Here is a 54,376-nt window from a genome sequence, read left to right on the forward strand (position 1 = left end):
ACGATCACCTCTTCGACCTGATCGACCGTGATCGACGGCGGCCGGCCCGGCCGTTGTTCATCGACCAGGCCGTCCAGCCGATCCCGCAGAAACCGCCTGCGCCACTTCGTCACCGTCGCCGGATGCACCCGCAGATCCTCGGCGATCCGCGTGCCCGGCACACCATCCGCACACGCCAGCACGATCCTGCACCGCTGCGCCAGCACCTGCGACGACTTCGCCCGCCGCGCCCACCGCTGCAACGTTTCCCGCTCCTGCTCGGTCAACGTCACCTCAGCAGGAGGACGTCCAATCCGCGCCATCACCCCACCATAGACTTACCCAGCGGATTTCAGGCGCAGGACACTAGATGCGGGCGAACAGGTCCGTGATCAGCTTCTTCGACGGCTCGACGCCCGCGGGCGACATCACCTCGATCTGGGTCTTGCCCCTGCGCGCGGCCACGGTGTGCTGGGCGGTCTCGGCCCCGCCCGCGCTGGACTCGTAGGCCTCGTCGAACAGGCCGTCGATGGCCTTGGCCTTCTCCGGCTTGCCCTTGGCGAACGTCGCGGCGGTCGCGTTGGTGGTGAACCGCACCTCGACCGGCATGCCGGCACCCACGTAGTTGCAGGTCGTCACGGCCTTGTCGACGCTCTCCCGCTGGCCCTGCAGCCGCAGGTTGAGCGCCTTGCCCACGACGGAGGAGTTGGCGTTCGCGCAGTTCGGGCCGTTGCCAGCGGGCTGCTCGACCGTCGTCTGGGTCGCGGGGGCCTGCGACGGGGCGGCCTGGGGTTCGGAGGTGCAGGCGGCGAGCAGGAACGCGGCGACGAGGAGGGTGATGCGCACATCACTTCATCGAGCCTGCCGCCGCCGCGTTACCCCGTTCAGGCGTCCAGGGTCAGCCGGAGGATCTCGTCGACGCGGGCGTTCCAGTCCACTTCCGCGACGGAGCCGTGGAGAACCGCCACCGCCGCTAGGGTCACGGTGCCCTCGACGTCCGCGGTCAGCACGGGGACCTTCGCGGTGGCGACGAACGCCGTGCCCTGCGGCGCGGGCCGTGACTCCGTGCCCGTCCAGCCCCGCACACCGGCCAACGACGACGGCAGGTCCGTGGCCCAGCCGGTGAGCTCGGCCGTCGTGCCGGGCGGTGCGCCGATCACGCGGTGGATGCGCAGCTCCTGGTCGTCCCAGACCGCCGTGACGCTCTCGATCCGCAGGCCCGGCACCATGGGCTGGTTCGCGTCGAACACCGGCCGATGCCAGGACGCGGCCCAGTTGTCCCGCGCGCCCAGCGGGTGGATCCGCCTGCGCACGCTGCGGTCACCCCGGACGACGAGGCTGATGTGGTTGTCGGCGACGTTGTGCCTCGCGGTCGGACCACTGGCCGTCGAGTAGGCGAAGCGGCTGTAGAGGGGGTCGTCCTCGGTCGCGTACTCGCCCTCGAACGGCCGCACGTGGTCGCTGCCGTGGTTGTGCAGCCGCGTCACGCCATGGTGCCGCTGGATCAGCAAGCCCGGGCCGGGCAACGCCAGCGTCCGGTCCTCGTCCAGGCTCTCCTCGGTTTCTGTCCACAGTGGATGATCGGGGCCGGCGAGCAGGCAGACGAACGCCTTCGACGCCCAGTACGGCGAGGCCGGTCCGGAGTAGGGCTGCAGACTCGCCTCGTGCGGGCCGTGCCAGCCGAGGCTGAGCAGACCGCCGGACAGCGATCCCCGGTCCAGGAAGTACCGGAGGGTCTGGCTGATGAGCTGACGGGAGTGGCCGGAACTCAGTGGCGTCTCACCGGTGAGCGCGCCCAGCGCCACGGCCGACGCGGCGGCGAAGCGGTAGGTGAGCGACCGTCCGAAGTAGAGCGGGGCGCCGTCCGCGCCGAACAGCAGGTGGAAACTCTCCAGGTGCTCGCGCAGGTGCGTGGTGACGGGACGGCCGTCGAGGTGGGCGTCCAGCGCCGGGTAGAGGTGCAGCGCCCAGCCGTTGTAGTGGTCGAACGCACGGCCGTCGCCGTCGGAGTACCAGCCGTCGCCGACGTACCAGCCTTGGAGCAGTTCCATCGCGCGGGCTTTCGCCTGGCGGGTCTCGTCGTCACCGCGTCCGGCCGACTCCAGGAACGACGCCACGGTGTACGGGAAGAAGTACCAGTTGTTGGCGGCGGGAACGTGCCGCAGTGCCTCCCGCAGCCAGGCCTCGGCGCGGTCCTGCACCGCCTCCGGGAGCTTGTCCCAGAGCCACGGCCTGGTAAGGCGCAGGCCCAGCGCCACGGAGGCCGACTCGACCATGGGCTGGCCGACGTCGAAGATCGCGGGCCACTCCCCCGCCGTACCGGCCGCCAGTCCCGCGGCGTAACGCTCCAGCCAGTTGTGCGGATCCTCGCCGTGCGCGGTGCGGAAGGCGGCGGCGAGGAACGTGCGGGCGTAGCCCTCCAGTCCGTCCGACCGGACACCGCTGCGGGACGGCCTGCCGGGCAGGTCGAGGAAGGCCTGGTCGGGGGACGCGTGCCGCCAGGCGGCGGCGAGCAGGCCGTCGGCAGTGGCCACCCAGTGCTCGCGGGTGAGGCCGGTGCGGGGGCTGAGGACGTGGTCGGGGTCTGGCAGCTTCACGCGATGTGGTCCCTTCGGTTGCCTGGCAGCCTCACGCGATCCGCTCTCTTCTCTCGCCCGGCACCGGAGTCGAGAACGGCTTTCCCGCCACCCACCGGCGGACCTCGTCCACGGCGTGGCGGCCGAGCCGGCCCCACTCGTTGCCCTGCGAGCCGGCCAGGTGCGGGGTGATGAGCACGCTGTCGTGGTGCCACAGCGGGTGGTCCGCCGGCAGCACCTCCGGGTCGGTCACGTCCAGCACCGCACGGATGCGACCGGCCTCCGCGACGAGCGCGTCCTGGTCCAGCACGGCGCCGCGGGCGGTGTTGATCAGCACGGCGTCGTCGCGCAGCAGGCCCAGCAGCTCGCGGCTCACCAGGCCCGTGGTCTCCGGCAGCAACGGCGTGTGCACGCTGAGGACGTCGCTGCGTTCGAACAGCTCGGTGAGGCTCACGGACTCGGCACCGTCCACTTCGGTCACGAACGGGTCGTGCACCAGCACGTGGAAATCGTAGGGCGCCAGCAGCTCGACCACCCGGCGGCCGATCATCGACGCGGACAGGATGCCGACCGTGGCACCGAAGTTGCCCACCGAGGCCGGCACCCCGTACACCGACATCCGCTTGGTCTCGCGGTAGTCGCGGGCGCGTTCGAGCACCCGCTTGCCGCTGAGCAGGATCATCGCGACGGTGTACTCGGCGACCGGCAGCGCGTTGGCCTGCGCGGCCGACGACACCGCGATGCCGCGTTCCCAGCAGGCGTCGGTGACGAAGCCCTTGACCGAGCCGGCGGTGTGCACGATCGCCTTCAGGCGGGGCAGCCGGGCGAGCACCTCGGCAGTGATCGGCGGGCAGCCCCAGCCCGTGACGAGCAGGTCGACGTCCGGGACCTCGGCGAAGTCGGGACCGACGCCCGCGAAGTCGCAGGCCGCCCGCAGATCGTGGAGCACGGGCGTGAGAACGGCTTCGGCGGCTTCCGCCGACATCACGCCCGCGGCCCTCACTTGACGGCTCCCGCGGTCATGCCGGCCTTCCAGAACCGTTGCAGCAACATGAAAGCGAGGATCAGCGGCAGCACCGCGAAGAGAGATCCCATGATCACCACCGGGTAGTATTCGGGAGAGACAGTGGCCGAGCTGTTCCACTGGTAGAGGCCGAGGCTGACGGGGTAGAGACTCTGGTCGGACAGCATGACCATGGGCAGGAAGAAGTTGTTCCAGATCGTGGTGAGCTGGAACAGGAACAGCGTGACCATGCCCGGTCCGAGCATCTTGAAAGCGACCCTGAAGTACGTGGCGAGGTCACCCGCGCCGTCGATGCGGGCGGCCTCCAGCACCTCGTCCGGCACGTAGCCCTGCGCGAAGATCCGGCCGAGGTAGACGCCGAACGGGTTGAACAGCGCCGGGATGAACACCGCCCAGAACGTGTTCACCAGGCCCGCCTCGGACGCCATCAGGTACAGCGGCAGCGCGAGCACGGTCTGCGGCACCATGACCGCCGCGAGCACGAGCCCGAAGAGCTTCTCCTTGTGGCGGAAGGCGTACTTGTCGAACGCGTAGCCCGCGGCGATCGAGATGAACGCGCTGACCGCCGCGCCGATCACGGCGTACAGCAGGCTGTTGAGGTACCAGCGCGGGTACAGGCCCTTGTCCATCGCGAACAGGTTCGTGACGTTCTCCACCAGGGAGAAGCCGCCGAACAGGTCGCTGTTGAACAGGGCGTCGACGTTCTTCGTGGCGGCGAGCACCAGCCACATCACCGGCAGCAGGGTGTAGAGCACCGAGATGCCGACGACCACGTTCACCGTGGTCCGGCCGAGGAGGGTCATCAGGCGGCCTTCCTGTTCGTCCAGCGGGTGACGCCGTAGGACAGCGCGACCGTGAAGGCCAGCAGGATCACCGACGCGGCCGCGGCGAGGCCGTAGTTGTTGCGGGTGAAGGCGGCGTCGAAGATGTACATGCTCGGCGAGAACCGGGCGCTGATCATCGGGGTGGACTGGCTGAGCAGCACGGGTTCGGTGAACAGCTGCAGCGCCCAGATCAGGGTGAAGATGCCGACCGTGACGATCGCGCCGCGCACCAGCGGGGCCTTGATGCGCAGGGCCTGCTTGACCGGGCCCGCACCGTCCACGACGGACGCTTCCAGGACCTCGCGCGGCACGGCCTGCAACGCGGCATAGAAGATCACCATGTTGTAGCCGAGGTTGCTCCACAGGGCGATGTTCACGATCGACGGCAGGACGGTGTCGATGCCGAGGAAGCTGATCTGGATGTCCGCCTTGGCGAACAGGTCGATGATCGGGCTCAGGCCGGGTGTGTAGAGGTAGAGCCAGATCAGCGCGGCGATGATGCCCGGCACGGCGTGCGGCAGGTAGAGGCTCATCTGCGCCCAGCTGCGCAGCTTCGCCACGCCGGAGTCGAGCAGCAGCGCGAGGGTGAGCGCGCCGGCGACCATCAGCGGGATGTAGAGCAGGCAGTACAGCACGACGGTGAGGAGGCTGCCCAGGAACGTCGGGTCGCTGAGCACGGCGCCGTAGCTGCGCAGGCCGACGAACACCGTGCTCTCCGGGCCGAAGCCCAGTCCCGGCTGGTCGGCGGCGAAGAAGCTGAGCCAGACCGCCGTGCCGGTCGGGATCAGGAAGACCGTGATCAGCAACAGGAAGAACGGCGCCATGAGGACGGCGCAGGCGAGCTTGCCCTTCACCGCGAACCCTCCTCAATGGACAGTCCGAGCGCCAACAGGTCGGGCATCGTGCCGCTCTGGGCCTCCCGCACCGCCTCGATCAGCGTGCCGGCACCGGCGCCTGCCTTCGCGAACCCGTCCTGCATGACCTTCAGGGTGGCGGTCATCCGCGGGCCCCACACCCAGCCGTCGCGGATCTTGTCCGCCTCCTGCCGGAAGAGCCGGTAGATGTCCTGGCCGCCGTAGTACTCGCCGGGGAACGCCTTGGCGCCCGCCTCGACGAGGCCTGGTGCAACGGGGTACTGGCTGCTGGTGCCGCTCTTCAACCGAGCCGTCAGCGCGTCCGGGTGGGTGCACTGCCACTCGATGAACTCCATCGCGGCCTCGGGTTCGGCGGAGTCCTTGGTGATCGCGAACGTCGAACCGCCGTGCGTGCCGACGACCTGCTCGTCCCAGACCGGCATGGGGGCGATGCGCCACCTGCCCTTCTGCGCGGGCCTCGCCCGCATCTGCGCGCCCGCGTCCCACGCGCCGCTCAGCCTGGTGATCACCCGGTCCTGGCCGATCTGCGCGTCGTGCTGCTTGCTGTCGCTCGCGTTGCTGAACACCAGGTCCTCGTCGATCAGGCCCTGCCAGTAGGTGGCTACCTTCCGGGTGGGCTCGTCGGCGAGGGACACGCGCCACCTGCCGCCGCTGGTGTCGAACCACTGCGCGCCGGCCTGCCAGGCATAACAGGCGAACTGCGTGCCGCCGTCCGTCGGGAAGATCGCGAGCTTCCTGTCCGGGAACCTGGACTTCACCGTCCTGGCGAGTTCCGCGAACTCGTCCCAGGTCGCCGGGAGCTCGAAACCGTTGGCCTCGAACAGGTCCGCGCGGTAGTGCAGGACCATCGGCTCGACGTCGAGCGGGACGCTGAACACGCGGTCGTCGAACGTCGTGAGCTTGAGCGCCTGCGGCAGCAGCTTCTGCTTCAGGCGGTCGGTCACGAGGTCGGTGATGTCCCTGGCCACGCCGTCGATCGCGTACCCCGGGACCTGCGGGTACTCGATCGTGGCGATGTCCGGTGCGTTGCCCGCACGAGCCGCGTTGCTGAGCTTGGCGTAACCGCCCTGCCCGCCGGAGGGGATCTGCTGGAAGACCACCCTGATGCGGTTCTGCGAGGAGTTGAAAGCGTCGACGACCTGCTGGCTACCGCGCAGGGCCGACCAGAACGTGATCTCTACCGGACCTCCGGCACCGCGGCGTTGCGGAGTGGAGCAGGCCGCCAACGGTGCCGTGAGGCCCGCCGCGAGAAGTGTGCGACGACTCAGGCGCATGGACCGCATCCTGATCGCCTGATCGGTTTGCCGTCAAGAAACGTTCAAACGCTCAGTCGATGAACGGATCTTCAACGTCGGCAGCAGCTCGATGCGTTCGGGGGCCGTGACCTCGCCTTTCAGCTTCCGGAGCAGCAGTTCGGCGGCGACTCTGCCGACCTCCGTCTTCGGCGGCGCGACGGCCGTGAGCGGAATGCTGCCGAGCGACGCGACCACGTCGTCGTACGACACGACCGAGCACATCCGCGGCACCTCCATCCCGGCGTGCATCATCTGCTGGACCAGCATCAACGCGTCCTCGTCGCCGTGCAGCACCGCCGCCGTGGCCCGGCGCTCGCGCAACACGTCCACGAGCCCGGTGTCCGGCGAGCTCCGCACCGTGACCGCGTCCTCCAGGTCCGCCGAGATCTCACGGAACGCCCTGCGCAGCACCCGCGCCGTCGGGCTGTCGTCGCGTGCGGCGAGCACGATCCGCCGATGCCCAAGGTCGGTCAGGTGCTTCACGGCCAGATGCATGCCGTACCAGTGGTCCGAGCACACGGAGTTCATCGCCCGCAGGCCTCCGCTCGGGCGGCGTTCCATGAGAACGGTCGGCACGCCCGTGTCCGCGAGCCAGTCGTCCTCGGCCTCCTCCTCGGACGTGCGCCACCGCGGTGCCATCAGCAGCCCCTGCACCGGCTCGGTCAGCGCCTTCTCGACGATGGGCCGTTCCGCGCCCCTGGCCTGCGGCGCGATGTGCAGGACCACCCGCATGCCGGCCTCTTCGAGGGTCTTGCGGGCGCCGTTCATCGTCTCGTAGAGGTACGTGTGGCGCTCCGGCACGACCAGCGCGATCGCCCCGTTCGTGGCCTGCCTGGGCTCCGGCTGCTCGACCGGCGTGAGCGAGCGCGCGACGCCGTGCCCGCGCCGCAGCTTGCCGAGCCGCGCGAGCTCCTCGACGTCGCGCCGGATCGTGACGATCGAAACGTCCAGTTCCCCGGCCAGATCGCTCACCCTGACCGTGCCCCGCGACGCCGTGACGGCCAGGATCCGCTGCCGCCGTACCTCGCTGGACTCCCGCATGACCGACCGCCTGTTCGTTTGAGCGTTTTGCGCGAGCATAGCTGAAACGGCTCTCAGCGACCGGGGGCTACCGTCGGCCGCGAGGGGGAACGAGACGACATGAAGATCGTGATTCCAGGCGGTACCGGCCAGGTCGGCGGCGTGCTGACCCGCGCGTTCAGGGCGGCGGGCCACGAGGTGGTGATCATCAGCCGTAGCGGGGGCGTGCGCTGGGACGGCCACTCGCTCGGCAGGTGGGCCGACGAGATCGACGGCGCCGACGTCGTCGTCAACCTGGCCGGGCGCAGCGTGAGCTGCCGCTACACGGCCGAGAACCTGCGGCAGATGATGCGCTCGCGGGTGGACTCCGCGCGGGTCGTCGGCGAGGCCATCGCGAAGGCAGCCGACCCGCCGAAGGTGTGGCTGCAGATGAGCACCGCGACGATCTACGCGCACCGGTTCGACGCGGCCAACGACGAGGAGACCGGCGTCCTCGGCGGGCGCGAGCCGGACGTGCCGGGCTACTGGGCCTACAGCGTCGAGATCGCCAAGCGCTGGGAGGCCGAACTGGACGAGGCCGACACCCCGGGCACCCGCAAGGTCGCGCTCCGAGCGGCGATGGTGATGAGCCCGGACAAGGGCGGCGTGTTCGACTACCTGTCGTGGCTGGCACGCCTCGGGCTGGGCGGCCCGATCGCGGGCGGGCACCAGTACGTCTCGTGGATCCACGACGACGACTTCGTACGGGCGGTCGCGCTGCTGATCAGGGAACCGATCGCGGGTGCGGTCAACCTCGCGGCGCCGAACCCGGTGCCGCAACGGGAGTTCATGCGCGAGCTGCGCGGGGCCTGGCACGTGCCGGCGGGCCTGCCCGCGACGAGCTGGATGGCCGAGATCGGGGCGTTCGCGATCCGCAGCGACACCGAACTGCTCCTCAAGAGCCGCCGGGTCGTGCCGGGCAGACTCCAGCAGGCCGGATTCGAGTTCCACTTCCCGAACTGGCGGGAGGCGGCGCAGAATCTGGCTGAGCGCAGGAGGTGACATGCCGAGGATGAACGACGTCGGCGGCCAGGACGGCTTCGGGCCCGTGATCGAGGAGCTCGACGAGCCGCCCTTCCACGCGGACTGGGAAGCGCACGTGATGGCCATGAACAGGGCGCTGATCGGGCAGGGCGTCTACAACCTGGACGAGTTCCGGGACGCCGTCGAACGGACCATGTCGCACGAGTCGTCGTACTACGAGAACTGGTTCCGCGCGATCCAGACACTCCTGAAGGAGCGCGGCGTTGTCTGAGCGCTACCGGACCGGCGACCGCGTCCGGACGTCCACAGTGGACCCGGACCACCACACCCGGCTGCCGCACTACGCACGCGGCCGGCGCGGCACGGTGATCGGCCACGACGGCGTCCATCCGCTGGCGGACCTGAGCGCGCAAGGAATCCAGCAGCCACAACAGGTGTACCTGGTGCGGTTCGCCGCACGCGAACTGTTCGGCCACGGCGACCACAGCGTGACGCTGTCCCTCTGGGAGGACTACCTCAGCGATGAGTGACGACCACGACGACTCCCCGATCGCCGCGCGCGTCCGGGAACTGGAAGCGATGCTCGAGGAGAAGGGCCTGCTGGACCCCCGCGAGCTGGACCAGGTGCTGGAGGCGTTCGCGCACAGGGCCTCACCCGCCAACGGGTTCCGGGTCGCGGCACGAGCCTGGGTGGATCCCGCCTTCAGGGCACGCCTGCTGGAGAACGCGAACGAGGCGTTGCCCGAGCTCGGACTGTCCATGGGCGGCGGCCTGCAGGTGCAACGGCTGCACGTCGTCGAGAACACCGAGGACGTGCACAACGTCATCGTATGCACGCTCTGCAGCTGCTACCCGCTCTCGCTGCTCGGACCGTCGCCCACCTGGTACAAGAGCACGGCGTACCGCTCGAAGGTGGTCAGCCACCCGCGCGAGGTGCTGGAGCAGTTCGGGCTGACGCTGCCCGAGACCACCAGGATCGACGTGTGGGACGCGAACGCCGAGTCGCGGTACATGGTGCTGCCGCGCCGTCCCGAGGGTACCGAGGACCTCAGCGAGGCCGAACTGGCGGCGAAGGTGACGCGCAACGGGCTGATCGGCACCGCGGCCGTGTAAGCCAACGGCCTGAACGGCGGGAGCCGCCCAACCCAGACGGCAGAGCGGCTCCCGTTCACCGCACCCTCGGATGCGATGAGGCGATGACCACCGCGGCGGCGACGGTCACCAGGTTCTTCAGGATGTACTGGGCTTCGAACGACGCCTGCAACGGACCCGACCACATCTCGCCGGGGAACAACACCAGCGGTGTCGACACCAGCACGGCATGGCCTGCCAGCAGGGCCGCGCACAACCGTGGTGCGCGGAAGCTCAGCAGAACCAACGCGATCCCGATCTCACTGATCGCGGCACTCATTCTTGCCAGATCCCCGTGGATGATCCCGAACGTCAGCGCGGAGACCGTGCGTTCGACGAGATCCTGGGCAGGGCTGCCACCGGGAAAGAGCTTCAGCACGCCGAACCAGAGGTACACGACCCCCAGTCCGATGCGCAGCAACGGAATTCCGGACTCCCGCGCAAAACGAGCCAGGCGTTCTCCGGTGCTTTCGCTGCGTGTGGTTTCTGGACTCGACATCGAACTCCCTCTCCTGTCTGACTGCCACCACCCAGTCAGACAGGACACGCGAGGAAGATCAGCTGACCGGGTCGCCCAGCGGGTTCAGCAGGTCGGCCTTGCCCTCGAAGGCGAACAGCAGCAGGTCGACCATGCGGAACGTGCTGGAGTCCGGGCCGAGGGTGGGCCGCCAGTACGGCGAGCGCACGATCGAGATCCGGCTGCCCTCCATCGCGCGGTGGAAGACCTCCGCGGTGATCCGGCCGCCGACCGGGCCCATCAGCCCGTTGCCGGCCTCGGCCTCGCGCAGGATGTAGAACCACAACGGGGTGGCGGCGACCAGCTGCGCCTTCTGCTCCTCGGACAGGCCCTCGACGACCGCGCCGCCGTTGCCCACCAGGATCTGCTCTGCGGTGAGCGGCTCCACCCCGAACAGCTCGGCGATCTGCTGCCCGGTGGCAAGCTCCATCATCGAGGCCCTGGTGAGGTTGCGGAACGCGAGGTTGCGCTCGATCTCGCGGAACTGCGTGCCGCGTCCGCCGAACGTGCCGGCCGGCAGCTGCGTCAGCGGGTCGACCAGCAGCGTGTCGATCCGCTTGGTGACGTTGCCGCCACCGGTCTCCGCGGGCGGCACCAGGTCGTCCCGCTCGGCCTCGGTGAAGTCGTAGAGCCGCCGGAAGTCCGCGATCCAGTTGCTGGGCAACGTGAAGATCGGGCCCCGGTTGACGTCGTCGAGGTCGGCCGGCGTGCCGGAGCTGGGATCGAAGTTGCCGCTCACCCCGGTGAAGGTGAACAGCGCGAACAGCGTCGCGATGCCACCGGGCCCGGTCGAGTTGAACACGCGGTTCCACTGGTACGCGCCGCGGATCTGGCTGTGCCCGAAGCGGTACGAGGCGACCGAGAACTCGATCGGCATGGTCGGCGAGTGGTCCCGGCACCGGCCGGGCACCTCGAAGAACCTGCGGCCGTTGGTGAACACGTCGTCCACGATCGCCGGGTCGATGATCCGCGGCAGGTGGTCGGTCCTGAGCATCCACTGGTAGTGCCGCACCACGAGTTCCTTGGCGGCGCGGAACAGCCGCTCGCCCGTGAGGCCGGTGAGCGCGAGCTCGTCGACCACCCGGTTGTGGAAGCGGATGAACGCGAGGTGCGTCTGCGCCACCACGAGGTTCTCGTCGTTGCGGGCGTCCGGGATCAGCGGCAGCCGCCGATCCGCCGCCGTGCCGGCCGTCCCACCGCGGCGCGGCAGGTCGAAGCCCTCGAACGGGACGTTGGTGCCCTCGTCCGGGAACGGCACCGGCGTGGTGGTGCCGACCTTGAGCTTCACGCCGTCCTGGGCGTAGAAGACCTGGTCGTCCTTGTCGCGCGGGCCGCGGCCGTAGACCGAGTCGAGGTCCAGCGCCGGCGAGCGGCCCTGCGTCAGCTCGTCGAGGTTGACGTCCTGCCCGAGCTGCGACTCGGTGCGGTCCATCGTGAGGTCGTGGTCGACGAACTGACCGAGGTAGGTGAACCCCGCCGGAACGGCCGGATCCGCCGAGTCGGGCTGCGGAACGGCCGCGGTGACGGCGGTGGCGAGGGCGACCCGCGTCTCCTCGTCCGTTCGCGGCCCTTTCGGCCCCAGTCGCGAGAACCGGAACCTGCGCAACTCCTCCGCTGTGGAGGGCTGACGCGTGATGGCCCCGCCTCTGCCGTCGAATTCCAGTACACCTTCGCCCACGACGAAGAAACTGTCGCGCACGTGCCTTTTCATGTTTCCCCCTGTTTTCCCCTCTTACAGGCGACCTGTTCTCCCCAACAAGCACCTGCCCCACCGCCAGTCTCCAGACGGACTAAATTTCCGTCGAAGCTTTTGGTCACACCCAAAATGTCGTCACACAGCGGATACGAGGTGGTCCGGAATACTCGTGAAGACCTCAAGATCGATTGTTTGCGCGGCCAGGTTCTCAGCGGCGTCGTGATATCTCCTCGTGTTCAGCACGTGCTGGATCCGTTCGGCCAGAACGGTGGCGGTCAGCCCTTTCACGTCCACCCGCACGCCTACGCCGAGATCTTGAATGCGGTCCGCGTTACGCGGCTGGTCGGCGAACAACGGCATCGCGACCATCGGCACGCCGGCGGTCAGCGCCTCCCGCACGCCGCTGTAACCCGCGTGCGTCACGAACACCTTCGCGGTGCCGAGGAGCCGTTGCTGCGGGATCTCCGGTGCGAGGCGCACGTTCGACGGGCGCGGGCCGGTCCACGCGCCGTGGCCGATCGCGACGACAGCGCGTGCGGAGACCTCACCCAGCGCCTCCACCACGACGTGCGGCAGCGTGGACCCCGGCATCAGCCACTGGGCGTTGGTGCCGAAGGAGGCGACGATCTCCGGTCCCTCGTCCTCGTCCCCCTGCTCGATCGGCACGCGGAAGTGGTGCTGGGCCGGGTGCCACGACGCAGGGGTCAGCCCGGCGGTGAGGACCGGTTCGGTCGCGCCGACCTGGAACCTGGCGCGGACCTTGTCCACCAGCTCGTCGAGCAGCGGGATCTCCAGCGGCGCGAACGGGGCGATGTCGATCAGCGCGTGCGGGATGCCGAGCACCTCGGCGGCGATCTGGCCGCCGTACTCGCTGGTCTCGCGCACGATGACGTCCGGACGCCAGGTGCGGGCGAAGTCGAGGATGTTGGCGGCGGACGCGACCACGAGCGCGTCGGACCAGAGCGGCACCTTCAGCACGCCGTCACGTTCCGGAATCCACGGTGGCGGCGGCCCGAGGTCCGACGGCGCCGAGATGTCCGGCATCACGACGGTGTGCTCGAGGTGCGCCATCGCGGGCCCTGTCGCGATCACGGCCTCGTGGCCCCTCTGCCGGAACGCCCGCGCGAGCGGCACCATCGTCGGCATCAGGTGGGAGTGGATGGGCAAGGACGTCAGAAGAACGCGCACGAGAACCAGTTTCGCGCCGGGCACCACTGGGTACAGCTGCGAAATGCTCGAAGTCATGGTGACCGAGTCGTCGCCTGCCTCCACCCTCGTCACTGTCTCCGGTGAACTCGCCGGCTCCGGTTCGGAACGACTGCTCGCGCGGCTCGACCGTCTGCTCGACGACGGCCACCGCTACGTCGTGCTGGACCTGGCAGCCGTCACGTTCTGCGACTCCAGCGGGGTGAGTGCTCTCGTGCGCGGACATGCGCGTGCCTCGGCCGCGGCGGGCGGGTTGAAGCTCTCCGCCGCGTCGGAGCAGGTGACACGGGTGCTCGAACTGTCGGGCCTGGCCAGAATGCTCGGCTTGCAGTCCACTGTGGAGGCTTAGCCACAGGCCGTCCGCATCGATCTCGCCACCGAGGTCCTGCGACCGCCAGGAGCCTCATGATCTCCGGGAGTGCCATGATGGCGGGGTGGAGTCCACGCGCATCGACCGCTGGCTGTGGGCGGTCCGGCTGACGAAGACCCGCCCGGACGCCTCTCAGGCGTGCAAGGGCGGCCACGTGCGCATCAACGACAAGCCCGCGAAGGCCTCGGCGACCGTGGCCGCCGGCGACCAGGTCCGCGTTCGTGTGAACGACAAGACCTGGACGGTAGACGTGGTGCGGGTGATCCAGAAGCGCGTGGGCGCGGCGGACGCGGCCACCTGCTTCATCGACCGCACTCCCCCGCCGCCGGTGGAGGCCCCGATCGCTCGGCGCGAACGGGGTGCGGGGCGTCCTACGAAACGGGAACGGCGCGTGCTGGACCAGTTCCGGTCACAGCACTAGACCGGCCAGCTCCGTCAGCGATCGTCCGAGTGGCAGGTCGACCCGCAGCGACGCGTGTGGATCACCGCGCGTCTCGCCCCGGTTGATGATCACGACCGGGATTCCGGCGGTGGCGGCCCGCCGCACGAACCTCAGCCCGGACATGACCGTCAGCGAGGAGCCGAGGACGAGCAGGGACCGTGCGCCGTCGACGAGCGAGTAGCACTGTTCGACGCGGGGGCGCGGCACGTTCTCGCCGAAGAACACGACGTCCGGCTTGAGGACGCCGCCGCACTCCACGCACGGGACGACCACGAAGTCCTGCACGGTCTCCTCCGGCAGGAAGACGTCGCCGTCCGGGTTGATCTCGTTCGTCGTCGCGTGGAAGTCCGGGTTCGCCTCGCGCAGGCGGCGGTCGAGGTCGATGCGCGGTGAGAGCAGCCCGCAGTCCAGACAGATCACGCGGTCGAGGCCGCCGTGCAGTTCCACGACGTCCGGCGAGCCCGCGGCCTGGTGCAGGCCGTCGACGTTCTGGGTGATGACGCCGGAGAGCAAGCCCGCGAGCCTGGTGACGGCGTGGTGGCCCGCGTTCGGCCGTGCGCGGGCGATGGTGCGCCAGCCGACGTGGCTGCGCGCCCAGTAGCGCTGCCGGCCGGCCTGGCTGGTGGTGAACTCCTCGTACGTCATCGGGGTGTGCTTGCGCAGGGACCCGCCCTCGCCGCGGTAGTCGGGGATGCCGGACTCGGTGGAGAGGCCCGCGCCGCTGAGCACCAGCACCCCACCCTCCGTGACGATCGGCACGACGTCGGTGAGGGTGGTGGTGCGCGGCAGCGCCGGGCCCGGGTTCGACCAGCTCAGAGTGGGCCTAGTTCGCACTTCACCAGCTTACGTACCACTGTCGAAGCTCGGCCTCGGCCGCCGCGACGTCGCCCGCCGACGGGGCCGTGACCAGCGCGAACTGCCGTCCCTGGCCACTTCGCAGCAGCAGCTTGCCGCCCTCGACGGACGTGGACGCCGAACTGATCACCAACGGCGAGCGCAGGGACTCGGGCAGGTGGAGTTCGGTCGGCGCGGGGCCTCCGTTCGAGTCCCAGACGAGCACGGCGAACGGCGCGGAGCCGACGAGCGTGCGGACGGCGGGCAGCGGGATCTGCTGCCAGGTCTCGTACGCGCGGTCCTCGTAGGCGAAGGCGAGCGTGGTGCCCGCGACGGCCTGCGGGTAGACACGGTCGACGATCGCCCGGTCGACGTTGAGCACCGCGTTGCCCGCCTCGTCGAGCTTGACCGCCGAGAAGTGCTCGTCGTTCATGGCGTCGCCGTCGGTCATGACCTTGCCGGGGTTGTCGTTCATCAGTTCGTGGTGACGGCCGTAGTTGGTGTCCCAGTGCCACTGGCTGCCCGAGATCACGCTGCCGCGCGGCGCCGACCACCAGCGCGCGCCCGGCGCCGTCGAGTCGAGACCCTGGTAGATCGCCTTGAGCACGGACGGCATCTTGTCGGAGGTGAAGCCCGAGACGGGGTGGCCGAACTCGGAGACGATCGAGGTGGTGCCGAGCGCCCTCGCGCGGTCGCGGATCGTGCCGAACGCCCGGGTGTACTCGCCGTCCGCCGCCTTGCCCGGCATGAGGACTCCCGACTGCGCCTTGCCGTCGTAGAAGTGCGAGTTGAACACGAACCGTTCGCCGAGGGCGGGCACGAGCGTGAGGCCGCCGGGTTCGGCGAAGAAGTCGACGTTCTGGTTCCAGAACACCAGCGGTTCCACGAACGCGGGCTTGGCCGTCCAGCCCGCCTCGTCCATCTCCGCGCGGAACCGGTGGTAGAACGGCATCAGCAGGTCGCGCTCCCACGTCTGCGAGGTCTGGCCGGCGTCGTACTTGCCGGCGTACGGCTCGTTCAACGGGTCGACACCGACGACGAGCTTGAACTCGTTGGCGGGCAAGGCTTCCCTGACGTGCTTGAGTGCCTCGCCGGCCGCGTTGACGAACGAGTCCCGCACACCGTCGCGGTTGTGCCAGAAGTCGTACGTGGCGGCGGTGACGGCGTTGTTGTTCTTCATGTTCTGGCCCCAGTGGAAGCAGAGGCCGCACGACTCCTTGGGGTACCCGCTCGCCGCCCACGCCGGTGCGCCGTCGCCGGTGTACCAGCTGTCCCTGTTGAATAGGTGGCGCGAGTAGAGGTCCTGGTGGAAGTCGAGGTAGACGCGGATGCCGAGGCCGGTGAAGGCGCGCAACTGCGCCGTCACGCCGTCGAGGTAGGCGTGGTCGATCTGGCCGCGCTGCGGTTCGATCCACGCCCAGGTCAGCAGGAACCGCACCGCGTTCGCGCCGGTCAGCTGCTTCATGGCCTGCGCGGACCTGCGCGCGTCGGCCGTGTTCGCGAACGGGAGCCCGCGGTACTCCGCGAGTTTCGCCGTGCCGGAGACGTTGAAGCCGCGCAACACCACCTCGCGGCCGTGTTCGTCGCGGAAGACCCCGCCGGACACCCGCAGCTCGGAGCCGTCGAACGACTCCGCCCGCACGGGTGTGACCGCCAGGGAGAGAAGGAAGAGGACCACCAGGAGTACCGCTCGCCGCATCGCCGCCGCCTTTGGGAACGTGAACGAGATTCGCATTGCGACCGTAGCCGGTGAACGCGCGTTCGACCAGCGTTCGACGATCAGCCCTCGTCGTTCGACGACATCAGAACGGCCTGGAGCAGCTGCTCCAGGCCGTTCTCCGAGCCCTGGGTGCGGTCAGCTGAACGTCGCCGCCACGAGCTCCGCCGTCCTGGCGAGCAGCGGTTCGTCGGCGCCGCCGGTCGGCTCGTCCTTCCTCGTCGACAGGACGGCGATCACGATCGGCGCGCGGCCGGCCGGGAACGCGATGCCGACGTCGTTGGTGGTGCCGTAGCTGCCGGTGCCGGTCTTGTCGCCCCAGCGCCACGCCGACGGCAGCCCGGCACGGATGCGGTTGCCACCGGTCGTGTTGGCCAGCAACCACTTCGTGAGCTGGTCGGAGTCGTTCGAGTTGAGCGCGTGGCCCAGCGTCAGGCGCGCGTAGCTCTGGCCGATGGCGCGCGGTGACGTCGTGTCGGTGATGCGGCCGGGTTCCGCCGAGTTCAGCTCCGGCTCCCAGCGGTCGAGGCGCGTGACCGGGTCGCCGATGGAACGGCTGAAGCGGCTGATCGCCGTGGGGCCGCCGAGTTCCCTGAGCAGCAGGTTGGCCGCGCAGTTGTCGCTGTAGATGATGGTCGCCTCGCACAGGGCCGAGACGGTCATCCCGTTCGCGAGGTTCTCGGGCTTGCCGGTCTCCGGGCCGTAGCCGGACTTGTCCACCTCGGCCTGCGTGTAGGTGATGACCTTGCCCAGCAACGTCCCGTCGCGGTCCTTGCGCAGGATCGCCGCCGCCGCGATGGTCTTGAAGGTCGAGCACATCGGGAAGAGCTCGTCCGCGCGGTGCAGCACCGTGCGACCGGTGCCGGTGTCCGTGGCGAACACGCCGAGGCGCGCGTTGTGCCGCTTCTCCAGTTGACGCAACTTGCCGGTGACCGTCGAGGCCTGCGCCGCGGCGGGCACGGCCACGGCCAGCGCCGCTCCGGCGCCCAATGTCAGTGCGGCACGTCGGTTGAAACTCAACGTCCTGTCCCCTCCTCCGGAAACCTCTCCACCGGACAGGACGCGCGAGAGATCAACTGGTTGTCACGCGATCCGGCGCCAGCACGCGAGGTACGTGAGCGCGGCGATCAGCGAACCGGCCGACGCGAACGTGCCCGCTCCCAGGTAGATCACCCACTCGTCCGCGTTCAGACCCTCGTTCGCCAGCGAGAACCCCCACAGGATCCCGCCCAGGGCCAGTGTTGCGGCGGCGATGAACGACCAGAACACCACCAGGACCACCCGCCCGGCTCGGCGCGGTCCCGTGTAGGGCTGCAGGGAACCCTTGCGCTGCAACCACCACGCGGCGAGGGCGGCGACGGCGAGCGCGATGCTGTCGGCGGCGAGGGTGTCACTCAGGCGGTGCCACTTCGCGGTCAGCGTGTACTGGCCGATCGCGGTGGCCCACGGCAGCACGAAGAACAACATGACGCCACGCCACTTCCACGGCACCACGATGATCGCCGCGAACAACACGGTCATCGCGATCGTCGTGTGTCCACTCGGGAGGCTGTTGTGCGCGTAGTCGCCGGTCACCTCGACAAGTGCCGGACGCGGCAGGACGAACCGCTTGAGCGCCTGCACGACGAGCTGGCCCACGACGATCACACCGACCGCCGCGACGGTGAGGTCCCAGCGTTTCCTGAGCACGCCGACCAGGGCGACCGCCAGCACGGCCGCGGCCAGCGAGTAGACGGTGATCTGGCCGAGCGCGTCCCAGGCGGCGTCCGATTCGGTGACGTTGTCCTGGTCGGCGCCGCGCAGGGCCGCGTTCTCGATGGTCTGGCCGGCCTTCGTCAGCACCGCGAGGACGTACACGACCGCCGCGAAGACGAACCCCGCCGCCGCGACCACGGGCCACCGTCGATGGTTCACGCGGCGAAGTCTGCCGCCATCCGGCCTAGCGCGCTGACTGAAGATCAATACGCGTCAGCACGGCCGTGACCGCGAGGTCCACCGTGTACTCGAACTCGGCCTCGCGGTCGAACTCCGCCAGGTGCGGCGCCGTCCGCACCACCGCGGGGAGCCCCGAGGCCTGGAGTGCTCCGCGGCGTGCGCCGTCGTCGCCGCCGAACGTCGGCGCCGCCGACACCTCGCGCAGCAACGTGCCGATCAGTGTGGCGAGCAGCATCCGCAGCAGGTGCACGGACTCCTGAGCCGAGGCGCCCGCTGCCAGCAGGACCTCCAGCACCGCGTCCACCGGAGCGAGGCCCTCCAGCGACGACAGCTGGCGGGTGAGCACGAGCGGCGCGGCTCCCGGATGGGCCAGCGCGCGGGCCCGGAACGCCTGCGCGATCGCACGCAGGTCGCGGCGCGCGTCACCGGTGGACTCCGGCAGGACCAGGCCGCCCAGCAGATGCTCGGCCACCGCGTCGAGCAGCCCGTCCTTGCCGTCCACGTGGTTGTAGAGGCTCTTCGCGTCGACCCCGAGCGCCCGCGCGACCGACCGCATGCCCACGCCCGCCACGCCTTCGGCGTCGATGACCTGCAGCGTCGCCGCGACGATCGACTCGCGGGACAGCAGCGGCGTGCGCGGACGGCCTCGGCGCGGTTCAGTCACGCGGCCATTGTGCCTTGCGGATATCCACAGCGTGGGTTTAACCTCGAAATTAACCCACAGCGTGGGTATTGGAGGGGACGATGAGCTTCACCAGGATCGACACGCTCGACCACATGGACGTCGAGGGCGGGCCTGGCGCACGGCTGCGCGTCGCCCGTGAGCGGGGCGAGGCGTTCCGGCGGGAGTTCGCCACGACCGGCACGCCGGACGGCATCGTCACGCGCGACCTGGTGACGCTGCCGTACCCGACGCGGTTCGGCCTGTTCAGGGCCTCGCGGGCGATCGCGCCGTTCCTGTCGATCACGAACCGGATGCTGGTGATCCGCTGGCACGACGACGGCCGCGAGCGCATCCTGCTGTTCGAGCCGAGCGACCACGAGTACGGCCGGTACACGCCGTACTTCGAGGACCTGTCTGGACGGACCCCGGACGTGATCGAGCGGCGCATGGTCAAGGTCCACGGCACCGTGCCCGGCCACCTCGAACGGCTCGGCATCGCGCCCGAGGACGTCGACTACCTGATGTTCGACCACCTGCACACCCAGGACCTGCGGCGCTGGATCGGCGCCACGCCGTACTTCCCGAACGCCAGGGTGATCGTGCAACGCGACGAACTGGCGGCCCTGAGCGAACTGCACCCGTTGCAGAAGCCCTGGTACCAGCCGGCGACCTACCGCGACCTGCCCGCGGAGGCGTTCCTGCCGATCGACGGCTCGGTCGTGCTCGGCCCCGGCGTCGCGGTGGTCAAGACGCCGGGTCACGTGTTCGGCAACCAGAGCCTCGTGGTCAACACCTCGACCGGCATCTGGGTGAGCAGCGAGAACGTGATCGCCGCCGAGGCGCTGACACCCGAGCACTCGAAGCTGCCCGGCCTCGCGTCGTGGACGCGCCGGTGGCAGCAGGAGGTCGTGCTCAACGCGAACACCGTCGAGACCACCGCCGACCAGTACAACTCGATCATCCTGGAGAAGACGCTCGCCGACCGCAGCCAGGCCGACCCGCGGTTCCTGCAGTTCTTCCCCTCCAGCGAACTCACCGGCGCCTGGACCAACCCCGGCACCAGGCCCACGTTCAGCCACGGCCAGATCGTCCACTGAGGAGTGTCGATGTCATCCCGTTTCGTCCTGCCGTCCGAGGAAGTCCTGCGAGCCCGCGAAAAGCTGGTGCTCGACCACTTCCGCGACGAGGTGGCGCACGACTGGGACGCCACGCTCTCGACATTCCCGCACCCGCACTACGAGGTCATCGCCCAGATGGTCGTGCACGACGGCGACAGCGCCGTCCGGCAGTACTACACCGACACGCGCGTCGCGTTCCCCGACCAGCACCACGAGCTGATCTCGTTCCGGCACAGCGTCGACGCCGTGATCGTGGAGTTCTGGCTGATCGGCACGCACCTCGGGCCGTTGGGCAAGATCCCGGCGACCGGCGGCAAGCACCGCACGCGCATGAACGCGTACTTCATCTTCGACGCCGACGAGAACCTGGTCACCGAGCGGATCTACTTCGACCAGCTGTCCGTGCTGAAGCAGGTGATCGGCGGCATCGACCGGCGCAAGCCGAGCGGGCTGCGCAAGCTGCTGCAGGTGTTGCGCGGGATGCTCGCGATGTCCGGCAGCCGGCCGGATCAGCGGCTCACGAAGACAACGCCTCCGAACATGGACTAAAGCCGGATCAGCTTGCGCTCGACGGCGGTCGTCACGGCCGCCGTCCTGGTGTCCACGCCGAGCTTCACGAAGATCCGCACCAGGTGCGTCTTCACGGTGGCCTCGCTGATGAACAGCTCCTTCGCGATCTCCCGGTTCGACAGGCCGCGGGCGAGGTGCTCGAGGATCTGCACCTCGCGTTTGCTGAGCTTCGGCGCGGGGCCACGGACTTGGCGCAGCAGCCGTTGCGCGATGTCCGGCGAGAGCACGGTCTGGCCCGTCAACGCCGTGCGCACCGCCTTGGCCAGGTCCTCCGGACCGCAGTCCTTGAGCAGGTAGCCGATCGCGCCGGCCTCGACCGCGCGCACGATGTCGGCGTCCGAGTCGTAGGTCGTCAGCACCACGACCTGCGGCGGGTTCTCCAGTGCCCGGATCCTGCGAGTGGCCTCGACGCCGTCGATGCCCTTGCCCAGCTGGAGATCCATCAGCACGACGTCCACAGTGGACGCCCTGGTCACCGACTCCTCACCGGTCGCGGCCTCGATCACCTCGAAGTCGCGCGACAGCAGGCCGACGAGCCCGAACCGGACCACCGGGTGGTCGTCCACCACCAGCACCCTCATGGCGTCGGCACCGTCACTGCCACCGCGGTCCCCTCCCCCGGCGCGCTCTCCACGGACACGGTGCCACCCAGCTCGGTGATGCGCCCGCGGATGGACGCCAGCCCGTAGCCACGGCCGTCCGCCGACCTCACCTGCGCCGGGTCGAAGCCGCGGCCGTCGTCCACCACGTCCAGCGTCACCGCATCTCCCAAGTACGACAGGGTGATCGCCACCCGGCCGGCTCCCGCGTGCTCCGCGACGTTCGCGACCGCGCCCTGTGCGACCCGCAGCAACGCCACCTCCGTCTGCACGCTCAGCGCGTACGGATCGCCGTCCACCTCCACGTGCGGGCAGAGCCGGCGCAGCGCGTCGACCAGCGTGCCGTGGATCGGCGACAGGTCGCGGACGAACCGCCGCGCCTCGCCCAGGTTCTCCCGCGCGACCTCGGCGGCCTTCTCGGTCTCCCCGAGCGACAACAGGAGGTTGATGCTGGAGAAGCCCTGCGCCAGGGTGTCGTGGATCTCGCGGGCGAGGCGCTGGCGTTCCTCCAGCACCCCGGCCTCGTGCAGCAGGCGGGCGCGGTCGAAGAACACCGCCGCCGTCAGCACCGCGACGCCGACCGGGCCGAGCACCAGCGACCAGTCGAACGTCGTGGCCAGCCTGATCTGGGCCAGCACCACGGCTGCCGTCAGCACGGCCGCGATCGGCAGCGCCACCCGTGGCCTGAGCTGGCGCAGGCACTGGAAGAACAACGGGATCGCGCACCAGCCGAAGCTCGGCGCCAGCCACACCAGCACCAGCCACACGGAGAGCACGACCGGCAACGCCCGCGTCCACCGCACGCTCGCGGGATAACCGAGGGCCAGCGCGAAAGCGAGACCGAGCACGACGAGATCGGCGCCGTGGTACGCGACGTACCGCGCCGCCGACGCCGTCAGCAGCACGTAGAAACCCGCGTGCATCGCCCTGTGCAGCCACACGTCGGCGACTGTAGGCGAGAGGCGCACCGCCACGGGTCAACCGATGGGTTGAACCGAGGTTCAACCGTCACCACCATGGCACGCAGCCCTGAACAGGGAACCGTAGTGGCCATGGACCTCAAGAAGATCGCAATCGCCACCCTCGTCGTGCTGAGCATCGGCGGCGGTTACGCGGCAGCCGACCAGCGCACCACCACCCGCACGGAGAAGGTGCTGACCATCGACGCGGCGATCAAGGCCGCCCAGGCCACGCTCGACGCCGCCGAGAAGGAGAACCAGCGCGTCACGGTCGCCGTCGTGGACCGCAGCGGCGACGTCGTGGTGCTGCTCGCCGGCGACGGCGCGGGCCCGCAGACCGAGGAGTCGGCGCGCCGCAAGGCGTTCACCGCGGTGTCGTTCAACGCCCCGACCTCGGAACTCGCCGGCCGCGTCACGGGCCAGGGCGCGACGCTGCGGGACATCCCCGGCACGTTGTTCCTGGGTGGCGGCGTGCCGGTGGCGGTCGACGGCACGTCCGTCGCGGGCATCGGCGTCGGCGGCGCGCCCAGCGGCGACCTGGACGAGAAGTACGCGAAGGCCGGCCTCGCGACCCTGAAGTGAGTCTCGGGAACCGATCGGCGCCGGTCAGCGGCGCCGGTCGGTCGCGCTCCAGCCGGGAGGAGCGATCCGCTCGGTCGCCTCGGGGTCGATGGCGTGCCGGGCCACGTGCCGCCCTGGCTTCGGCTTCCGGCCCATCAGCATGAGGGCGACGGCCACGATCAGGCCGATGGTGGCGAGACCGGCGGCGACGGCGCGGGCCGCCGGGTGTTCGAGGATCAGGGTGCTGATGGTCAGGGCGAGCACGAGCGCGGCGATCGGGCCGATGACGGCGAGGTCGGAGCGGTCCTCGGGTTCCGGGGCGGGCTCGGCCTGCACCGGCACCTGCGCGACGGGCGCGTACACCTCGATCGTCTCGAAGTTCCCGCGCGGCTGTTCGTAGGGCGGGGGCCGTAAGCCGGGAGGGACCGTCACCTCAGCCATGCTGCCCGAGGAGGGCGCGTCGCCGCAAACCTCCCGTTCCGGTCTGCTACGTGTTCCCATGTAGTGCTGGGCGTTCAGGAGGTTCGACATGTGCAGGTGGCTCGCGTATTCCGGTTCGCCGGTCCTGCTGGAGGAGTTGCTCTACGCGCCCGAGAACTCGCTCGTCATGCAGTCGAAGCACGCCCGGCTGGGCGCGACGGCCGTGAACGGTGACGGGTTCGGCATCGGCTGGTACGGCAGCATGAGCGCGCCCGGCCTCTTCCTGAGCACCGAACCGGCGTGGAACGACCGCAACCTGCGGGAACTGTCCGCGCAGATCACCGCCGACCGGGTGTTCGCGCACGTGCGGGCCTCCACGGGCGGGGCGGTGCAGCGGTCGAACTGCCACCCGTTCCGGCACGGGAGCTGGTTGTGGATGCACAACGGGCTCATCGCGAAGTTCCCGCTGGTGCGGCGCGAGCTGATGCTGGCGATCGACCCCGTGCTGTTTCCGCTGATCGAGGGGTCGACGGACTCGGAGATCATGTTCTACCTGGCCGTCAGCTTCGGGCTGGAGCAGGACCCGCCGGCCGGGGTGGCGCGCATGGTCGAGTTCGTCGAGGACGTCGGCCGGCGAGCGGGGGTGGAGTATCCGGTCCAGATGACGGTCGCGGTCACGGACGGCTCGACCACCTGGGCGTTCCGGTACTCGAGCCGGGGCAAGTCGCGGTCGTTGTTCCACAGCACCGACGTGTCGACGCTGCGCCGCCAGTACCCGGACAACCCGGCGCTGCACGACCTCACCGACGACTCGCGGCTGATCGTGTCCGAGCCGCTGGCCGATCTGGTCGGGGCGTGGCAGGAGGTGCCGGAGTCGACGTGCGTGGTGGTCAGGACCGGCGTCGAGGAGGAACTGCTGTCCTTCAAGCCATGAATCGTCAGGGAACCGTCAGGCGCATCGCCGCTACCGTCTGAGGCGGCCGCCGCCCACGACTCCTCGGAGAGGTTCCCCATGCTCACCACGGCAGCGGCAGCACTCGTCGCCCTGTCCGCTCTGGCACCGGCCGGGCAGCCGGCGCCGTTCCTCGAAGTCGTCACCGTCAACGGTTCGGGCTGCCCGGCCGGCGACGCCGACGTCGAGACGGACGACAGGACTTTCACGATCGGCTACCACACGTTCCTGGCGCGGGCGGGCAGTGGCTCGTCCCCGCTCGACCAGCGCAAGAACTGCCAGGTCAACCTGCGGGTGAACGCGCCGCAGGGCTACACCTACGGCCTGGCGCGGACCACCTACGAGGGCTACGCGCACCTGCAGGACGGCGCGACCGGGCTGAGCCGGGTCAGCACCTACCTGCAGGGCACCTCGCCCACCGCGACGGTGACCCAGCGGTTCACCGGACCGTTCAGTGACAGCTGGCAGACCCGCTACCGCCCGGACGCGACCGAGATCCAGTGGGTGCCGTGCGGCGAGCAGCGCAACATCAACATCAACGCCGAGGTCCGCGTCACGCTCGGTGCCGCGGACCCCGACCGGCTCAGCTTCGTGATCGTCGAGTCGAGCCGGGGCTTCGTACGGACCAGGCGCTGCTGAGTCCGGACCTGGCGGTCAGCACGACGAGCGCGCCGATCGCGACCCCAGCACCCGCGCGCGAAACACCAGTGCCAGGAACGCCGGCACGCACCAGACCCGGTGGTGCGACCAGGAGACCGGCGAGCCGAACAGTCCCGCCGTCGCGATCACGGTCAGCGCCACGACCTCGTCGCCCGCCTTGTGCGCCGCTCAAGGCGGGCGCGGTCATCGGAACCAGCGCGATCGAGATACGGGTCGTGTCCGGCATGGGCGAGCCGTACTGACGATCAGGTCGCGAACTCCTCGGACAATGACCTTCCGCTCGACGGGCGATGTCACAAACCGGCGCGCTGCGTGGTCTTTCTGACATGAGCGAACTTCCGCACCACCCAGCGGCCTCGGACGGCCCGCCGGCGAGGGTCGAGATCCTCGCCGAGACAGCGGCTACCGCGCCCGTGCCCGAGGGCCTGGTGGGCCGCACGATCCTGGTGTCCTTCCCGCCGGGCAGCCCTGGCGCGCCACCGCACCGCCATCCCGGCCCGATCTACGGCTACGTCGTGAAGGGCGCCATCGCGTTCCAGCTGGAGGGCGAGCCGGAACGGGTGATCAAGGCCGGTGAGGCGTTCTTCGAGCCCGGCGGTGACGTGATCCACCTCAAGGGCGCGAACCTCCTTGCCGACGAGGAGTCCGCGCTGGTCGCGACCATGATCTGTGAGCCGGGCGCACCGGTGCTCACGTTCGTGAGCGCCGAGGAACTGAAGGCACGGGGGCACCTGGAATGAGCCGCGAACACGGCGACCTGCCGGTGATGCCGGAGCGCCGCGATCGGGTGGAGGCGTTGAAGGACAGCGCCTTCCTGTTCACCACGGCGTTGCGGCTGCCGTGACGAGTGCGTGGGGCGGGGATGGCTCCCCGCCCCACGGTGGTCACTCGACCAGCTTGCCGGCCGTGTCGACCTCCCGCATCAGCGACGCGATCTCGTCCGGCACCGGAGGGATCTCCTCCCGGACGACCCGGCCGGGGCCCGCCCAGACGAGGTTCACCTGGTGCGCGGGATCGAGGTCCGGGTGGTCGGACCGGTTGTGGCAGCCGCGGGTCTCGCGGCGTTCGAGCGCGCACTCCAGGGTCGCGCGGGCGGAGAGCGCCGAGGCCGACAGATCGAAGGCGTGGGCGAGGTCCTGGAACCCGGCGAGGTCGGGGTGCACGCCGACGTCGCGGATGCGGTCCTCCAGCTCGTCCAGCTCGGCGAGTCCCTTGCGCAGACCGGCTTCGTCGCGGACGACGCCGGCGTGCTCGGTCATGGTGTTGCGCAGCGCGCGTTGCAGGGCGCGGACGTTCTCCGGGCCGTCCGCGGCGAGCAGGTCGTCCACTTCGGACCGTGCTTCGCCGAGTGCGGCGTGCGAACGTCGTTGTGCGTCCAGGGAAGCCGAGTACTCGGCCGCCGCCTCGCCGACGATCCGGCCGTAGACCAGCAGTTCGATGAGCGAGTTGCCGCCGAGCCGGTTCGCGCCGTGCAGGCCGCTGGACGCCTCGCCGATCGCGTACAGGCCTTCCACGCCCGTCGAGTGGTCCGCGGGCGACACCCACACGCCGCCCATCGAGTAGTGCGCGGTCGGGGCGATCTCGACGGCCTCGCGGGTGATGTCCTTCATCTGCAGTTCCAGCAGCGTCTGGTAGACCCTGGGCAGCCGTTGCATGATCTGCTCGCGAGGCAGGTGCGACACGTCGAGCCACACGCCGCCGTTCGGGGTGCCGCGGCCCTCCTTGATCTCCGTGTACGCGGCCAGCGCCACTCTGTCGCGTGTGGACAGTTCCATCCGTTGCGGGTCGTAGCGGGCCATGAACCGCTCACCGGACGCGTTGGTCAGGACGCCGCCCTCACCGCGCGCGGCCTCCGAGACCAGGGTGCCCGCCGCGTTCTCCGGTTCGAGCAGGCCGGACGGGTGGAACTGCACGAGCTCGGGGTCGCGGATCCGGCCGCCCGCGAGCACGGCCAGGCGGAACGAGTCGCCGGTGTTCTCGTCGCGGCGGCTCGACGTGCGGCGCCAGATCCGGGTGTGCCCGCCGGCCGCGAGGATCACGACGTCCGCGTGGAAGACGTACCTCGTGCCGGTGTTCAGGTCGAACCCGTACGCGCCGAACACCACGTTGTCCTGCACCAGGATCCGCGTGATGTAGCAGGTGTCGTGGATCGGGATGTCGAGCTGCGTGGCCCGGTTCACGAGTGTGCGCTGGATCTCCAGGCCGGTGTAGTCGCCGGCGAACGACGTGCGGCGGAACGTGTGCGCGCCGAAGAACCGCTGCGAGATGCGCCCGTCGGCCTCCCGCGCGAACGGCATGCCATAGCGTTCGAGGTCCTGGATGCCGCGCGGTGCCTGCTCGGCCACGACCCGCACGATCTCCGGGTTGGCGAGCAGGTAGCTCTCCTTGATGGTGTCCGCCGCGTGCTGCTGCCACGTGTCGGACGGGTCCATCGTCGCCAGCGCCGCGTTGATGCCGCCGGCGGCGAGTGCGGTGTGCGCGTCGGCCTTGGGGCGCTTGCCCACGACCAGGACGTCGACGCCTCTCTCCGCGAGTTCGATGGCGGCGCGCAGTCCCGCGCCACCGCTGCCGATCACCAAAACCGAAGTGGCTAGCTGATGTTCAGTCATCACGGCCTCCGTTGCCCGTCTCTTCCATTAAGTAGGACCGGGCAGCGCATCGGCTTGTGACTGTTAGCTGCGCGACAGTGCGTTCGTGGCCACATCAGTAGGATCGGTGGTGTGTTCGTGAAGCTGTGCGGTCTGCGCACCGAGTCCGATGTCACCGTCGCGGTCGAGACGGGGGCCGACGCTGTCGGGTTCGTGCTCACGACCAGCCCGCGCCAGATCGACGTCGAGCTGGCCGCGCGGCTCGTCGCCGAGGTGCCGGCGGACGTCCTCACCGTCGCCGTGGTGCGCGGCATCTCCGCCACCGAGGCCGGTGAGATGGCGCTGAAGACGGGCGTGCGCGCGTTGCAGCTGCACGGCGACTATCCGCGCGAATCGTTCGACGAACTGGCCGAGTTGCCGTTCGGACTGGTGAGGGCCACGGCGCTCGGGCCGGAGACCGACGTGCGCACCGGAGCGTTCGGCGAGGAGCTGCTGCTGATCGACTCCCCCGTCGCGGGGTCCGGCGAGCAGTGGGACATCACGCGGCTCGCCGAGAACCCGCCCACCGGCACGTGGGTGCTGGCGGGCGGGTTGTCGCCGGAGACGGTCGCCGGGGCGATCAGCGTCGCGCGGCCGTGGGGCGTGGACGTGTCCAGCGGCATCGAGTCGAGCCGTGGCGTGAAGGATCACGGCCGGATGCGCGAGTTCGTGCTGGCCGCACGCGGTCAGGCCGCGCGGTAGCCGGGGATGTCCTCGATCCGGTGGTAGACCGGCAGTCCGCGCTCTCGCGCGATCCGCACGTCCTCGTCCGCACCGGTCGACTCGCCGGGCAGCCGCAGCACCGCCTCGCAGTGCCGTAGCAGGCGTTCCGCGGTCGGGTACATGATCTCCGACGCGATCGGGTCGGTCGGCGCGCTGCCGCCGGCGCCGCGCAGCACGGGCAACGCCACCCACTCGCCGATCATCGGCACGTGCCCGCTGCGGAACAGCGGCCACGCCGCCTCCTCCAGCCGTTCGAGGTTGCGCGCCATCAACTCGGGGTCGTCCCCGGTACCGGACCGGTAGGGCCCGGCGATCAGAATCAGCATGCGACCGACCATAATGTGCAAGACTCGGCAAAAACAAGGAGAAACGTGCATGCTCGCCGCCCAGCGCCGTGACCTGCTGCTCGAACGACTGCGCACCGACGGCCGGGTCGTCGCCAAGGACCTCGCCGCCGAAGTCGGCATCTCCGAGGACACCATCCGCCGCGACCTGCGCGATCTCGCGGCGGCGGGGCTCTGCCAACGCGTGTACGGCGGCGCACTGCCCGTATCCCCCGCTATCGCCGACTACGCCACGCGTCAGGGCGTGCAGGTCGATGGCAAGCAACGGGTCGCACGGGCGGCGGCAGCGTTGATCGAACCGGGCAGCACCGTGATCCTCGACGGCGGCACGACCACCCTTGCCGTCGTGCGCGCGCTACCGCTCGATCTGCACGCCACGGTCGTCACGCACAGTCCGACGATCGCGAGCGCGTTGGAGGAGCACCGGGACGTGGAGGTCTACGTCATCGGCGGGCGGCTCTTCAAGCACTCGATGGTCGCGTGCGGTGCCGCTGCCGTGGAAGCCGCACGGGGCGTGCACGCGGACCTCTTCTTCCTCGGCGTCACGGGCGTGCATCCCGAAGCGGGCCTCACGACCGGTGACGCGGACGAGGCCGCGATGAAACGCGCGCTCGCCCACCAGGCAGCGGACACCTACGTGCTGGCGAGCTCGGAGAAGATCGGCACGGCGTCAAGGTTCTCCGTGCTGCCGTTCACCGAAGTCGCCGGCGTGATCACGGACGCGGACAACGAGATCGTGCGCGCGCTGGAGGTGCCCGTCGTCCAGGCCTGATGTCAAGGATCGTCCGAAGTGGACCGAATGGGCGAGACCTTGACTCGCGGCGGCGTACTGGGCACGCTGCGAACCGTGACGAGCCTGGCTGAGGAGCACGTCAAACCGGCGGTGCGCTGGAGCATCGGCCACGCGCTGCCACGTGCCGTCCTGCGCCTGGCCGCCCGCCGCGGCGACCTGCAGGGCCGCATCACCGTCGAGGCTTCCACCGGCGCCGACCTGACGGGCCTGTTCGACGAGATCCGCGCCCGAGGCCCGCTCGCCGCCACGAAGATCGGCCACACCACCACGCGGCACGAGGTCGTCAGGGCGGTGCTGTCCGACGACGCGTTCGTGACGGCCCGTCCCCGTTTCGGCGCCGGCATCCTCGGCAAGCTCGCCGCGTGGTCCGCCACCGACGTCATGCATCCGGTCCAGCCGCCGTCGCTGCTGGCCGTCGAACCTCCGGCGCACACCCGCTACCGCAAGCTCGTCACCCGCGTCTTCACCGCCCGCGCCGTCGAACAGCTGCGCGTCCGCACCCAGCAGATCGCCGACGACCTGCTCGACGGCCTCGACCCCGCCAGCCCGGTCGACCTGATCGAGACCTACTGCGGCCTGCTGCCGGTCACCGTGATCAGCGAGATCCTCGGCGTGCCACCACAGGAACGCGCCACTGTCCTCGCCCTCGGCGCCGCCGCCGCGCCCAGCCTCGACCTCGGCCTGTCGTGGCGCGTGTTCCGCGACGTCGAGACGACGCTCAGCTCGTTCGACACCTGGCTCTCCCGGCACCTCGACGCCCTGCGCGCCAACCCCGGCGACAACCTGCTGAGCCGCCTGATCACCGCCCGCGAGGACGGCGCAGGCCTGTCCGAACGCGAGCTGAAGGCCACCGCGGGCCTGGTGCTCGCCGCCGGTTTCGAGACCACCGTCAACCTCCTGGGCAACGGCATCTCGTTGCTCACCAGGCATCCCGCGCAACTGGACCTGCTCCGCGCCCGCCCGGAACTGTGGGGCAACGCCGTCGACGAGGTGCTGCGCCACGACCCGCCGGTCCTGCTGACCGGACGCATGTGCGCCCGCGACACGACGGTCGCCGGCATCCCCGTGCGCCGCGGTCAGCTCGTCACCACGGTGCTCGCCGGTGCGAACCGCGACCCGTCCGTGTTCGAGGACCCGTCGGTCTTCGACGTCAGCCGCGCCAACGCACGCGACCACGTGTCGTTCGGCGCCGGCCGCCACTACTGCCTCGGCGCCCAGCTCGCCCGCATGGAGGGTGAGATCGGCCTGCGCACGATCTTCGACCGCTTCCCGGACCTGGCACCCCTTCCGGGCGCACGCCGCCGTCCGACCCGCATCCTGCGCGGCTTCGAACGCCTGCCTGCCAGCCTCACTCAGCCGGACGCATCCTCGACAAGACGAGCCTGATCTGCGCTTTGCAGCGACCGGCCAGGAATGACCGGTCCCCTGGCCTGGTCCTCCGGCCCGGCCGACCAGGATGATCAAGGCATGTCAGTCCGCATGATCGCCGCCGTGACCGCCGTGATGGCGTTGTCCAGTCCCGCCGCCCAGGCCACCGAGGCGCCACCGCGGTTCGCCGACGGGTTCGGCCTCACCGTCACGAGCCAGCCCCGCTGGGTGGACGCGAACCGCCGCACCTTCATCTTCAGCGTGTCCACCGCCCAGGTGCCCACGCCGACCCTCCTGGACGGCCAGGAACCCGGCAGGCACGCCATCGTCGTCACGCTGCCGGACGACTACGCCCAGACGACCAGGAGCTACCCGGTCCAGTACTACCTGCACGGCCATCCCGACCGCCCGGACGCCGCCTGGAACCAGCGGGTCGTGGAGAGGGCGACGGCCGGCATCGACCTGATCACCGTGCAGCCCAACGGCAGTGGCCGCGGCTGGTACTCGAACTGGGTCAACCCCGGCGACGCGGGCCCGCAGAACTGGGAGACCTTCCACCTGGAGCAGGTGATCCCGTTCGTGGACGCCAACCTGCGCACGAAGGCGGCCAAAGCGGATCGCGCGATCGTCGGACACTCCATGGGCGGGTTCGGGGCGTTGCGCTACGCCGAGCACCGGCCCGACCTGTTCGGCTACGCCGGCAGCTTCTCCGGTGGCCTCGACCTGCGGAACTCCGAGATGCGCGCGGCGATCACGGCCACCCTGGTCAACCCGGCGAGCGGCACGCCGACGGTGAACGCCGACGCGGTCTTCGGGCCGCCGGTCTGGCCGTTCGACGGCGTCTGGAACGCGCAGAGCCCGGCGCACCACGTCGCGTCGCTGAGGGGCATGGGCGTCGCGCTGTACACGGGTGATGGCGGCGATCTGACGGTCAACCCGATCCAGGCCGTGCTGGAGAACCGGGCGCGCGAAACGGCGCTGGTGACGGCGGCGAACCTGCGGGCCCAGAACATCCCCTTCCACTTCTCCGACTACGGCGACGGCAGCGGGTGGGCGCCGGGCTGCACGGGCAAGCACGCCGACGAAGAATGCGTGCAGGCCGACCTGAACCACTTCGTCGGACTGTTCATGCGCCACGCCTGACGTGCGACGTTCGTAGTGAGCCGAACGGCGCATCTTGAAAACGCCGCGTCCCGAATGCCGTCCTGGCTCCTCTAAGGACTCTGACGGGCCCCTGCACCCGCGCGAAGTGCGCGGGCATCGCCCGCTTAGGAGTTGGAGGAATCCGTGTTCCTGGGTTCACGATCTCGCCTGCGCGCCGCGGTCATCGCCGCGGCCGTGGGCGCCGGTGTGCTGACGGCGGCCACCCCCGCCGCTGCCGCACCTGCCGCGGGTACGCGTGCTTACCTGGTCATCACCGCGCCTGGTGCCACTTCCGGCGCCGAGACGGCTGTGAGCACCAACGGTGGCACTGTGTGGACGAAGTACGACGCCATTGGTGTCATCGTCGCGCACTCCGCTGCCACTGACTTCGCCACCAGGATGCGCACCGTCAGCGGTGTGCAGAAGGTCGGTGCCACGCGCACCAGTGACATCCCGACCGAGGCGGCGAATCCGCCGATTCCCGCCGCGCCCTCGCAGGCCGCGCAACCGAACACCGAGCCGTTGCGCGCGGACATGAGCCAGATCGGCGCCAACAAGGCGTGGGCGATCAACACGGGATCGTCCAGCGTCACGGTCGGTGTGCTCGACACGGGCGTCGACGACCAGCACGCCGACCTCCAGCCGAACTTCGACACCACCAACTCCGCGTCCTGCGCCTACGGCAAGCTCGACACGCGTACCGGTTCGTGGCGTGACACCGGCTCCCACGGCACGCACGTCGCCGGCACCGTCGCGGCGGCCAAGAACGGCAGCGGCATGGTCGGTGTCGCTCCCGGCGTGAAGATCGCCTCGGTGCGCATTGCCGAGAATCCGAGCGGGCTGTTCTTCCCGGAGAACACCATCTGCGCCATGGTCTTCTCCGGTGACCGCGGCTTCGACGTGACCAACAACAGCTACTACACCGACCCGTGGCTGTTCAACTGCCCGGACAACGCCGACCAGGACGCGATCCTGGAGGGTGTGAAGCGCGCGGTGGCCTACGCCGAGGGCAAGGGCGTGCTCAACGTCGCCGCGGCGGGCAACGAGAACTACAACCTCGCGAACAAGACCCGCGACGCGACAAGCCCCAATGACTCCACGCCGGCGACGCGCACCATCACCAACGCCTGCCTGAGCGTCCCGACCGAGGTCACGGGCGTCGTCAGCGTCTCGTCGATCAGCTCGACGAACAGCAAGTCGTCGTTCTCCAACTACGGCACCGACAAGATCCACATCGCGGCGCCCGGCGACAGCGTCTACTCGACGGTCCCCGGTGGCCGCTACGGCTCCAAGTCCGGTACGTCGATGGCCTCCCCGCACGTCGCGGGCGTCGCCGCGCTGCTCAAGTCCGCCAACCCCACCGCCACCCCGGCCCAGCTCCGCACCCTGCTGGCGACCCAGGCGGACGACCTGGCCTGCACCGACAGCCGTTGCGCCGGCACCACGGCGAAGAACAACTTCTTCGGTGAGGGCCGCGTGGACGCGCTGGCGGCGGTCGGCGGCACCCCGCCCGGCGGCAAGGAGTTCGAGAACACCACCGACGTGGCCATCCCGGACACCGGCGTGGCCGTGACCAGCCCCATCACGGTCTCCGGCATCACCGGCAACGCCCCGGCCACGCTGAAGGCCGACGTCAACATCGTGCACACCTACCGAGGTGACCTGGTCATCGACCTGATCGCCCCGGACGGCACCGCGTACCGGCTCAAGGCTTCCAGCAGCAGTGATTCCGCCGACAACGTCGTGACGACCTACACCGTCAACGCCTCGGGCGAGGTCGCGAACGGCACCTGGAAGCTGCAGGTCAAGGACGTCGCGGCGCAGGACGTCGGGCACATCGACTCCTGGCAGCTGACCTTCTAGGACGGCATTCGGAGGAACCTCGGCGGCCACGGCTAACCAACGTCCCTGCCTGCAGCGATAGCAGTGACGTGGAACCCGATCTGTGGTCGTCGGCCGCCGAGGCCCTCGACGAGCACGAACACGCCCTCGTGATGGCCCGGCTGGCAGGCACGATCGTCGGTCCGGGCCAGACCGAGCGCCTGGCCAGGGGCGAGCGCGACGTCGTGTTCCTGCTGCCCGACCGGCTGGTGCTGGTGCGGCCGGAGCCGTTCTGGTCGGGCTCCTACGACCGCGGGCAGATCGTGCGCATCATGCTCGCCGCCGGGCACGTCCAGTTCGACGTGACCGGCGGCGACAGCCTCGAGTTCTGGATCGACACCGGCCTCTCGCCCGCCGAGCCGTTCGTCGAGCAGGCCCAGAACTGGCTGGCCCCGCGCAGGAGCTCCGCCAGCGGCGCGGTCATCGGGTTCGGTCTCGCGATCATCCTCGCTTTCCTGTTCGTCCTCGGGCCGGTGGACCTGATGCCGTCGGACGACCGGCTCACCGTGAAGTCGAGCTGCGGCGACTTCCTCCGTGCGGGCGTCGACGAACAGGTCGAGCTGCTCAGACGGCTCTTCGGGCAGGCCGGCACACCCGCCGAGGCGGACAGGCCGATGACGCTCGACGCCTCCCGGCGGCACTGCGGTGAACACAACGGCGCGACGCTGGACTCGCTCGTCACCGGGAAGTGACGCCCAGGGTCTGTATCGAAGTCTGGTTCGATGAGAGCTGCGCTTGAGGTGGTTCCTGGTGGTGCGGCCGGACGGCCCGCATACCGGTCGCAAACCAGACTTCGATACAGGCCCTAAAGTGCGGGAGTGTTCGATACCCGCCAGCTCGAGGTCTTCGCGACGGTGGCCAGGACCGGCTCGTTCAGCGCCGCCGCCCGGCTGCTGCACTGCTCCCAGCCCGCTGTCAGCCAGCAGATGCGCACGCTGGAGCGGCAGGTCGGCGGGCCGCTGTTCGTGCGGACGGGCCGGGGACTGCACCTCACCGAGGCCGGCCGGATCCTGGCGGAACGCGGGTCGGACCTGCTGGACCGGCTGGCGACGACCCACCAGCAGGTCAGCGCGATAGCCACGCACGACATCGGCACGATCCGGATCTGCGCCTTCCCGAGCGCCAACGTGTCACTCGTGCCCGCGGCGGCGGCGATCCTGGCCGAGGAACGGCCCCAGCTGCGGCTCGAGCTGGTCGAGGAGGAGCCGCCGGACTCGTTCGCGCTGCTGCGGCGCGGTGAGGTCGACCTGGTGCTGAGCTTCAGCTACCTCGACGAACCGCAGGACGAGGCCACTGTGAACGGCATGTTGAGCGTGCCGTTGCTGCGGGAGCCGCTGGCGTTGCTCGTGCCCGCCGGTCATCGGCTCGCCGGCCGTGAGCGCGTGTCGCTGACCGAGACGGCTGAGGAACGCTGGATCGCCGGTTGTGTGCGGTGCCAGCGCGCGCTGCACCAGGCGTGCGCGGCGGCCGGGTTCGTCCCGGACATCACCTGCTCGACCGACGACAACCTGGCCATCCAGAGTCTCGTCACCGCTGGTCTGGGCGTCGCGCTGGTGCCCAGGCTGCTGCTGTCGTTCCTGCAGCACCCCGGTCTGACCGCGGTCGAGGTGGAGTCGGCGGCGCAACGGCTCACCTCGCTCTACACCTGGCCGGACCTCATCCAGCTGCCGATCATGCGCGCGACCGTGGACGCGTTGATCTCCGCGTCGGCCAAGGCATAAGCGCGCCTTATGGACCTCCAAGAAATGGTCATCTACTGCGCATAGCCCGCGCTGGCCATCGTTATCGGTATGGGCATCGTCAGGACGACCCCGCGCACGGCCGACTCGGTGTTGCCCGGCCTCGCGCTGGTCGCGGCCGGTGTCGCGGTCGCGATGGTCGTGTCCTGGCTGCAGCCCTCGGTCAGCGCGCTCACCGTCGCCGTGCTGCTCGGCGCCGTCGTGGCCAACGTCGTGACGCTGCCGCCGTCGGTCACTCCGGGGATCAAAGTCGCCGGACGCCGCCTGCTGCGCCTGGGTGTCGTGCTGCTCGGGTTGAAGCTCGTGTTCCAGGACGTGCTGAAGCTCGGCTACGAGATCCTGCTGCTCGCCGTGATCGCCGTGGTCGTCACGTTCGTCGTGACGCGCTGGCTCGGGCGGGTGCTCGGGGTCGGTGAGGGCCTGTCGTTGCTCATCGCGACCGGGTTCTCGATCTGCGGTGCCTCCGCGGTGGCCGCGATGAACAGCGTCCGGCAGCAGGACGAGGAGGACGTGGCCAAGGCGCTCGGCCTGGTCACTCTCTTCGGCACCGTCGCGATGTTCGCCCTGCCCGCGCTTTTCCCGCTGACGGGCCTCACGCCCGCGCAGTACGGGGTGTGGGCGGGTGGCAGCGTGCACGAGGTCGCGCAGGTCGTGGCCGCCGCCGGACCTGTCACCGGGGCACTGGCCATCGCGGTCGCGGTGAAGCTGACGCGGGTCGTGCTGCTCGCGCCGATGCTCGCCGCCGTGAGTTTCGCCGAGCGCCTCAAGTACCCGGCTTCCGGGCAGCGTCCGCCGATCGTGCCGTTGTTCGTGCTCGGTTTCCTCGCGATGGCGGCGGTGCGGGCGACCGGCCTGCTGCCCGACGTCGTGCTGTCGGCGGCGACGTTCGTGGACAACGTGCTGCTGGCGGCGGGCATGTTCGCGCTCGGCACGGCGGTGCGCCTGCGTTCCCTGATCCGTTCCGGCCCGGCGGTGCTGCTGCTGGGCCTGCTCTCGACCACGGTGATCGTCGTCCTGGTGCTGACCGGCACGGTGTTGATCGGCTGATCTCCGCTTTCCTCAGAGGAGGACCCGCTCATGACGCACAGCCTGCTCTCCCCCACGGCCACGCTTCTGGTGGGCTCGCTCCGGGCCGCGATCGCCGGCGGCGGCGATGACCGGGCCGTCGCCGCTCGGGTGGCGCGGACCCTGGAGGGCCACCTCACCGACCCGTTCCTGCTGAGCGCGGCGCAGCGGGAACCCGACCCGAACGCCTACCGCCAGCACGTCCTGCACGTCGAGCCGGACGGCAGCTTCTCGGTCGTCGCGCTCGTGTGGTTGCCGGGTCAGGAGACCTGCATCCACGACCACGTCTCGTGGTGCGTCGTCGGCACGTACGTCGGCGAGGAGGAGGAGACCACCTACCGGCTGAGCGGCGATCGGCTGATCCCGTTGCGCGTCAACAAGACCCCGGAGGGCGTGGCGTCCTACCTGGTGCCGCCGGGCGACATCCACAAGGTGTGCAACAACTCCAGCTCCGTGGCGATCTCGATCCACGTCTACGGCGCGGACGTCAGCATCCTCGGCACGAGCATCCGGCGGCGCTACGACCAGCCCGTCAGCGGGCGATGACGCCCCGCTCGATCGCACCGGTGGCGAACTCGACCAGCTGAGCCGGCTTGACCCGGTTGACGCGGGCGCCCTGCAGCAGCAGGTCGTCCGCGAGGCCGATCAGCGAGTCCCAGACCCAGTGCGGCAGCGCGGGATCGTCGATCAGCTCCTGCCCGCACGCCTCGGCGGTCTCCTTCAACGCCTTCGCGAGCGCCTTGAGCGTCTTGCGGTAGTCCTGGGCCGATCCGGCGACCTCCCTGCCCCTGCGTCCGCCGGAGAGCACCTTGGCCTCCCACTGCGCGGCCGACCGCCCGAACCGCCGCCACAGGTCGGTGATCTGCGGCTCGACCTCCCTGAGCACGCCCGCGATGCCGAGGCCGCGGTCGACCGTGGCGAGAGTGCGTTGCAGCTCGTCCAGACGCCGTTCCATCAACGCCGCGAAGACGTCCTCCTTGCCGGAGAAGTACTGGTACACGGTGCCGGAGCTGACGCCCGCGCCGACCGCGATCGCGCGCATGGTCAGGCCCGCGTAGCCCTGGTCTTCGAGGATCAGCTCGGCGGACGACAGGATGTCGCGCCGCCTGCCCTCCGCGTCCCCCCAGGCCGTCTGTTCGGTGCTCACGGCGTTCAGCCTACTTTGAACAACGTTCAAAAGCATATTGAACGTTGTTCGGTTTGGTCGCTACTCTCGGGTGCATGGCGGAGACCGACGCGGAACCGGCGGGGGTGCTCACGTGAACCACCTCGACCGGCTGGAGGCCGACAGCATCGACATCTTCCGCGAGGCCGTGGCGGAGAGCGAACGACCGGTGCTGCTGTACTCGATCGGCAAGGACAGCTCGGTGCTGCTCCACCTGGCGCGCAAGGCCTTCTACCCGTCGAAGCCGCCGTTCCCGTTGCTGCACGTCGACACCACGTGGAAGTTCCGGGAGATGATCGAGTTCCGGGACGCGACGGCCGCCTCGCTCGGGCTGGAGCTGATCGTGCACCGCAATCCGGACTGCGTGGCGGAGGGCATCAACCCGTTCGACCACGGTTCCGCGCGCCACACCGACCTGTGGAAGACGCAGGGTCTGCGGCAGGCGCTGGACGAGCACCGCTTCGACGTGGCGTTCGGCGGCGCGCGGCGTGACGAGGAGGCCTCGCGCGCCAAGGAAAGGGTGTTCTCGTTCCGGACCGCGCAGCACCAGTGGGATCCGAAGAACCAGCGGCCGGAACTGTGGCGGCTCTACAACACGCGGGTCGCGCCCGGCGAGAGCATCAGGGTGTTCCCGCTGTCGAACTGGACCGAGCTCGACGTGTGGCGCTACGTCGAACGCGAGCGGATTCCCGTGGTGCCGCTGTACTTCGCGGCCGTGCGACCGGTGGTCGACCGTGACGGCACGCTGATCATGGTCGACGACGACCGGATGCCGTTGCACTCCGAGCCGAGGCAGGAGCTGGTCCGGTTCCGGACGCTCGGCTGCTACCCGCTGACGGGCGCGGTGCGCAGCGAGGCGCGCACGGTCGCGGAGATCGTCGAGGAGATGCGGGCCGCGACGACGTCGGAGCGGCAGGGCCGGGTGATCGACCACGACCAGAGCGGGTCGATGGAGCGCAAGAAGCGGGAGGGGTACTTCTGATGGAGCTTCTGCGGTTCATCACCTGCGGCAGCGTCGACGACGGCAAGAGCACGCTGATCGGACGGCTGCTGTACGAGTCGAAGCTGCTGTACGCCGACCACCTCGCGGCCCTGGAGGCGGACTCGCGCCGGGTCGGCACGCGCGGCGGCGAACTGGATTTCGCGCTGCTCGTGGACGGGCTGGCCGCCGAACGCGAGCAGGGCATCACGATCGACGTCGCCTACCGGTTCTTCGCGACCGAGGCACGGCGGTTCATCGTCGCGGACACCCCTGGGCATGAGCAGTACACGCGCAACATGGTCACGGGCGCCTCCACCGCCGATGCGGCGGTTCTGCTGCTCGACGCGCGCAAGGGTGTGCTCAGTCAGACGCGCCGGCACGCGCGGATCGTGTCGCTGCTGGGCATCCGGCACGTGGTTCTGGCCGTGAACAAGCTCGATCTCGCGGCCTATTCACGGGAGGTGTTCGAGGAAGTCAGCGCGTCGTTCGCGGAGTTCGCCGCGGAGCTGGCCTTCACGGAGATCACCTGTGTGCCGATGTCGGCGACAGAGGGCGTCAACGTGGTCGGCCGCAGCGAGCTGACGCCCTGGTACGACGGGCCGACCCTGCTGCAGTGGCTGGAATCGGTCGAACCGCGGCCGAGACGGGACGTATCGTCCCGCTTCCTCGTGCAGTGGGTGAACAGGCCGGACGCGACGTTCCGCGGGCTGTCCGGGCGCGTACTGGGCGGGACACTCCGGCGAGACGAGACGGTCCGCCTCGGCAACCGGACCACCAGCGTGGCCCGGATCGTCACGATGGACGGCGACCTGGACGAGGCGCCGGCCGGATCGTCGGTCACGGTCGTGCTGGCGGACGACGTGGACGCGAGCAGGGGCGACGTCCTGGGCGCCGCGCAGGACCCACCGGGCATCGCGAGCGAGTTCCAGGCGCGGCTGGTGTGGCTGCACGAGAACGGGTTGCTGCCCGGCCGCCAGTACCTCGCGAAGATCGGCGCGCGCACGGTCGGCTTCACCGCGACCAAGGCCTTGCACCTCAACGAGATCGGCGTCGACAACGTGCACTTCGACGCACCCGTGCCGTTCGAGAGCTACCGCACCAACCGCGATCTGGGCTCGTTCGTGGTGCTCGACCGGCTGTCCAACGCCACGGTCGGCGCCGGGATGATCGATTTCGCGTTGCACCCGGACAATGTGCGCCGGCAGACCCTCACCGTCGACAAGCAGGCCCGGATCGCACGCAACGGGCACCGGCCGTGCGTAGTGTGGCTGACCGGGTTGTCCGGCGCGGGCAAGTCCACGATCGCCGACCTGGTCGAGAAGGCGCTGCACGCCGAAGGCAGGCACACGTTCCTGCTCGACGGCGACAACGTGCGGCACGGGCTCAACTCCGACCTCGGGTTCACCGACGCCGACCGCGTCGAGAACATCCGGCGCATCGCCGAGGTCGCCGCGCTGATGGTCGACGCGGGACTGATCGTGCTGGTGTCGTTCATCTCGCCGTTCCGGGCCGAGCGGGCGCTCGCGCGAGACCTGGTCGGCGAGAACGAGTTCTGCGAGGTCTTCGTGGACACACCACTGGCCGTGGCCGAACAGCGCGACCCGAAAGGCCTGTACCGCAAGGCTCGCAGGGGTGAGCTGGCGAACTTCACCGGCATCGACTCACCCTACGAACCACCGCGACGACCCGAGGTGCGGCTCGACACGACGGCGTTGGGCCCGCAGGCCGCCGCCGAGGTCGTGCTCCAGCGGCTGCACGCGCTCGGCGTCTGTTGAACGTTGTCCAAAATCGTGTACGTTCAGCTAGAACACGTTCTATATTCGGGAGGCATGCAGTGCCGGATCAGGCGTGGTCGCAGTTCTGCCGGGCGTTGGAGAAGGCCGGTGAGGTGATCCTCGCCGACCAGGCACCGGACACCCCGCTCGACCGCGCGGAGGGCTACCGGTACCTCTCCCGGCTCACCCGCGAGATGCTGTACTCCTGCCTGGACAACGCCGATCCCGACTTCCCGCGCTTCCACGAGCTCGACCTCGTGAAGATCGGCGCGGACAACCCGGACAACGTCTACCTGTCCGCGAACATCCGCGGCGACCGGACGTACCGGATCACCGGGACGCGCGGCACCATCGCGTACTTCAGCATCGGGTCGAAGGCCAACCGGTACGCCAGGGACGGCACGATGGCGTCGACCGGTGAGTTGTCCGACGCCGACCTCACGATCGCGCCGGACGGCACCGTGGAGATCATCGCCAGTGCCGAGCCCCGGGCCGGGAACTGGCTGCCGCTCGCGCCCGACTCCACCGGCCTGGTGGTGCGCCAGACCTATCTCGACCGTACGACCGAAACACCGGGCCAGTGGCACGTCGAACAGATCGGCGGGCCCGCGGCACCCGCTCCCCTGACCCCCGAGTTCCTCGCCAAGGCGTTGCAGCGGGCGGCTTTGTCGGTGCACGGCACCGCCGCCACGTTCGCGCACTGGACGCGCACGTTCATGGCGCGTCCCAACGAACTGCCCGACTTCGGCCAGGAGATGTTCCAGCGGGCCGGCGGCGATCCGGAGATCTTCTACCTGCACGGCTACTGGACGCTGAAGCCCGGTGAGGCGTGGGTGATCGAGACCGACGTGCCGGACTGCCCCTACTGGAACTTCCAGCTGGGCAACTGGTGGATGGAGTCGCTCGATCATCACCGCAGGATCACCGTCAACAAGCACACGGCGTCGTTGTCCGGCGACCGGCTGACGATCGTGGTGGCCGCCGAGGATCCCGGTGCCGGCAACTGGATCGACACCTGCGGCCACAGTTCGGGTACCGCGTTGCTGCGCTGGCTCGGCGCCGCCGTCCACCCCATCCCGAAGTGCCGCGTGGTCCCCCTGGAGGAGGTTCGATGACGGTCACGACCGCGCTGAACGTGCCGGAGTTGCTGGACAGGGCCTGTGCCAAGACCGGACTCTCGGACTTCGGCGACGACTGGTTCCGCGAGCCGCTGGACGTGCTCGTGCGCAGCCTCAACACCGAGGCCGCGCTGTCACCGCTGGGCTTCGAGCTGACGAAGCACCGGCTGACCGCGCTGCTGTCCGACCGCCTGCGGTTGCGGGAGCTCCAACGCTCGAACCCGGAGGTGCTCGACGTCGAGGTCCGGGTGGCCGCCGAGATCTGCGGCCTGCCGCGCACCGGTTCGACGTTGCTGCACCGGCTTCTCGCCGCGTCGCCCCAGGTGACGTCCACGCTGTCGTGGGAGGTCGCGTACCCGCTGCCGTTCCCCGGCGAGGGCCCCGGCGCCGGGCAGCGCAAACGCCGTGCGCAGGAACGCATGCGGGTGTTCGCGCAGCTCTCCCCCGACTTCGGCGACCTGCACACCGTCGTGTGGGACGGGCCGGAGGAGGACGTGATCCTGCTGGACCGGACGTTCGTGTCGATGAGCTTCGACTCGTTCTACTGGGTGCCCGCCTACGGCGACTGGTTGCGGTCGGCCGACCAGCGGCCCGCCTACCGCGAGTTGCGCGAGTGGCTACAAGTGTTGCAGTGGCAGAACTCTTCCCGCTCGGTGCCGTGGGTGCTCAAGTCGCCGCATCACCTGACCGCGGTCGACACCGTGCTGGACGAGTTCGCCGACTGCAAGATCGTGATGACGCACCGGTCCCCTGTCAGCGCCGTGCCGTCGTACGCGTCAATGGTGCGCGCGATGTCCTCGCAGTACAGCGAGAACGTCGATCCAGTCCTAATCGGACGGTACTGGTCCCGCAGGTTCGCCACGACGCTGGAGGGTTTCGCGGCGGCCCGGTCCGCGCGTCCGGACCGGTTCGTGGACGTGCGGTTCGCCGACACCGTCAGCAAACCGCTGGAGGTGGCCCGGCAGGTGCTGGACGCGCTGGGTCTGCCCGCCGGCCCCGCCGACGACGCCGCGTTCGAGGCCTACCTGGCGCGCAACCGCACCGAACGGCACGGCTCGCACTCCTACGCGCCAGCGGACTTCGGGCTGTCCGAAGACCAGCTGCGACGGGATTTCGCCTTCTACTCGGAGGTCTACCTGTGATGCTGCAGGACGAGGTCGTGGTGATCACCGGCGTCGGTCCCGGCCTGGGCTCGAAGCTCGCCGTCCGCGCCGCCGCCGAGGGCGCGAAGGTCGTCATGGCCGCCCGCTCCGCCGACGTGATGAAGCAGGTGGAGAAAGACGTCGCCGCGGCCGGTGGCGAGGCCGTCGGCGTGCAGTGCGACGTGCGGCGGCCCGAGGAGGTGGCACGGCTGGCCGAGACGGCCGTCGAGCGGTTCGGCACGATCACCGGGCTGGTGAACTCGGCGTTCGGGCACCCCGGCTGGTTCGACCTGCTGGAGACGCCCGAGAAGGCGGTCCGCAGGTCGATGGACATCATCCTGTTCGGCGCGCTGAACGTGACCCGTGCGGTGGTGCCGCACATGAAGGCCGCCGGGCGCGGTTCGATCGTCAACGTGGGCACGATGACCACCCGCAAGCCCATGCGCGGCGAGGGCGGGTACGCCGTGGCGAAGGCCGCGATGGCGACCGCGACCCAGTTCCTGGCACTGGAACTGGGCGAGCACGGCATCCGCGCGAACCAGGCCGTGATGGGCTGGCTGGACGGACCGGGCGTGCGCTTCTACCTCAAGTTCACCGCCGAGGCGCGCGGCATCAGCGAGCAGGACGTCTACGACGAGATCGCCGCCCGTAACCCGCTGGGCCGCATCCCGACCGACGACGCCTGTGCCGGAGCGGTGCTGTTCCTGTTGTCCCGGCACGCTTCCGAGGTCACCGGTGCCGTGCTCGACGTCAACGGCGGGGAGTACATGCCGGCATGAGCCACCTGCCCGAGAGCCATGTGATCGAGTCCGTCGTCGTCGAGATCGACGCGCCCGCCGCCTTCGTGTGGGACGTCCTGCTCGACTACCCGCACTATCCACAATGGAATCCCTACACGCTGGCGGTCGCCACCACGCTGGCCGTCGACTCTCCGATCGACCTCACACTGCCGCGCCCGGACGGCGGCGAGGGGACGTTCGTCAGCCGCGAGTACATCCGAGTGGTGGAGCCGCCCCGATTGCTGCGGTACGACACCGGTGACACGTTCCCCGGTCTGCTCGGGGTGCGTGACCAGCTGATCACGCCGCTCACCGCGGACCGGTGCAGCTACCGGACTTTCGAGACGTTCACGGGCAAGTACGCCGACGCCGTGTTCGCGGCCCAGGGCGCCTATGTCAAGCAGGGCTTCGATTCGGTGGCGCACGCGCTGAAGGAGCGAGTCGAAGCCCTGCTCGGAGTGTGAGTAGTTGTACCGATGCCGTCGCGGACCAGCGGCGGCACTCTCGACGTGTGACCGAAATCGACCGTGGCCGCCTCGCCGCACTGGCCGGATTCGCCACCACCGCCGTCCTGCTCGTCCTGACGGTCGTCGCGTTCCTGAACGACGCCATGGACTCGTTCGGCTGGCAGGGCGGCGAATACGCCTACTCGTTCATCTGGATCGCGCTCGGCTCGGCCGTCGCCGGCCTCGTCGTGAAGGTGGCCGCGCCCGCACCGTGGCGGTCCGCCGGGACGGGGATGGTGCTGGCCGGCACGGTCGGCGTGGTCGTCGTGATCACGCTGGTCATCGTGTTCATGTGGGCGCTCTCGAACCTCTCGGTGTAGCCAGTGGTGTGCCCGGAACGTTGCCGGGGGAATTCGCGGTCGGACGGGTGCATCGTGGTGTCGCCCCCACGTCCTCGTACTGGTGGCGGATTCCAGGGGCGTGGGGGCGGGAGGCGCCCTGCTGAGCGTGAATTACCTCGCCAACGGTCCGGGTCGCGCCACCAGCACCTGCGACAGACCGCGCAGCGCGTCGGCGATCTGCTCGCGATGCCCTTCGAGGGTCTCTCTCGTGACGCCGTCCGCCGCGGCCCTGGCCACGTCGTCGGTGGCGACCTTGAGCACCGCACTCATGGCGGCGGCCTGCACCCTCACCTCGATGGCGTTCCGCGGCAGCCCCGCTCGTTCGGCGAGCACGTCCGCGAGCACGTCCTCCGCCCGTTCGCGCACCATCAGATAGGCGGCGCGCAACGCCCGTTCGCCTTGGGTCAGCCGCACGACGGCGAGGACCGCTTCGATGTCCTCGTCGGACGCCGCGTCCAGCAACGGGCTGTAGGCCTCGCGCAGGTGGTCGATCAGCTCGAGTTCGCGCGGCCAGGCACGCACCACCGCGCAGAAGGCATCGACCATCTTGGTCAGCAGCGGTTCGACGCAGCTCTCCTTGTGCGGGAAGTGGCGCCAGAACGTGCGTTCGGAGACGCCCGCGGCCTGCGCGATCTGCTCGCCCGACGTGGCGGCGACACCCTGCTCGGCGAACAACCGGACCGCGTGCCGCGAGAGGTCGAGGCGCTGACGCTGACGTTGCTCGTCGCTGACCGGCGGCCGGCCACGGCGAGGCTTTTCGGTCGCAACGTCCGTCATCGGGCGATTTAAGCACGTCGCCCGGCAGGCAACATTTATTGGCACCGTCTGCCATTAAGCGCTACGGTCGGTGCATGAGCATTGACGCAGAGCGCCTGAAGCTGCCGCTGGCCAGGCCGAACGTCCTCGACCTCGCTCCGCTCTACGAGGTGCTGCGACGCGACGCACCGATCGCGCCCGTGACGACGCCGGCGGGCGACCCCGCCTGGCTCGTGACCCGGTACGAGGAGGTCCGCCTCCTGCTGGGCGACAAGCGCTTCGGCCGTTCCCACCCGGAGCCGGAGAAGGCCTCCCGCATCTCGACCGCCGCCGTACAGGACGGCCCGACCGGCGAGTACGCGACGGAGGAGGCTGACCACACGCGCATGCGCCGCCTGCTCACGCCCGCGTTCTCCGCCAAGCGGATGCGGATGCTGGGCGAGAACATGGAGGAGCTGGTCGACAGCTGCCTGGACGCGTTGATCGCCGAGCACGAGCAGACCGGCGTGGTCGACCTGCACCGCGGGCTCGCGTTCCCGTTGCCGGTGGCCATGATCTGCCGCCTGCTCGGCGTCCCCGAGGAGGACAACGAGCTGTTCGCGTCGCTGTCCGAGCGCATGGCGGGCACCGAGATCGGCGAGGAGGCGCACAAGGCGCGCGAGGAGTTCTTCGGGTACATGGTCGGGCTCGTCGAGTCCAAGCGTGGCGCGCTCGGCGAGGACGTGATCTCCGACCTCGTACGCGCACAGGCCGAGGACCCGTCGTTCGACTACGTAGAGATGGTCCGGCTGTGCGTCGGACTGCTGTTCGCGGGCCACGAGACCACGGTGAACCGCATCGGCCTGGGCGTGCTGTTCCTGCTCACCGACCGGTCGCGCTGGGACGCCCTCGTCGCCGACCCGGACGGCCGCGTCGACGCGGTGGTCGAGGAGGTCATGCGCCTGGGCGCACCCGGCGACCTCGGCCTGCTGCGGTACGCCCGCGAGGACGTCGACATCGCGGGCGTGACCATCAAGGCCGGTGACGCGCTGGTCCTGTCGATCAACGCGGCCAACCGCGACGCGTCCGTGTACTCCGCCGCCGAGGAGTTCGACCCCGACCGTCCGGAAAGGACACACCTCGGTTTCGGCCACGGCGCGCACTTCTGCATCGGCGCGTCGCTCGCCCGCACGGAACTGCGCGTGGTGTTCGCCGCGCTCGCCAAGCGCCTGCCGTCCATGCGGCTGGCCAAGGAACTCGACCAGCTGCAGGTCCGCGCGACGCTCACCGGCGGCGTGGCGGAGCTGCCCGTCACCTGGAGGTCGGCGTGAACATCGTGGTGGACCAGGGGAAGTGCGTCGGGGCCGGGCAGTGCGTGCTGGCCGCGGACGACGTGTTCGACCAGCGCGACGACGACGGTCTCGTCGACCTGCTGGACGCGAGCCCGCCGGCGGAGCGCCTGGCCGATGTCCGGCACGCGGCGGCGGTCTGCCCGGCCTCAGCGATCGCGGTCTCGGAGTGACGCAGGTGCCGGACCGGGCCCCGGTCCGGCACCGCTGAAGTCAGGCGCGCTGCAGCGCCCTCGGGTACAGCCAGCTGCCAGGCGTGTCCTCCGCCGGGTTCGTGTAGTAGTCGCGCACGGCCGTCACGTACTCCTGCACGCTGATCGCGCCGTCGCCATCGGTGTCGAGGTGCGCGAACGCCCGGCCGCACTCCTCCGCCGACAGCCCACGCGCCTTGAGCAGGATCCCGAACTCGGACGCGTCCACCCGGCCGTCGCCGTTCGTGTCCATGAGGTCGAGCAGGGACTGGACGACCTCGAGGAAGTCCATGTTGATCGGGCCACCCTCGACGAACGCCTCGTTCATGGCGTCGCGGTACTCCACCGGGCCGATCCTGCCGTCGCGGTCGGTGTCGCAGTGCTCGGCCAGCATCTCCCAGAACCGGTCGTAGGCCTCCACGAGCTCACGGCCGCGCTCCGAGGACGCCGGTTCGCCGAACGCCTGCAGCAGCCGGTTGGCCAGCGCGTAGATGTCCGCTAGTTCGATGACGCCGTTGCGGTTGGCGTCGTAATGGGCGAAGGTCGAGTCGATCCTGTGCTGCAGCACCTGCTTCATGACCAGGCACTGTGGTGATGTGTCCGGGTCGGCGCAACGCGCGTCCCCCTCCTGGGTGGTGTTGTTCAGCCGTCTCCGCGAAGCCGGTATAGTTATACCGGCACCCGCTGATGGAGGAACACGTTGATCGAGCTCAAGTCGCCCGCCGAGATCGAGCGCATGCACGTCACCGGCCAGTTCATCGCGGAGGTGCTCGACGAGCTCTCCGCCAGGGCCGCGGTGGGGGTGAACCTGCTCGACCTCGAACACCACGCGCGCCACATGATCGAGGAGCGCGGCGCGGTGTCCTGCTACTGGGACTACTCGCCGTCGTTCGGCCGCGGCCCGTTCCGCAACGTGACCTGCCTGGCCGTCAACGACGCGGTGCTGCACGGCCTGCCCAAGAGCTACGTGCTGCAGGACGGTGACGTGCTGACCATGGACATCGCCGTCACCATCGGCGGGTGGGCGGCCGACTCGGCCATGACCGTCATCGTCGGCACGCCCCGCGAGGAGGACCAGCGCCTGGTCCGCACCACCGAGGTGGCGCTGGCGGCGGCGATCGAGGTGGCGCAGGTCGGCAACAAGCTCGGCGACATCTCGGCGGCCATCGGTGAGGTCTGCGGTCAGTCCGGCTACACGCCCAACCTGGAGTTCGGCGGGCACGGCATCGGCCGCACCATGCACGAGGCCCCGCACGTCGCGAACAACGGCAGGCGCCGGCACGGCATGAAGCTCAAGCCCGGCCTGACCATCGCGATCGAGCCGTGGCTCGCGGCGACCACCGACCAGATCATCTACGACGAGGACGGCTGGACGCTGCGCTCGGCCGATGGTTCGCGCACGGCCCACTCGGAGCACACCGTCGCGATCACCGAGGACGGGCCGCTCGTGCTGACCCGCCGCAAGAGCGAACTCAGGGCCCAAGCCGATTCCGGCGCGTCACAGGCGCGCTTGCCCTAGCCACGCGGACTAGTGGCGCGGTGCCAGCATCGTGCGGACGGCGGAGGCGATGCGCTCGGACGGTGAGCCGGTGCCGTACGGCGACGGGATCTCGCGCAGCGCGGCCCGATGCCCCTCCACGTCGTCCAGCCACGCCAGCACCGAGCTGCCCACCAGCGGACCGGGCGGAACGAGCGTGCCGAACGTGCCCTCGATCTCCGGCCGTTCGGTGCTGCGCCGCACGACCACGACGGGCCGCTTCAGCACGCTCACCTCCTCCTGGATGCCACCCGAGTCCGACACGATCACCGCGGCGCCGTGCGCCAGGGCCAGGAACGGCCGGTACGGCTGGGGTTCGATCACCTGGAGGCCGTGCAACAGCGCTTCCAGGCCGAACGCGGTGATGCGCTGTGCGGTTCGCGGGTGCAGCGGCAGCACGACGGGCAGCGGCAGTCCGCCGAGCTCGCGCAGGATGGTCTCCAGGTTGGCCGCGTCGTCCACGTTCTCCGGACGGTGGATCGTGGCCAGGACGTAGCGGTCGGGCTTCAGGCCGAGCTCGCCCAGGACCACGTCCTCCTCGTCCGCGGAGGGCAACGCGTGCGCCAGCGCCTCCACGACGGTGTTGCCGGTGACGGCGATGCGGCTCGGCGCGACGCCTTCGCCCAGGAGGTTGCGGCGGTTCAACGGCGTCGGCGCGCAGCAGAGGTCGGAGAGGTGGTCGATGAGCACGCGGTTGTGCTCTTCCGGCATCGCGCGGTCGTAGCTGCGCAGGCCCGCCTCCACGTGCACCAGCGGCACGTCGCAGGCGTTGGCGGCCAACGCCCCCGCGAGTGCGGACGTCGTGTCGCCCTGCACGATCACGGCGCCGGGCCGGTCCGCGGCGAGCACCTCGTCCACGGCCGAGACGGCGCGGCCGAGCTGGTCGCCCCGGCGCAGGCCGCCCAGCCGCAGTTCGTGGAAGGCACCCGGTTCCGGCACCTCGCGGCGGATGCGCGAGTACATCGAGCGGTCGTAGTGCTGGCCCGTGTAGATCATGGTGCACGCGCTGCCGAAATGGTCGACCAGCGGCGCGAGTTTGATCAGTTCCGGCCTGGTGCCGCAGACGATCGTGACGATGTTCGTTTCCCGCACCGCGGCAAGGTACTTCATCGATCTTGACGAATCCGGGCGAATCCCGCACACGTTCACTCGAAAGAGTTGCCTCGGATATCGCTCAAAAGTGTTGCCACACAAGCGTGTCGTAGTGTCCGCGCTCATGTCCGGTCATCTGGCACTTGCGGTGTCCACTGTGCTCTACGGCCTGGGGATAGTCGCGCAGACCGTCGCCGCGCGAAGGGCCGATGAACGTCCCGGCACCGGCGTGGGGCTGCTCGCCCGCCTCGCCGCGGACCGGTTGTACCTGCTCGGGTTCACCGGGCAGGTCGGCGGGTTCCTGTTCGCGTTCCTGGCTCGCGAGGACCTGCCCCTGTACCTGGTGCAGGCCGGTTCGTCGTGCGCGGTCGGCCTCGCCACCGTGATCGGCGTGCTGGTGCTCGGCTGGCGGATCCGGCGCGTCGAGATCGCCGTGCTGGTGGTGATGGCGTGCGGGCTGCTGTTGCTGACGGGTGCGGCGGCGCCGTCCACGGCCCGTGAACTCCCGCTGGTGCCCGCGCTCGTGGTGCTGGGGCTGTTGACGCTCGCGGTGCTGCCGCTGGCACGGGTGTTCAAGGCAGCGACGCCGGTGCTCGCCGGTGTCGCGTTCGCCGTGGTCGCGGTGGCCGCGCGCAACGTCGCCGGCAAGCCGGTGCTCGACCTGCTGCTGCACCCGCTGACCTGGGTGATGGTGGTCGCCGCGTTCGTCGGGCAGGCCTGCCTCGCGACGGCGTTGCAGCGTGGTTCGGCCACGTCCGCGGTGGCGTCGATGGACGCGACCACCGTGGTGATCGGCTCGGCGGCCGGGCTCGCGGTGATGGGCGACCAGATCGCGGCCGGGCGTGAGTGGTGGGTCGTGCTGGGCGTGCTGCTGGTGGTGTCCGGCGTGCTGGTGCTCGGGTCCGCCGCGAAGCCCGCGCGGGAACTGGTCCCCGCCAGAGGTGAGCGGTGAAGCCCGTCGCCAGTGTGTCGCTGGACCTCGACAACCTGTGGGCGTACCTGCGCACCCACGGCGATTCCCGGTGGGAGAGCAGGCCGAGCTTCCTGCCGTCCGCGGTACCACGCCTGCTGGACGTCTTCGGCGAACAGCGGTTGACCACCACGGTCTTCGTGGTCGGCGCGGACGCGGAACGCGACGACGGCGCCGAGGCGGTCGCGTCGATCGTCGCGGCCGGGCACGAGATCGCGAACCACTCGTTCTGGCACCAGCCGTGGCTGCACCGCTTCTCCGCCGAGGAGGTGGAGAAGGAGGTCATGCGCGCGGAGGAAGCGATCATGGCCGCCGGGGCGCCCCGGCCCGTGGGCTTCCGCGGTCCCGGCTACAGCGTCACGCCCGCGTTGCTCGACGTCCTGCGGCGGCGCGGTTATCGCTACGACGCCAGCGTCCTGCCGACATGGATCGGGCCGCTGGCCCGCGCGTACCACAACCGCTCGGCAGGGTCGACGGACGGCGGCGAGGACCTGTTCGGCGGGTTCGGCAAGGTGCGCGCTCCGAACACCGCGTATCGCTGGCGGGACAACGGACTGGTCGAGCTCCCGGTGACGACGATGCCGTTGCTGCGGGTACCGATCCACGGCGCGTACCTGTTGCAGCTGCACCAGATCTCGCCCCGGCTGGCGCGCGGGTACTTCCGCACGGCGTTGCGCCTGTGCCTGGCGCGCAAGGTCTCCCCGTCGTTGCTGCTGCACCCGACCGACGTGCTCTCGGGTGCCGAGGCGCCCGGAATGGAGTTCTTCCCCGGCATGGCCGTGCCGGGCGCGCGGAAGGTCGAGCTGCTGGGCTGGGTCCTGTCGTTGCTGCGCAAGCACTTCGACGTGGTCGGCACTGGCGAGCACGTCGAGCGGATCGCGGGTTCTCCGTTGCGTGAACGGGATCCGGTCGCATGTGGCTGACGGTCCTGCTGCGCGTCCTGGCCTGCGGCACGGTGGCGCTGGCGCCCCTGGAAGGGTATCTGCTGCAGGCGCACGGGCAGTCGGCCAAGGTGCTGCCCGCGCTGCTGATCGGCGGGTGGCTGTTCTCCCTGTACCGGCAACGACGTCTGCCCGCGCCGCACCCGCTGCACCTGGTCGTCGCGTTGCTGGCGGTGGTGCTGCTCACGACCTCCGCGGTGCACGAGGCCGAGCCGTTCACGCTCGAGTACCTGGTGCGGTGGGTGCCGTTCCTGGTGATCACGGTGGTGCTCGCCGACGTGGCCGCGCGGGAGGTGCCGGTCCGCGCGCTGCTCGCGGCGACGGTCGCCGGTGCGGTCGTCGCGGCGGCGGGCGGGCTGCTCAGCCTGGCCGGTGGTTCGTTGCGTGCCACCGGGCCGTTGGAGGATCCCAACGACCTGGCGTTCTTCCTCGTGGCGGCGCTGCCGTTGCTGGTCGCGCTGCCGGCCAGGGGTCGTTCACGGATCGTGTTGTTATTGCTGGGCGCGGTGCTGGTGGCCGGTGCCGCGGCGACGTTCTCACGCGGCGGCGGGATCGCGCTGGCCTGCGCGCTGGTGTGGCTGATCGTGCGCCGGGCCCTGCCGGTCCGCGCGGTGGTCGTGACGGCCGCTGTCGCCGGTGTGGCGGCGCTGGTGTTCGCCTCGGCGGCGCAGGCCGAGCTGTCCCGGGCGGTGCAGGAGAAGAGCCACATCGCGGGCACCAACGCCGACACCCGGATGCTGCGCTGGCAGGCGGCCTCACGGATGCTCGCCGACAACCCGGTGCTCGGCGTCGGGCCCGGCGGGTTCCGCCAGGAGTACGCGGCGGCCGGGCACAACGCGGAGATCGACGAGCAGACCCCGGTGGCGCACAACATGTTCCTCGAAGTGGCCGCCGAACTCGGGGTGCCGGGTTTCGCGCTGCTGATCGCGTTCGTCGCGGTCGGCTTCATGGCCGGCGAACGGGCGTTGCGCCGCGTGGCGGACCGGCGTGAGGCCGTGGCCGTGCAGGCGGCGCTGATCGCCGTGCTGATCGCCTCGATCTTCCTGTCCGAGCAGTACTACCTGCCCCTGTGGTCGCTCGTCGCCCTCGCGGTCGCGATCGAGCGGCGTTCCCAGAAGGAGTCTCGATGCGCGTTCTCCACGTGATCAGCGAGATGGGCGCGGGCGGTGCCGAGGCGCTCGTGGCCGGGATGGCCCTGGCGGGCGGGGACGTCGGCTGGGAGTCCGCGGTGGCCAGCGGTGGCGGCTTCCGCGCCGACGCGTTGCGTGCCGGCGGTGTCTCCGTTTTCGACGTGCCGGTGGCCCGGCGTTCGCCGCTGGGTGTGGTGCGCGCGGCCTGGGCGGTGCGGGTGGCCGTGCGCCGGTTCCGGCCCAATGTCGTGGTGGCGCACAACGTCTCCGCGTCGCTCGTCGCGCGCATCGCCTCGCCGCGACGACCGGTGGTGACGGTGTTCCACGGCGTCGCCGAGGCCGACGTGCCCGGTGCGGTCAAGGTGCTGCGGCGGGTGTCGACCGTCGTGGTGACCGTGGCCGCGGCAGCGTCGGCCCGGCTGCGCGACGCCGGGCTCGGCTCCGTGGTCGTCATCCCGAACGCCGTCTTCCCTTCCGCACCCACGACCGACCGGGCGACCGTGCGGGCCCGGCTCGGCACACCGCTCGACGCGCCCGTCGCCCTCTGCCCTGCCCGGCTGGAACCGCAGAAGCGGCACGACGTGCTGCTCGACGCGTGGTCCCAGGTCCCCGGCGACTGCGAACTGTGGCTGGCCGGCGACGGCAGCCTGCGTGCGGAACTGGAGGCGCGTGCGCCCGGCCGGGTCCGGTTCCTCGGCACCCGCACCGACGTGCGCGACCTGCTCGAAGCCGCGGACGTCACCGTGCTCACCAGCGACTGGGAGGGCATGCCGATCGCGCTGCTCGAATCACTGGCGGCGGGCCGGCCCGTGGTCGCGTCCGATGTGGACGGTGTGCGGGAGGTGCTGTCCGGCGGTGGTGGCGTACTGGTCCCCCGCCGCAGCCCCGGGCAGACCGCGAAAGCGTTGCGCGGCCTGCTCTTCTCCCCCACCGCGCGTTCGGTGGCCGCGTCCCACGACGGCTCGGCCGGCGCGCACACCCTGATGAAGTCCTACGACGAACTGCTTCGTACCGTCCTGGAGGGACGATGAAAGCTCGCAGAGCTGTGCTGGAAGGCGTGCTGGCCGCCGTGCTGGTCGGTGCGGCCGTGCTGCTGGCCGTCGCACTGCGCGACGGCGTGACCGAGGGCAGGCTGACCCTGCTCGCCACCCCGTCCGCACCGGACAGCACCCAGTTCGGCGAGGTCACGTCGCTGGCCGCGCCGGCGGTCGTGCAACTGGTCCGCAGCCCGTCCGTGCTGGACGCGGCGGCCGGCGCGGCGGGCACGACGCCGGACCGCCTGGCCGACGCCATCGCCGTCGAACTGGTCCCCGCGTCCGGCGTGGCCCGCATCTCGGTCCGCGCCGACTCGGCCGAGCACGCCGCCTCGGCCGTCACCGCGGTCGCCCAGGCGGTGATCGCGGCCGACCTGCTGGCGCCCGCCGCCAGGTTCCGTCTCGTGGACCCGCGCCCCGAGACCACGCAGGTGACGCCGGACTGGCGCCTCGCCACGGGTCTCGCCCTGGTAGCCGCGGTGATCGCGGGCGTGGCGGTGGTGGCGGTGCGCCGCCTGCGCGCCAACGCGGTGGGTGCGGCTCTGTCGACCGCGGGCATCAGGCACCCGGTCGTCGTCGCTGCCGACGACGACCCCGACCTGACCGAACGGCTCACGGCGTTGTGCGTGGCGGCGGCCCGCCCGGTACGGGTGCTGTCGGTGAGCCCGGCGCTGGCAGCACGTGCGGAGGAACTCGCGCGGGCGTTGCCGGACAAGGCTTCCGAGCCTGCGGACGGCACGGCCGTGATCGCCGTCGCGTCGAACGACCGCGCGCGGCGCAACGACCTGGCGACGGCCCTCGCGGTGCTGCCGGCGTCGTCGGTGCTGGTGGCGGTGGTGCTGGCGTGACGATCTCCTCCCGCTGGGCCGCCCTCGTGCGCCAGGTGGACCTCCGGACCGCACTCACCGTCGCCGGCCTCGCCACCCTCGCCGCACTGGC

63 protein-coding genes (1 of these 63 cut by a window edge) are annotated in these 54,376 nt (G+C 70.1%); 37 read left to right on the forward strand and 26 right to left on the reverse strand.

Translation table 11 applies throughout. From position 1 onward, the window contains the following. From BLR21_RS30200 to BLR21_RS30235, 8 genes are all read right to left on the reverse strand, one after another. Positions 1 to 302, reverse strand: a 302-nt coding sequence (locus BLR21_RS30200) for a helix-turn-helix domain-containing protein (RefSeq protein ID WP_143027919.1), incomplete at its 3' end; no start/stop codon positions are given. 43 nt (positions 303 to 345) lie between these two features. Continuing rightward, on the reverse strand, positions 346 to 825 hold the full coding sequence (locus BLR21_RS30205) for a hypothetical protein (protein WP_090011292.1): 480 nt from the start codon (positions 823 to 825) through the stop codon (positions 346 to 348). 38 nt (positions 826 to 863) lie between these two features. After that, positions 864 to 2,576, reverse strand: a complete 1,713-nt coding sequence (locus BLR21_RS30210) for a DUF2264 domain-containing protein (RefSeq protein WP_090011294.1) — start codon at positions 2,574 to 2,576, stop codon at positions 864 to 866. A 31-nt stretch (positions 2,577 to 2,607) separates the two neighbouring features. Then, complete coding sequence (locus BLR21_RS30215) at positions 2,608 to 3,558, reverse strand: hydroxyacid dehydrogenase (RefSeq protein ID WP_256335029.1); 951 nt, start codon at positions 3,556 to 3,558, stop codon at positions 2,608 to 2,610. Then, positions 3,555 to 4,382, reverse strand: a complete 828-nt coding sequence (locus tag BLR21_RS30220) for a carbohydrate ABC transporter permease (protein ID WP_090011295.1) — start codon at positions 4,380 to 4,382, stop codon at positions 3,555 to 3,557. Before BLR21_RS30220 ends, BLR21_RS30215 begins: the two co-directional genes overlap by 4 nt. Further along, positions 4,382 to 5,257: a carbohydrate ABC transporter permease gene (locus BLR21_RS30225; RefSeq protein ID WP_245816570.1), complete on the reverse strand. Its 876-nt coding sequence runs from the start codon at positions 5,255 to 5,257 to the stop codon at positions 4,382 to 4,384. The genes BLR21_RS30220 and BLR21_RS30225 overlap by 1 nt, the downstream gene beginning before the upstream one ends. Continuing rightward, positions 5,254 to 6,552 (reverse strand): ABC transporter substrate-binding protein, encoded by a 1,299-nt coding sequence (locus BLR21_RS30230; RefSeq protein WP_090011500.1) that lies wholly within the window; start codon positions 6,550 to 6,552, stop codon positions 5,254 to 5,256. Before BLR21_RS30230 ends, BLR21_RS30225 begins: the two co-directional genes overlap by 4 nt. A 33-nt stretch (positions 6,553 to 6,585) precedes the next feature. After that, a complete protein-coding gene (locus BLR21_RS30235) occupies positions 6,586 to 7,614 on the reverse strand; it encodes a substrate-binding domain-containing protein (protein ID WP_090011297.1) in 1,029 nt (342 codons plus the stop codon). A 99-nt stretch (positions 7,615 to 7,713) separates the two neighbouring features. On the opposite strand from BLR21_RS30235, the gene BLR21_RS30240 reads away from it, so the two are divergent. From BLR21_RS30240 to BLR21_RS30255, 4 genes are read left to right on the forward strand one after another with little or no spacing between them, the layout of a single operon-like run. Then, entirely contained in the window at positions 7,714 to 8,634 is a 921-nt protein-coding gene (locus BLR21_RS30240; RefSeq protein ID WP_090011299.1) for a TIGR01777 family oxidoreductase, read from the forward strand. Between the two features lies 1 nt (position 8,635). After that, positions 8,636 to 8,887, forward strand: a complete 252-nt coding sequence (locus BLR21_RS30245; protein WP_090011301.1) for an SH3-like domain-containing protein — start codon at positions 8,636 to 8,638, stop codon at positions 8,885 to 8,887. Next, positions 8,880 to 9,146, forward strand: coding sequence for an SH3-like domain-containing protein (locus BLR21_RS30250; RefSeq protein WP_090011303.1), 267 nt, complete (start codon positions 8,880 to 8,882; stop codon positions 9,144 to 9,146). The genes BLR21_RS30245 and BLR21_RS30250 overlap by 8 nt, the downstream gene beginning before the upstream one ends. Next, positions 9,139 to 9,729 (forward strand): nitrile hydratase subunit alpha, encoded by a 591-nt coding sequence (locus tag BLR21_RS30255; protein WP_090011304.1) that lies wholly within the window; start codon positions 9,139 to 9,141, stop codon positions 9,727 to 9,729. The genes BLR21_RS30250 and BLR21_RS30255 overlap by 8 nt, the downstream gene beginning before the upstream one ends. Positions 9,730 to 9,784: 55 nt before the next feature. Here the strand turns inward: BLR21_RS30255 and BLR21_RS30260 are convergent, their stop codons facing one another. The 3 genes from BLR21_RS30260 to BLR21_RS30270 all read right to left on the reverse strand — a co-directional run bounded on the left by BLR21_RS30260 (position 9,785) and on the right by BLR21_RS30270 (position 13,148). After that, positions 9,785 to 10,246, reverse strand: a complete 462-nt coding sequence (locus tag BLR21_RS30260) for a DoxX family protein (protein ID WP_143027920.1) — start codon at positions 10,244 to 10,246, stop codon at positions 9,785 to 9,787. Positions 10,247 to 10,304: 58 nt separating this feature from the next. Beyond that, on the reverse strand, positions 10,305 to 11,975 hold the full coding sequence (locus BLR21_RS30265) for a peroxidase family protein (RefSeq protein ID WP_090011306.1): 1,671 nt from the start codon (positions 11,973 to 11,975) through the stop codon (positions 10,305 to 10,307). A 120-nt stretch (positions 11,976 to 12,095) separates the two neighbouring features. Next, positions 12,096 to 13,148 (reverse strand): glycosyltransferase, encoded by a 1,053-nt coding sequence (locus BLR21_RS30270; protein WP_176929860.1) that lies wholly within the window; start codon positions 13,146 to 13,148, stop codon positions 12,096 to 12,098. 43 nt (positions 13,149 to 13,191) lie between these two features. On the opposite strand from BLR21_RS30270, the gene BLR21_RS42810 reads away from it, so the two are divergent. Both BLR21_RS42810 and BLR21_RS30280 read left to right on the forward strand, forming a co-directional pair. Beyond that, positions 13,192 to 13,515 carry an STAS domain-containing protein gene (locus tag BLR21_RS42810; RefSeq protein WP_063758217.1) on the forward strand — a complete coding sequence of 108 codons (324 nt, stop codon included), beginning with the start codon at positions 13,192 to 13,194 and terminating at the stop codon, positions 13,513 to 13,515. A gap of 85 nt (positions 13,516 to 13,600) precedes the next feature. Continuing rightward, positions 13,601 to 13,957, forward strand: a complete 357-nt coding sequence (locus tag BLR21_RS30280; protein WP_090011310.1) for an RNA-binding S4 domain-containing protein — start codon at positions 13,601 to 13,603, stop codon at positions 13,955 to 13,957. Here the strand turns inward: BLR21_RS30280 and BLR21_RS30285 are convergent. From BLR21_RS30285 to BLR21_RS30305, 5 genes are all read right to left on the reverse strand, one after another. Further along, positions 13,946 to 14,812 (reverse strand): NAD-dependent protein deacetylase, encoded by an 867-nt coding sequence (locus tag BLR21_RS30285; protein WP_090011312.1) that lies wholly within the window; start codon positions 14,810 to 14,812, stop codon positions 13,946 to 13,948. The genes BLR21_RS30280 and BLR21_RS30285 overlap by 12 nt on opposite strands. Before the next feature lies 1 nt (position 14,813). Further along, positions 14,814 to 16,511, reverse strand: a complete 1,698-nt coding sequence (locus BLR21_RS30290) for a cellulase family glycosylhydrolase (protein WP_090011506.1) — start codon at positions 16,509 to 16,511, stop codon at positions 14,814 to 14,816. Positions 16,512 to 16,667: 156 nt separating this feature from the next. Then, positions 16,668 to 17,549 carry a class A beta-lactamase gene (bla, locus tag BLR21_RS30295; protein ID WP_090011313.1) on the reverse strand — a complete coding sequence of 294 codons (882 nt, stop codon included), beginning with the start codon at positions 17,547 to 17,549 and terminating at the stop codon, positions 16,668 to 16,670. A gap of 63 nt (positions 17,550 to 17,612) precedes the next feature. Then, entirely contained in the window at positions 17,613 to 18,443 is an 831-nt protein-coding gene (locus BLR21_RS30300; RefSeq protein ID WP_090011315.1) for a phosphatase PAP2 family protein, read from the reverse strand. A 25-nt stretch (positions 18,444 to 18,468) separates the two neighbouring features. Further along, complete coding sequence (locus BLR21_RS30305) at positions 18,469 to 19,128, reverse strand: TetR/AcrR family transcriptional regulator (RefSeq protein WP_090011317.1); 660 nt, start codon at positions 19,126 to 19,128, stop codon at positions 18,469 to 18,471. 80 nt (positions 19,129 to 19,208) lie between these two features. Here BLR21_RS30305 and BLR21_RS30310 point away from each other — a divergent pair, with 80 nt between their 5' ends. Beyond that, positions 19,209 to 20,225 carry an MBL fold metallo-hydrolase gene (locus BLR21_RS30310; protein WP_090011319.1) on the forward strand — a complete coding sequence of 339 codons (1,017 nt, stop codon included), beginning with the start codon at positions 19,209 to 19,211 and terminating at the stop codon, positions 20,223 to 20,225. A gap of 9 nt (positions 20,226 to 20,234) precedes the next feature. Beyond that, positions 20,235 to 20,795 (forward strand): ester cyclase, encoded by a 561-nt coding sequence (locus BLR21_RS30315; protein ID WP_090011508.1) that lies wholly within the window; start codon positions 20,235 to 20,237, stop codon positions 20,793 to 20,795. Here the strand turns inward: BLR21_RS30315 and BLR21_RS30320 are convergent. Next, on the reverse strand, positions 20,792 to 21,397 hold the full coding sequence (locus BLR21_RS30320) for a response regulator (protein WP_090011322.1): 606 nt from the start codon (positions 21,395 to 21,397) through the stop codon (positions 20,792 to 20,794). The genes BLR21_RS30315 and BLR21_RS30320 overlap by 4 nt on opposite strands. Beyond that, positions 21,394 to 22,356 carry a sensor histidine kinase gene (locus BLR21_RS30325; protein ID WP_256335030.1) on the reverse strand — a complete coding sequence of 321 codons (963 nt, stop codon included), beginning with the start codon at positions 22,354 to 22,356 and terminating at the stop codon, positions 21,394 to 21,396. Before BLR21_RS30325 ends, BLR21_RS30320 begins: the two co-directional genes overlap by 4 nt. A 111-nt stretch (positions 22,357 to 22,467) precedes the next feature. Here BLR21_RS30325 and BLR21_RS30330 point away from each other — a divergent pair, with 111 nt between their 5' ends. Beyond that, complete coding sequence (locus tag BLR21_RS30330; protein ID WP_256335031.1) at positions 22,468 to 22,956, forward strand: GlcG/HbpS family heme-binding protein; 489 nt, start codon at positions 22,468 to 22,470, stop codon at positions 22,954 to 22,956. Between the two features lie 24 nt (positions 22,957 to 22,980). On the opposite strand, the gene BLR21_RS30335 is transcribed toward BLR21_RS30330, so the two are convergent. Next, complete coding sequence (locus tag BLR21_RS30335) at positions 22,981 to 23,367, reverse strand: hypothetical protein (RefSeq protein ID WP_143027923.1); 387 nt, start codon at positions 23,365 to 23,367, stop codon at positions 22,981 to 22,983. A gap of 97 nt (positions 23,368 to 23,464) precedes the next feature. Here BLR21_RS30335 and BLR21_RS30340 point away from each other — a divergent pair, with 97 nt between their 5' ends. Together BLR21_RS30340 and BLR21_RS30345 are read left to right on the forward strand one after the other, a co-directional pair. Then, on the forward strand, positions 23,465 to 24,289 hold the full coding sequence (locus BLR21_RS30340) for a class II glutamine amidotransferase (protein ID WP_090011328.1): 825 nt from the start codon (positions 23,465 to 23,467) through the stop codon (positions 24,287 to 24,289). Between the two features lie 78 nt (positions 24,290 to 24,367). Next, entirely contained in the window at positions 24,368 to 24,946 is a 579-nt protein-coding gene (locus BLR21_RS30345; protein WP_090011330.1) for a DUF4360 domain-containing protein, read from the forward strand. 15 nt (positions 24,947 to 24,961) lie between these two features. Here the strand turns inward: BLR21_RS30345 and BLR21_RS42815 are convergent, their stop codons facing one another. After that, positions 24,962 to 25,108, reverse strand: coding sequence for a hypothetical protein (locus tag BLR21_RS42815; protein WP_176929861.1), 147 nt, complete (start codon positions 25,106 to 25,108; stop codon positions 24,962 to 24,964). Positions 25,109 to 25,293: 185 nt separating this feature from the next. On the opposite strand from BLR21_RS42815, the gene BLR21_RS30350 reads away from it, so the two are divergent. Beyond that, on the forward strand, positions 25,294 to 25,707 hold the full coding sequence (locus tag BLR21_RS30350; protein WP_090011332.1) for a cupin domain-containing protein: 414 nt from the start codon (positions 25,294 to 25,296) through the stop codon (positions 25,705 to 25,707). Positions 25,708 to 25,851: 144 nt separating this feature from the next. Here the strand turns inward: BLR21_RS30350 and BLR21_RS30355 are convergent, their stop codons facing one another. Next, on the reverse strand, positions 25,852 to 27,576 hold the full coding sequence (locus BLR21_RS30355) for an L-aspartate oxidase (protein ID WP_090011334.1): 1,725 nt from the start codon (positions 27,574 to 27,576) through the stop codon (positions 25,852 to 25,854). Between the two features lie 111 nt (positions 27,577 to 27,687). Here BLR21_RS30355 and BLR21_RS30360 point away from each other — a divergent pair, with 111 nt between their 5' ends. Continuing rightward, a complete protein-coding gene (locus BLR21_RS30360; protein WP_090011336.1) occupies positions 27,688 to 28,296 on the forward strand; it encodes a phosphoribosylanthranilate isomerase in 609 nt (202 codons plus the stop codon). Here the strand turns inward: BLR21_RS30360 and BLR21_RS30365 are convergent. Continuing rightward, complete coding sequence (locus tag BLR21_RS30365; RefSeq protein ID WP_176929862.1) at positions 28,281 to 28,643, reverse strand: DUF4406 domain-containing protein; 363 nt, start codon at positions 28,641 to 28,643, stop codon at positions 28,281 to 28,283. The genes BLR21_RS30360 and BLR21_RS30365 overlap by 16 nt on opposite strands. Before the next feature lie 49 nt (positions 28,644 to 28,692). On the opposite strand from BLR21_RS30365, the gene BLR21_RS30370 reads away from it, so the two are divergent. The 8 genes from BLR21_RS30370 (at position 28,693) to BLR21_RS30405 (ending at position 37,196) form a co-directional block, all read left to right on the forward strand. Next, complete coding sequence (locus tag BLR21_RS30370; protein ID WP_090011338.1) at positions 28,693 to 29,433, forward strand: DeoR/GlpR family DNA-binding transcription regulator; 741 nt, start codon at positions 28,693 to 28,695, stop codon at positions 29,431 to 29,433. Between the two features lie 27 nt (positions 29,434 to 29,460). Further along, the gene (locus BLR21_RS30375) at positions 29,461 to 30,840 is read left to right on the forward strand and encodes a cytochrome P450 (protein WP_090011340.1); all 1,380 of its coding nucleotides are present in this window, start codon (positions 29,461 to 29,463) and stop codon (positions 30,838 to 30,840) included. An 81-nt stretch (positions 30,841 to 30,921) separates the two neighbouring features. Further along, positions 30,922 to 31,965, forward strand: a complete 1,044-nt coding sequence (locus BLR21_RS30380) for an alpha/beta hydrolase (protein ID WP_090011342.1) — start codon at positions 30,922 to 30,924, stop codon at positions 31,963 to 31,965. Between the two features lie 144 nt (positions 31,966 to 32,109). Further along, positions 32,110 to 33,828 (forward strand): S8 family serine peptidase, encoded by a 1,719-nt coding sequence (locus tag BLR21_RS30385; RefSeq protein WP_218130999.1) that lies wholly within the window; start codon positions 32,110 to 32,112, stop codon positions 33,826 to 33,828. Positions 33,829 to 33,896: 68 nt separating this feature from the next. Beyond that, positions 33,897 to 34,538, forward strand: coding sequence for a hypothetical protein (locus tag BLR21_RS30390; RefSeq protein WP_090011346.1), 642 nt, complete (start codon positions 33,897 to 33,899; stop codon positions 34,536 to 34,538). Positions 34,539 to 34,664: 126 nt separating this feature from the next. Beyond that, positions 34,665 to 35,567 (forward strand): LysR family transcriptional regulator, encoded by a 903-nt coding sequence (locus BLR21_RS30395; protein ID WP_090011348.1) that lies wholly within the window; start codon positions 34,665 to 34,667, stop codon positions 35,565 to 35,567. A 69-nt stretch (positions 35,568 to 35,636) separates the two neighbouring features. Further along, complete coding sequence (locus BLR21_RS30400; protein ID WP_090011350.1) at positions 35,637 to 36,632, forward strand: YeiH family protein; 996 nt, start codon at positions 35,637 to 35,639, stop codon at positions 36,630 to 36,632. A gap of 30 nt (positions 36,633 to 36,662) precedes the next feature. Beyond that, positions 36,663 to 37,196: a cysteine dioxygenase family protein gene (locus tag BLR21_RS30405; RefSeq protein WP_090011352.1), complete on the forward strand. Its 534-nt coding sequence runs from the start codon at positions 36,663 to 36,665 to the stop codon at positions 37,194 to 37,196. On the opposite strand, the gene BLR21_RS30410 is transcribed toward BLR21_RS30405, so the two are convergent. Then, a complete protein-coding gene (locus BLR21_RS30410; RefSeq protein WP_176929863.1) occupies positions 37,183 to 37,797 on the reverse strand; it encodes a TetR/AcrR family transcriptional regulator in 615 nt (204 codons plus the stop codon). The genes BLR21_RS30405 and BLR21_RS30410 overlap by 14 nt on opposite strands. Positions 37,798 to 37,909: 112 nt before the next feature. Between BLR21_RS30410 and cysD the strand changes: the two genes are divergently transcribed. From cysD to BLR21_RS30445, 7 genes are read left to right on the forward strand one after another with little or no spacing between them, the layout of a single operon-like run. Continuing rightward, on the forward strand, positions 37,910 to 38,797 hold the full coding sequence (cysD, locus tag BLR21_RS30415) for a sulfate adenylyltransferase subunit CysD (RefSeq protein ID WP_218131000.1): 888 nt from the start codon (positions 37,910 to 37,912) through the stop codon (positions 38,795 to 38,797). Next, entirely contained in the window at positions 38,797 to 40,572 is a 1,776-nt protein-coding gene (gene cysC / locus BLR21_RS30420) for an adenylyl-sulfate kinase (protein ID WP_090011359.1), read from the forward strand. The genes cysD and cysC overlap by 1 nt, the downstream gene beginning before the upstream one ends. Before the next feature lie 59 nt (positions 40,573 to 40,631). Beyond that, positions 40,632 to 41,687 (forward strand): DUF1214 domain-containing protein, encoded by a 1,056-nt coding sequence (locus tag BLR21_RS30425; RefSeq protein WP_218131001.1) that lies wholly within the window; start codon positions 40,632 to 40,634, stop codon positions 41,685 to 41,687. Continuing rightward, entirely contained in the window at positions 41,684 to 42,832 is a 1,149-nt protein-coding gene (locus BLR21_RS30430) for a sulfotransferase family protein (protein ID WP_090011361.1), read from the forward strand. Before BLR21_RS30425 ends, BLR21_RS30430 begins: the two co-directional genes overlap by 4 nt. Beyond that, positions 42,832 to 43,611: an SDR family oxidoreductase gene (locus tag BLR21_RS30435; protein ID WP_218131002.1), complete on the forward strand. Its 780-nt coding sequence runs from the start codon at positions 42,832 to 42,834 to the stop codon at positions 43,609 to 43,611. Before BLR21_RS30430 ends, BLR21_RS30435 begins: the two co-directional genes overlap by 1 nt. After that, positions 43,608 to 44,075 (forward strand): SRPBCC domain-containing protein, encoded by a 468-nt coding sequence (locus BLR21_RS30440; RefSeq protein ID WP_090011366.1) that lies wholly within the window; start codon positions 43,608 to 43,610, stop codon positions 44,073 to 44,075. Before BLR21_RS30435 ends, BLR21_RS30440 begins: the two co-directional genes overlap by 4 nt. Before the next feature lie 47 nt (positions 44,076 to 44,122). Continuing rightward, entirely contained in the window at positions 44,123 to 44,437 is a 315-nt protein-coding gene (locus BLR21_RS30445) for a hypothetical protein (RefSeq protein WP_090011368.1), read from the forward strand. A gap of 132 nt (positions 44,438 to 44,569) precedes the next feature. On the opposite strand, the gene BLR21_RS30450 is transcribed toward BLR21_RS30445, so the two are convergent. Next, positions 44,570 to 45,235 carry a TetR/AcrR family transcriptional regulator gene (locus tag BLR21_RS30450; protein ID WP_090011370.1) on the reverse strand — a complete coding sequence of 222 codons (666 nt, stop codon included), beginning with the start codon at positions 45,233 to 45,235 and terminating at the stop codon, positions 44,570 to 44,572. 74 nt (positions 45,236 to 45,309) lie between these two features. Here BLR21_RS30450 and BLR21_RS30455 point away from each other — a divergent pair, with 74 nt between their 5' ends. Then, complete coding sequence (locus BLR21_RS30455; protein ID WP_090011371.1) at positions 45,310 to 46,524, forward strand: cytochrome P450; 1,215 nt, start codon at positions 45,310 to 45,312, stop codon at positions 46,522 to 46,524. Beyond that, positions 46,521 to 46,715: a ferredoxin gene (locus BLR21_RS30460; protein WP_030475674.1), complete on the forward strand. Its 195-nt coding sequence runs from the start codon at positions 46,521 to 46,523 to the stop codon at positions 46,713 to 46,715. Before BLR21_RS30455 ends, BLR21_RS30460 begins: the two co-directional genes overlap by 4 nt. Positions 46,716 to 46,755: 40 nt before the next feature. Here the strand turns inward: BLR21_RS30460 and BLR21_RS30465 are convergent, their stop codons facing one another. Next, positions 46,756 to 47,310, reverse strand: a complete 555-nt coding sequence (locus BLR21_RS30465) for an EF-hand domain-containing protein (protein ID WP_090011373.1) — start codon at positions 47,308 to 47,310, stop codon at positions 46,756 to 46,758. A gap of 123 nt (positions 47,311 to 47,433) precedes the next feature. On the opposite strand from BLR21_RS30465, the gene map reads away from it, so the two are divergent. Further along, complete coding sequence (gene map, locus BLR21_RS30470; protein WP_090011375.1) at positions 47,434 to 48,252, forward strand: type I methionyl aminopeptidase; 819 nt, start codon at positions 47,434 to 47,436, stop codon at positions 48,250 to 48,252. A 9-nt stretch (positions 48,253 to 48,261) separates the two neighbouring features. Here map and wecB read toward each other — a convergent pair whose 3' ends face one another. Further along, positions 48,262 to 49,362, reverse strand: a complete 1,101-nt coding sequence (gene wecB / locus BLR21_RS30475) for a non-hydrolyzing UDP-N-acetylglucosamine 2-epimerase (protein WP_256335033.1) — start codon at positions 49,360 to 49,362, stop codon at positions 48,262 to 48,264. A 124-nt stretch (positions 49,363 to 49,486) separates the two neighbouring features. Here wecB and BLR21_RS30480 point away from each other — a divergent pair, with 124 nt between their 5' ends. The 6 genes in view from BLR21_RS30480 to BLR21_RS42820 are tightly spaced (each overlapping or abutting the next) and all read left to right on the forward strand, a layout consistent with a single transcriptional unit that may run on beyond the window. Then, positions 49,487 to 50,314: a hypothetical protein gene (locus BLR21_RS30480; RefSeq protein WP_090011516.1), complete on the forward strand. Its 828-nt coding sequence runs from the start codon at positions 49,487 to 49,489 to the stop codon at positions 50,312 to 50,314. Next, the gene (locus BLR21_RS30485) at positions 50,311 to 51,255 is read left to right on the forward strand and encodes a polysaccharide deacetylase family protein (protein WP_090011379.1); all 945 of its coding nucleotides are present in this window, start codon (positions 50,311 to 50,313) and stop codon (positions 51,253 to 51,255) included. The genes BLR21_RS30480 and BLR21_RS30485 overlap by 4 nt, the downstream gene beginning before the upstream one ends. After that, the gene (locus BLR21_RS30490) at positions 51,246 to 52,418 is read left to right on the forward strand and encodes an O-antigen ligase family protein (protein ID WP_256335034.1); all 1,173 of its coding nucleotides are present in this window, start codon (positions 51,246 to 51,248) and stop codon (positions 52,416 to 52,418) included. The genes BLR21_RS30485 and BLR21_RS30490 overlap by 10 nt, the downstream gene beginning before the upstream one ends. Next, positions 52,400 to 53,434 carry a glycosyltransferase gene (locus BLR21_RS30495; RefSeq protein ID WP_090011518.1) on the forward strand — a complete coding sequence of 345 codons (1,035 nt, stop codon included), beginning with the start codon at positions 52,400 to 52,402 and terminating at the stop codon, positions 53,432 to 53,434. Before BLR21_RS30490 ends, BLR21_RS30495 begins: the two co-directional genes overlap by 19 nt. Continuing rightward, entirely contained in the window at positions 53,431 to 54,285 is an 855-nt protein-coding gene (locus BLR21_RS30500) for a hypothetical protein (RefSeq protein ID WP_090011520.1), read from the forward strand. Before BLR21_RS30495 ends, BLR21_RS30500 begins: the two co-directional genes overlap by 4 nt. Then, positions 54,282 to 54,376, forward strand: partial view of a hypothetical protein gene (locus tag BLR21_RS42820; RefSeq protein WP_176929864.1) — the 5' portion only. It continues 55 nt past the right edge of the window; the window shows 95 of its 150 coding nt (coding positions 1-95); its start codon is at positions 54,282 to 54,284; the stop codon falls past the right edge of the window. The genes BLR21_RS30500 and BLR21_RS42820 overlap by 4 nt, the downstream gene beginning before the upstream one ends.

Source organism: Lentzea albidocapillata subsp. violacea (assembly GCF_900100275.1).
GTDB classification, from domain to species: Bacteria; Actinomycetota; Actinomycetes; order Mycobacteriales; family Pseudonocardiaceae; genus Lentzea; species Lentzea violacea.

What these genes read in the sequence shown, in the direction of transcription:
- BLR21_RS30220 (WP_090011295.1), bottom strand. Translation starts at nt 4,382, where the DNA reads ATGACCCTCCTCGGCCGGACCACGGTGAACGTGGTCGTCGGCATCTCG.
- BLR21_RS30230 (WP_090011500.1), bottom strand. Translation starts at nt 6,552, where the DNA reads ATGCGCCTGAGTCGTCGCACACTTCTCGCGGCGGGCCTCACGGCACCG.
- BLR21_RS30235 (WP_090011297.1), bottom strand. Translation starts at nt 7,614, where the DNA reads ATGCGGGAGTCCAGCGAGGTACGGCGGCAGCGGATCCTGGCCGTCACG.
- BLR21_RS30240 (WP_090011299.1), top strand. Translation starts at nt 7,714, where the DNA reads ATGAAGATCGTGATTCCAGGCGGTACCGGCCAGGTCGGCGGCGTGCTG.
- BLR21_RS30245 (WP_090011301.1), top strand. Translation starts at nt 8,636, where the DNA reads ATGCCGAGGATGAACGACGTCGGCGGCCAGGACGGCTTCGGGCCCGTG.
- BLR21_RS30255 (WP_090011304.1), top strand. Translation starts at nt 9,139, where the DNA reads ATGAGTGACGACCACGACGACTCCCCGATCGCCGCGCGCGTCCGGGAA.
- BLR21_RS30260 (WP_143027920.1), bottom strand. Translation starts at nt 10,246, where the DNA reads ATGTCGAGTCCAGAAACCACACGCAGCGAAAGCACCGGAGAACGCCTG.
- BLR21_RS30265 (WP_090011306.1), bottom strand. Translation starts at nt 11,975, where the DNA reads ATGAAAAGGCACGTGCGCGACAGTTTCTTCGTCGTGGGCGAAGGTGTA.
- BLR21_RS42810 (WP_063758217.1), top strand. Translation starts at nt 13,192, where the DNA reads ATGCTCGAAGTCATGGTGACCGAGTCGTCGCCTGCCTCCACCCTCGTC.
- BLR21_RS30290 (WP_090011506.1), bottom strand. Translation starts at nt 16,511, where the DNA reads ATGCGGCGAGCGGTACTCCTGGTGGTCCTCTTCCTTCTCTCCCTGGCG.
- BLR21_RS30310 (WP_090011319.1), top strand. Translation starts at nt 19,209, where the DNA reads ATGAGCTTCACCAGGATCGACACGCTCGACCACATGGACGTCGAGGGC.
- BLR21_RS30315 (WP_090011508.1), top strand. Translation starts at nt 20,235, where the DNA reads ATGTCATCCCGTTTCGTCCTGCCGTCCGAGGAAGTCCTGCGAGCCCGC.
- BLR21_RS30320 (WP_090011322.1), bottom strand. Translation starts at nt 21,397, where the DNA reads ATGAGGGTGCTGGTGGTGGACGACCACCCGGTGGTCCGGTTCGGGCTC.
- BLR21_RS30330 (WP_256335031.1), top strand. Translation starts at nt 22,468, where the DNA reads ATGGACCTCAAGAAGATCGCAATCGCCACCCTCGTCGTGCTGAGCATC.
- BLR21_RS30340 (WP_090011328.1), top strand. Translation starts at nt 23,465, where the DNA reads ATGTGCAGGTGGCTCGCGTATTCCGGTTCGCCGGTCCTGCTGGAGGAG.
- BLR21_RS30345 (WP_090011330.1), top strand. Translation starts at nt 24,368, where the DNA reads ATGCTCACCACGGCAGCGGCAGCACTCGTCGCCCTGTCCGCTCTGGCA.
- BLR21_RS30350 (WP_090011332.1), top strand. Translation starts at nt 25,294, where the DNA reads ATGAGCGAACTTCCGCACCACCCAGCGGCCTCGGACGGCCCGCCGGCG.
- BLR21_RS30355 (WP_090011334.1), bottom strand. Translation starts at nt 27,576, where the DNA reads ATGACTGAACATCAGCTAGCCACTTCGGTTTTGGTGATCGGCAGCGGT.
- BLR21_RS30365 (WP_176929862.1), bottom strand. Translation starts at nt 28,643, where the DNA reads ATGCTGATTCTGATCGCCGGGCCCTACCGGTCCGGTACCGGGGACGAC.
- BLR21_RS30370 (WP_090011338.1), top strand. Translation starts at nt 28,693, where the DNA reads ATGCTCGCCGCCCAGCGCCGTGACCTGCTGCTCGAACGACTGCGCACC.
- BLR21_RS30375 (WP_090011340.1), top strand. Translation starts at nt 29,461, where the DNA reads ATGGGCGAGACCTTGACTCGCGGCGGCGTACTGGGCACGCTGCGAACC.
- BLR21_RS30380 (WP_090011342.1), top strand. Translation starts at nt 30,922, where the DNA reads ATGTCAGTCCGCATGATCGCCGCCGTGACCGCCGTGATGGCGTTGTCC.
- BLR21_RS30400 (WP_090011350.1), top strand. Translation starts at nt 35,637, where the DNA reads ATGGGCATCGTCAGGACGACCCCGCGCACGGCCGACTCGGTGTTGCCC.
- BLR21_RS30405 (WP_090011352.1), top strand. Translation starts at nt 36,663, where the DNA reads ATGACGCACAGCCTGCTCTCCCCCACGGCCACGCTTCTGGTGGGCTCG.
- cysC (WP_090011359.1), top strand. Translation starts at nt 38,797, where the DNA reads ATGGAGCTTCTGCGGTTCATCACCTGCGGCAGCGTCGACGACGGCAAG.
- BLR21_RS30430 (WP_090011361.1), top strand. Translation starts at nt 41,684, where the DNA reads ATGACGGTCACGACCGCGCTGAACGTGCCGGAGTTGCTGGACAGGGCC.
- BLR21_RS30435 (WP_218131002.1), top strand. Translation starts at nt 42,832, where the DNA reads ATGCTGCAGGACGAGGTCGTGGTGATCACCGGCGTCGGTCCCGGCCTG.
- BLR21_RS30440 (WP_090011366.1), top strand. Translation starts at nt 43,608, where the DNA reads ATGAGCCACCTGCCCGAGAGCCATGTGATCGAGTCCGTCGTCGTCGAG.
- BLR21_RS30450 (WP_090011370.1), bottom strand. Translation starts at nt 45,235, where the DNA reads ATGACGGACGTTGCGACCGAAAAGCCTCGCCGTGGCCGGCCGCCGGTC.
- BLR21_RS30455 (WP_090011371.1), top strand. Translation starts at nt 45,310, where the DNA reads ATGAGCATTGACGCAGAGCGCCTGAAGCTGCCGCTGGCCAGGCCGAAC.
- BLR21_RS30465 (WP_090011373.1), bottom strand. Translation starts at nt 47,310, where the DNA reads ATGAAGCAGGTGCTGCAGCACAGGATCGACTCGACCTTCGCCCATTAC.
- BLR21_RS30480 (WP_090011516.1), top strand. Translation starts at nt 49,487, where the DNA reads ATGTCCGGTCATCTGGCACTTGCGGTGTCCACTGTGCTCTACGGCCTG.
- BLR21_RS30490 (WP_256335034.1), top strand. Translation starts at nt 51,246, where the DNA reads ATGTGGCTGACGGTCCTGCTGCGCGTCCTGGCCTGCGGCACGGTGGCG.
- BLR21_RS30495 (WP_090011518.1), top strand. Translation starts at nt 52,400, where the DNA reads ATGCGCGTTCTCCACGTGATCAGCGAGATGGGCGCGGGCGGTGCCGAG.
- BLR21_RS30500 (WP_090011520.1), top strand. Translation starts at nt 53,431, where the DNA reads ATGAAAGCTCGCAGAGCTGTGCTGGAAGGCGTGCTGGCCGCCGTGCTG.